Origin of the sequence: Halomonas sp. ML-15, from assembly GCF_014779595.1 — a bacterium.
GTDB lineage: Bacteria > Pseudomonadota > Gammaproteobacteria > Pseudomonadales > Halomonadaceae > Franzmannia.
Genome location: NZ_JACXZT010000019.1, coordinates 1 through 54,251, shown reverse-complemented (window position 1 = coordinate 54,251; position 54,251 = coordinate 1). Strand labels below are relative to the sequence as shown.

Genomic DNA, 54,251 nt, shown 5'->3' with positions numbered 1-54,251 from the left:
CAACGTCACCGGCAGTTTCCTGTGCGCCCGCGAGGCGATCCGACGCATGTCGACCCAGCACGGTGGCCAGGGCGGGAGCATCGTCAACCTATCGTCGATGGCCGCGCGGCTGGGGGCACCCAACGAATATGTCGACTATGCGGCCGCCAAGGGCGCCATCGACAGCTTCACCATCGGCCTGGCCAAGGAGGTGGCGGCGCAAGGCATTCGCGTCAATGCCGTGCGCCCGGGGCTGATCGCTACCGATATCCACGCCAGCGGCGGCGAGCCGGGGCGTGTGGCGCGCCTGGCGCCGGGTGTGCCGATGCTGCGCGGCGGGGAGGCCGAGGAGGTCGCACGGGCGATCCTGTGGCTGGCCTCCGACGAGTCCTCCTACACCACGGGTAGCTTTATCGATGTCTCCGGCGGGCGCTGAGTCGCATTCGTCAGACGGCATTCGTCGGGCTCGGCTTCGTTGGTCAGATGCGGCGGAGTGCCGCCCTGAGTGCGGGATAATCGACCTTGGAGCCGTGGCGCCGGTCCAGCGGCATCCGCCGCAGCGCGACGACCCGGATGTCGCCGATACGATCGGCTTGTGCCTGCCACTCCGCCTGCCGCTCGCCATCCCCGGCGATGGCGAGCACGGGCTGGTCGTCGACGGCGACCAGCGCTGCCTGCTCCACTCCGGTCCAGAAGCGCGCCGCTGACTCGACGCCGAAGGGCGGCAGGTCGCCGACAGTGCCGTCGCAGCGTCCCAGCAACCAGAGGCGCTGTCGTTCGTCCAGCCGGCCGGAATCACCGGTGCGGTGCCAGATGGCGTCGTCCAGGGAAAGCTTGGTGGTCCGGTCGTGCTGCGCGTCGAGATAGCCCTTGTTGACGTGGGCACCGGTGACGACGATCTCGCGGTCGAGGATCTTTACCGCAATCTCCGGGATCGGTCTGCCGGTGAGCAGCCCCGCGCCCTCGCGCATGGCTCGCCAGTCGTCTTCCGTCACTTCCGCGAGGCGCTGATGAGCGATGGGCTCGGCCTCGGTGGAGCCGTAGACCGAGACAATATCGGCGTCTGGCAGACGTACCGCCAAGCGGGCCAGTAGGTCGGGGAAGACCGGCCCGCCGCCGGTGAAGATGGCATCGAGCTGCGAGATGGGATGGTCGGCAAGCCCGGCACAGATCGAAGGCGGTATCAGGGCCCGGTTGACGTCGTGGGCGGCGATATGCCGGGCAATGCGCCCTGCATCGGCGTTCTCCTGACCGCGTAGACGCCAGTTCGGCAGTACCGAGGTGACGCCGAGGCCGAGATTGGCCAGCACGAACACCGGGAAACCGACCAAGTCGACGCAGTCATCGCGCTGTGGCGCCAGCAGCTCGGCGACGCGGGCGTTCTGTGTAGCAAGAAAGCCGTGGCTGCGGACGATGGCCTTGGGTTGCCCGGTGGAGCCGCTGGTGAACGAGATCAGCGCCGGGTGATCGGCATCAACCGCTTCCAGGGTATCCAGCGCCGCTCCCGCCGAGGCATCGGCGCCGAGCACCAGCCGCACCGACCAGAGCTCAGGCAGCCCGTAACGCAAGAGGCGAAACCAGCCGGCGGCGAGGAAGGCCCTGGGCTGGGTGACCCTGAGCGCGTGGCGCAGGCCCGTCAGGCCCAGAGCGGGCTCCGGGAAGACCACTACCGCACCTAGCCGCCACAGCGCCACCAGGCTCGCATAGAGCGGAATGCCCACCGGCATGGCCACCAGCACGCGGTCCCCGGCCCGTAACCCCTGGCGCTTCCATGCGGCGGCCAGCCGCTCCGAACGGCCGAGGAGATCGGCATAGCTGGCGTGCTCTCCGTGTGGGGCGATGATCGCGGTACGGCTGCCGTGCGCCGCCAGCTTTGCAAGGATGGGGGCGAGCAGGTTCATGCAGCCAGCCGTCTGCCCATCAGGGCATAGCGCCGGAAGACCTCCGCGCCATAGCGGCGGCTGCTGTTCAGGGACTGATTGTTTTCGTGCATCAGCGCGTGGATAACGCTGGTGAAGCCCAGGTCGCTGGCGCTGTGGTGGAAGGTATCCAGCAACTGCCGTCCCACTCCACGTCGCCGACTGGCGTAGGTCTTCACAATCACCGTACGCGGATTTGCGCCTTCGGCGAGATCGGGTACGCCGAACAGGAATCCGGCAAGACCGTCCGCGTCGTGGGCAAACAGCAGCAGGCGTGGATCGATGGCGGGCAGGATCGGCCGGTAGAGTGCCAGAAACGCCTCTCGCGAGATCGCTTTGTAGAACGGATTGGTGGCGAAGCTGGAGAGTGACATCTCGAACAGATCGCCCAGCAGTCGCTCCGCATCATCGCCATCCCATGCCCTGACGGCGATTCCGTCGAACCGCGTCGGCTTGATGGCCAGGGCCTCATCGAGCCTGGCCCGCGTGGAAACGTAGGTGGAGATGGGCGCAAAGCCGCTAGCCAGGAAGGCCTGCTCGTCATGGGGGGCGCTCACCGGCTCGAGCAGGAAAGGCGGCGAGCCGTCGCTGTCGGTGACCAGCCGGTAGCGGTGCCAGGTATCGCCGTCCATCGGGCCGATAAGGGCCTCGAACCCTTCCCGACCGAGCACCTCTCCGGCATGGGAGAGCAGCGCCGCGCCTGCTGCGGGATCGGCGCAGCGGAATTCCCCAATCGCCGCCGTACGTTGCCCGTCCCAGCACGGCGCCTCACGGTACAGGCGACAGGAGGCGTCGCCGGTCTCCAGGTAAACGGGGGTATCGCTCATGATAAGAACACCTTTGTCAGGAACGCGGCCAGTGGCACCGAGAGCGCAATCGTCACCACCCGCGGCCCGCGGTACCGATCCAGAAGATCCGCCTTCAGCAGCGGGACCGCCAGGCACAGCAAGAAGCTCATGGCAATCCACGGCCAGAGCGGACCGTGCCAGTGCGCGGCTTCCGGATTGCGGTAGGTGGTGGCAACGACCGCGGCAGCCAGCGTGCCGGCTGCGACGACCGCGATCCAGCGCCTGGAGCCAGCGGCAAGCGCGATGAACACCAGCGCACTGCCGGCGAAGCTCAGGTCGTACATGTTGAGTGCGTTCTGGTCGGCATAGCGGCCCAGGAACAGCCAGAGTACGGAGATCAGCACGACCATGGCCAGCACGTCCAGGTCGGGGTAGCGGCTTCTGCAGGGACGCATGTGCCGGGCGGCCAGGTGAGCGAGGATGGCCGTGACCGGCAGCACCGCGTTATGGACGTCAGTCACCACATAGATACCGAACACGGCAATGGTATAGACACGCGCGGTGTGGTCGGAAAGCCCCAAACGCGGTGCAAGCGCGAGTACGACGGCGAGTACGGCGAGAAACAGCAGGGTCAGTTCCAGCAGCCGCACGGGCTCTGTTTCCAGGTGGCCGGCGAGGAAAAGGTGCAGCGCCACGGGCAGGAACAGGTTATCGAAGCCGTGCCAGGAGTCGGCCTCCACCAGGGTGCCGAAGGCGGCTACCACCAGCGACAGCAACACGACGTTCTCCCGGTCGATCTCCGTCATCAGCAGCAGCAGAATCATGGCGACGATCCAGGTCACCATGAAAAACATCGCCGAGCCCTCGAAGCTCTTTCTGCCCGTCTCGGTATTGAAGAAGCTGCGTCCGTAGCGCACGCCGGTCAGTGCCGCCGCCGCATCGGACAGGGTCACTACGGCGATGGGCAGCACGTAGAGCACCGGATTCCCGTGGGAAAAGAAAAATACCACGCCCACTGAAACGGCCAGCAGCAGGTCGCCATAGGAGTGACGCTCGACGCTGTGCAGCGTGGCGCCGAGGCCACTTTTCGCCAGAACGGGCGTGCGCATGAGCAGCAGCACCAGCACTGCCATGCCGGCGATCACCAGTACCGGCCAGCGTTCGGAGAAGATCCAGGGCAGCATCAGCGCATAGGCCCCTGTCGCCAGGTGCACGCCCTTGCGCTGAAGCTCCGCCGACCAGGCGTAACGCTGCCCGACGCGGCGCACCACCACCATGGCTACGATCAGCAGTGCCACCGACAGCAGGATCATGGCGATCTGCGGCGCGATGCTCACAGCACTTCCTCTACCACGAAGTCCGAGTAGAAGAAGGCCTTGTCCATGGCGCGGCCACGCGCCTCCAGCGCCTCCATGGTACGCAGGCGACCGCTGAAAGCCTGCGGCATGCGCCGCGGTACCATCATGTTCCAGTAGACCAGGCGGGCACCGGGGTTGGCGGCACCAAGCAGGCGGTCGTAGACGGTGCTGAAGGTCTCCGGCCCCATGTATTCGAAGATATCGGACAGATTGAAACCGTCGGCCTTTTCGCCGGTGGCGACGAAGGCTTCCAGCGAGCCGTGCCGAATGTCGATCCGGTCAAGCCGGTCGCGGATGGTGTCGAAATGCTCCGGCCGCAGCGCCAGTGGCAGGGCCTCGCCGTGAGTGCCGCGCAACACCCAGTGCAGATAGGGATTCTCGCTGGGGTCGGTATCGACGATGGCATGCACCACGCGCCGGGCCACATGGTCGGCCACGCTGCCCTCCACGTGATCGAAAAAGGCCGGGTCGCGGCCAAGCCGCCCCATGGTAAAGCGCGAGAAGAAACACTTGAGCAGGACACGCCAGCGCCAGGTGTTCCAGCGCTGGTCCAGAAACCGTTGGCGCTGCTCGCGGCTGCGCGGCTCGAACACCGCCTGCACCTTGGCATGGCCATGCACCAGCGGCAGCACGCGGCGATGGAAAAGACGGAAGTAGCGCTCGAAGCGTCCGATGCCGCCGAGGCCATAGATCTCCACGTCCCGCTTGAGCGGCGCCCAGAACGCCTGCGAGTCTGCCGGCAGGGTTGCCGCGACCCGTGCGAGCAGTGCGGCACGGCGCTCGGAAGGGCGTGAGCCCATCAGCTCCAGCAGGGCGCCATGATCGAGCGTGCGCCAGGCGGCGATGCGAATTTTCAGGCACTCGATCTGTGCGGCCGAAAGGTCGACTGCCACCACGCGTTGCGGGTCGAGGGTGAGCATGGCCAGCGCGTTGTCACCGGCCGAGCAGATGGACACCAGGGTGGCGCCGGACAGCGGCTTGCGGCCTTCGGCAAGCCCTAGCAGCAGGCAGTCTGCGTCTTCCCAGAGCTGGGCGTAGCGGATCGTCTCGAAACTCGCCTTGGCGGCGATCTCCGTGTCAGTCATCGGTTTTCCTTACCGTTCCGGTGGTACCGTCCACCTCGATGGTTTCGCCGTTGGCGATCCACTCCGTGACACCCTTGATACCCACCACGCAGGGCAGGCCCAGTTCGCGGGCGACGATGGCGGAATGCGACAGCAGGCTGCCGCGCTCCACGACGATGGCCGAGGCGTTGGTGAACAGCGCGATCCAGCCTGGGTCGGTGAATCGGGCCACCAGCACCTCGCCGGGCTTCAGCGATTCGCTACGCGGGTCATGAACGACACGTGCCGGCGCCCGCACCTTTCCGGCGCAGCAGGCGGTACCGCTGCGCACTCTATCGTTGCCGCCGGTACTTGGCGCAGACGGCGCCAGCGTGAGATTGACCGCCGCGCCGTTCACCTCGATGCGTTCGGGCGGGTCGGGCCGCGTCTCTGCCACCGCCATCTCCGCCTTCCTGCCGGCGGCGAGCGCCGCCAGGTCGTCACCGATGCCGAAGCCTTCGACCGCGCCCAGCACCTCCGGCACGCTGAGGAAGAAGATGTCGCGCGGGTCATCGAGTACGCCATGGGCGTGGAATTGCCGGCCCATGGCCAGGAAGATACGCCGCGCATGGCCGAACACCCGGGTACGCTGGAAGCGCAGGTTCTCCCGGTCGCGCACCCTGGCCTTGGCAATGGCGAGCACGCGACGGGCAATGACACGCCTGAACGGCCTGCCGGGAAACAGCTCGGCAACGGGATCGCCGTTTTCCGAGTGCCGCGCGATGCTACGCCGCATGCGCGCCGCCGCGGCGATCGCCGCCAGCAGCGGGCGCGGGTCCTGATCGAGGGTGATGCTTTCCAGCTTGAGCTCCTGGGTACAGCGGTCGCCAAAGCGGGCGATATACGCCTCCACCTCGTGGCGCAGCGCCTCGTGGTCGGACAGCGCGCTGCCATCCCCCAGCTCCAGCGCCGTGATCAGCGCCTCGTTGCCGGCGGCCAGCGCTCCCATGCGGGTGATACGCTGCGCCGGTTCAGCGGAAATGATATCCCCCTGGCCGATCATCACCTCGTTGTGGAGCGCGAGGCCGGTGTCTCCACCCCAGCGCTGCAGCAGCTTGCGCGAGGCACCGAAGGCCATCATGCACAGGAAATCGTTGACCAGCGGCGCATCCCAACGGTCGAGCAGTTCCGCCTCGACGCGACGATACTCCGCCGCCAGTGCCGTCAACGGCATGGCGGCAATCTCCGCCGCATCGGTTTCCAGGGCCTTGTCGAGCCGGCCGTAGAAGGCGCGGATGGTGCGCGGCAGGCGGATCGCCTCGCGGACCAGGCCGCCAGCGGCCCAACCCATGCGCAGATACTCGCGGCACGCCGCCCAACCGCGGGCCCGCTGCGGCGCAAGCGCATCGGCGATTGCGACGGGCAGCGGTTCGCTGACGCCCATCATGGTTTCCATGTGGCTGCGGTTGACGGAGAAGCCTGGCAGCAGGGCGATCAGTCGGTACCAGTTGATCAGGTTGTAATAGACACGGCCGTCGATGCGGCCGAGCAGATTGTCGAAGGTTGCCCGATGGGTGCGGATCGTCGTATCGCCGACACCCAGCAGCGAGAGGAACATCGGGTAGACCCGGGCGTAGACGTACTGCGCGAAGCTATAGGTGAGCGGCGAGACCAGGCCCGGATAGCTCTCGATGATATTGGAGTTGTCGAAGAGAGTGAGCGTGGTGTCCTCGACGGGCACTTCGCGCAGCAGGGTGGTGATCGGCCGCGCCTGGAGCAGGAACAGGCGTTCGCCTTCGAAGGCCCATTCGATGTCCTGCGGTCCGCCGCGGGCATCCTCGACGCGTATCACCAGGTCGGTCAGTGCGGTCAGATCGTCGTCCGACAGCACGCCCTCGTCCGGCGCGCTCAGTACCCTCCCGGTGCGCCGGTCGAGCACATAGTCGTCGCCGCTTTCCTCGCCGCCGACGAGACGGTCGCCGAGCCCGGCAACGGCGGAGACGACAATGCGGTCGCGGCGCCCACTGACCGGGTCGGCTGAGAAGGCCACGCCCGCCGTCCGCGCTCTGACCAGCTGCTGGATCAGCACGGCCGGCCGGTGGTCGCCGGCGTCCAGACCGCGGGAGGCGCGGTAGGCCTGCAGCGTCTCGGCGGCGCCGGACTGCCAGACCTGGAAAGCGGCCGTCGGTATCTCTGCCGCCTCGACCTCCAGCAGCGACAGAAACTGGCCGGCGTGGGAATGGTCTGCGCCATCTTCCTCGCGGCCCGAAGAGCGCACGGCGAACGGACCGGGGCCGATCTCCTCCAGGTGAACGTCGAGCGTTGCGCTCACCTCGTCCCGGAGTCCACGGTCGGTAAAGGCTCCCGCGGTAAGAGAGAAAAACGGCGGCACGTCAAAACCGAGCCGGACGAGTGTGGCAAGGGTGGCTGCCTTGCCACCGATGACCACAGCATCGGCGTCGGCCGATCCGTTGACGATCAGTTCGCTCATAGGCCGCTCCAGGTGGCCACCAGCGGTGCGAAGCCCGCGGCGCCATAGCAGGCGAGCACCCACAGCCCCGCCATGCTGTCGACGCGGCGCTGTGCGCGCTCGGTGGGCGAACGCAGATAGAGCGCCGCGGCAACCAGACATGCGGCAAGGCCCGCGAGGCCGACGAGCCCGACGAGGTGCATGGCGCCCACCGCTCTGCCCACCGCTATCAAGAAGCCGCAGGCGACGATAACCAGCGCGCACCAGAGTAGGGTCGCCCTGCCCGGACCCAGCAGCGCGGAGTAGGTGTCGACGCCCTCGCGCTCCTGGTCTGGTGCCCGGATCTTGCGCCCCACTTCGAGCACGCAGCCGTTGAGGAAGCTCAGGACCAGGAAAAGCCACAAGCCTTGCGGCGGTCCGCCGCCGGCCACGAGCCATTCACAGCCGGTCACGAACAGGTCGAGTAGCGGCATGATCATCATGTGCGAGACGACGTAGAAGAAGGGCCGCGCCCTCAACCAGTGCGGCACGAAGAACTCCACCGTCATCAGGCTCAGCCACAGCCAGACCAGCGCCAGCAGCCAGAGCAGACCGAGCTCGAACAGTGCGGCGGAAATGGCTGCCAGCGGCACGGCGGCAAGGCCGAGGCCGACGATCACCCGGAGGGAGATCAGGCCGCGGGGCACCGGCAGGGCGGGGCGAAAGCGACGATCGATCTCCTTGTCCTTCACTTCGTCGCACACGCGCAGCTGCATGAACACCAGGAAGGCGACGACAAAGGCGACGAGGTAGGCCGCGAAGGCGGGCAGCGGACGCCCGGCCAGGAAGGCGGAGACATTGACGCTTGCCGCGGAGAAAGCTGCCACCAGCACCGCCGTTCGCAGGATGGGAAAGCGCTCGCGCTGATAGATCCACAGCCGCTGCGCCAGCGGCAGGGTCATTTCCTGTGCAGACATCTCAGCGCTCCCGGGCAAGCTTGCGGTGGGCCTGGGCGAACTCGCCTGCCGCCAGCGCGCCGATGATGGAGATCTCGCCGCACAGGCACAGGGAAGCGACCACCTCGGCCAGCGCCGCTGCCTTGCCGGGTCCCTGAAGTCCAAGCAGATGTAGCGCCGCCGCCTGGCTGGGCAATCCCGTGCCGCCGCCGACCGAGCCCACCAGGATGTTGGGCAGGGTCACCGAGATGAAGAGATCGCCGTCCCGGTCCTCTACCCGCGTGAAGCCGATGGCGGATTCCGACACGCAGGCCGCGTCCTGCCCGGTGGCGATATAGAAGGCGGCAAGCCCGTTCGCGAAGTGACCCTGCGCGCCGATCTGGCCGCTCAGCATGGCGCCGAGACTGGCCATGCGCGAGTAGTCGAGGAAGCGTTCTACACTGACATGCAGGTGCTTTTCCACCAGCGCCCGCGGCAGGATCACCGAGGCTGTCACCTTGCGTCCGCGGCCAGAGGTCAGCGCCAGATAGGTGCTTTTCTTGTCTCCCGAATAATTGGCCTCGATAAACCAGTGTCGAGGCCGGATCGGGCAGTGGGTCTCGATGTGCCGGCAGAGTGCCTCGGTAGCGATGGTCACCATGTTCTGGCCCGACGCGTCGCCGGTGGTATAGCGGCAGAGCAGGAAGACGACCTCGTTGTCCATCATCGGCTCGATGGCGCTGAGCTTGCCGTGCCGGGTGGTGGCCTCGGCGGCGGCCTTCAGCTCGGCACTGGCGTCGATCACCCACTCCAGAAACAGCCCCGCCTCCATCACGTTGGCGAACTTGAAACCGGGGCTGCGCAGCACCCCCTCGGTCAACAGAACCGCAGCAATGCCGCCGGCGCGGGAGGCAATGTCGGCGCCCCGCGCATAGGATGCCACCAGGGCGGCTTCGCTGGTTGCCAGCGGGATGACGAAGTCCCCTTCCGCATTGAGGCCGTTGATACGTAAAGGGCCCACCACGCCCACTGGCACCTTCACCGTCCCGATCATGTTCTCGATATTGGCGCCGTAGCATTCGGCACTCGCCAAGGTGTCAGGATCGGCCAGAAGCCTCTGCTGCTCGTCGCCTGCCGGCGTCAAGGCGCGAATCTTCCGCCACAGCGTCTCGATGGAGGCGGCGTTGACTCGTCGAGGGCTGCGCAAGGCTGGGCGGCTCGGCTCGCCCGTGCCTCCGGTCAGACGCTGCCGGACCCGCGGCTCGTCGAGCGTCGCCCTCAGATCTTTCAGCCGCTCGACGATGCGCTGTGGGATGATCGACATGCCTGCCCTCCCTCTCCGTTTTTATCTTCAATCCATTGGTTGCTTAGAAAGCGCGCCACCGTCGTATATTCTGATACCGCGCACTCCTGCCCGGGCGGCGTAACGCGCCGTGGCGGAAGGATACCTCAGAAAGAACCGATTCAATGTAAGCCTGTATGGACACGTGGTGTCAGCCAGAAACCCGGAGCAGTTGATGCCGATGCGACATCCGTCTCTCTTGATAGGTTATAGGGGTACTGATGAGCACGGCTCTTGACGCTGTGGCTCCGGCACTTTGCACACATCGACCCACTCGGCTCCGACCAGGGTGGCGAGTCGCTCCGGAGCGATACGCACGGCGCTGTTGGGTGAGCCGGCGGCAGGCAAGACTTCAGCGTAAGCCTTGAGCGAGGCGTCGCAGTAGATCGGCAGCGGAGTGCTCAGGCCGAACGGACAGACGCCGCCGACCGGGTGACCGGTCAGCGCCAACACCGTCTCGGCATCGAGCATCTTGGCCTTGCCGCCGAAGGCATCGCGCAGCTTGCGGTTATCGAAGCGTGCATCGCCGCTGGCCACCACCAGCAGTTGCCGCTCGCCGACCCTGAAGGCGAGGGTCTTGGCGATCTGCCCAGGGGCGACCCCATGCGCCTCGGCGGCCAGCGCCACGGTGGCGGTGCTGGCGTCGAGTTCGAGAATTTCGATATCCGCTGCCTGCTCGGCAAGAAAGTTACGTACGCTCTCCAGGCCCATGGGAGTCTCCTAATGTAGTGATGGGGCGCGATATGGGTAGCCTACTCCATCGCCAGTGATGAAGGCAGCCGTGATGTAGCAGCGCCGCTGGCGGTATGCCGACAAGGGCCTCGATCAGGACAAAAATTTCTCGTGCGCAAGGGCCCGCATTCAAAAACTTCTGCACTAGGCACGGTGGCTGAGTTTGTTATCGTCGCAGCGTGAAGATGACGCGTTTGCAAGGAGGCCGCTATGACACCCGTATCATCACCAGACACTGTTCCTGCCACCATGTCGGCCATGCTACTGACCGGGCATGGTGATATCGACAAGCTCGAGTATCGCCACGACGTGCCGACCCCGCGTCCCGGCCCCGGTGAGGTGTTGGTGCGGGTCACCGCTACCGCCAAGAACAACACCGACCGCAAGGCCCGCGAAGGTCTCTATCCGACCAAGGAGAAGGGCGAGGTAACCTCGTTCGCCATGGGCGGCGAGGCGACCCTGACCTTTCCGCGTATCCAGGGCGCCGATATCGCCGGGCGCGTGGCGGCGGTGGGCGATGGCGTCGACCCGGCGCGCATCGGCCAACGTGGCCTGCTCGACTTCAATCTCTACGCCGACGGCCGACGCAATATCAACCTGACGCCGGACTACTACGGCCACGGTGCCGACGGCGGCTACGCCGAATACGTCGCGGTACCGGCGGACCAGTTCCACCACGTGCCCAACCCCGAGCTGGCCGATGCCGAGCTCGCCGCGATGGGCATGTGCTCCTACCAGACCGCCTACCATATGATGACCTCGGCGCGGGTCAAGGCCGGCGAGCACGTGCTCGTTACCGGCGCCAGCGGCGGCGTCGGCACGGCGCTGATTCAGCTGTGCCGCATCGTCGGCGCCATCCCCTATGCGCTGAGCCAGGCCGACAAGGCCGAGGCGCTCGAGGCGCTGGGTGCGGAGGCAGTATTCGACCGCACCCAGATGGAGGACTTTACCGGCCAGGTGCTCGCCGCCACCGGCGGTGCCCCCATCGATGCGGTGATGGATCTGGTCGGTGGCGAGATGACCGACCGCTTCATCGACACCATGATCGTCGACATGGGCCGCCGCGCTGACTATCCGCGACTATCGATCGCCGGGGCCAGCGGCGGCAACCTTAGCGAGATCATGTGGACGCGCATCTACCTCTACCAGGTGCAGATTTTCGGCGTCTCCCACGGTACCCGCGAAGAGGCCGAGCAGCTGGTCGAGTGGATCCGTGCCGGCGAGCTCAAACCTGTCCTGCACGCCGCCTTCAAGCTCTCCGAGCTGCACGCCGCTGAGCGCTACTTCGTCAATCGTGACAGCAACTACCTGGGCAAGATCGTGATCGTGCCCGATGCCGAGTGGGATGAACACGGCGCCCCTTTCGCCCTGGAGCAACACCCATGAGTGAACTGACCCTGCAGTTGATGGATACCCACGCCGGCGGCGATGTCAGCCGTATTGTCACCGGAGGTATCGACCCGCTGCCCGGTGCCACGGTGCGTGAGCAGATGCACTACCTGCGTGACGACGCCGACGGTCTGCGCCGACTGCTGCTGGAAGAGCCTTACGGGATCCCCGAGATGTCGGTGGACCTGATCGTGCCGGCCACCGACCCCGCGGCGGCGGCCGGCTATATCATCATGGAGGTGATGGGCTACCCGATCTACTCCGGCTCCAACACCATCTGTACCGCCACCGCGGTGCTAGAGGCCGGTATCGTGCCCAAGCAGGAGGGGACCCAGCACTTCGTGCTCGAGTCGCCGGCCGGGTTGGTCAATATCGAGGCGCGGGTCGAGAATGGTGTGGTCGAGGCGATCACCTGCGGCGGGCTGCCCAGCTATATCGATACCTACCGCGCCAAGATCCATGTCCCGGAGCTGGGCGAGGTGACCTATAGCGTGGCCTACAGCGGCGGCTTCTATGCGCTGGTCGATGCCGCCTCGCTTGGCTTCTCGCTGCACCGCGCCGAGGAGCGCCAACTGGCCGAGTGTGCCCACAAGATCGTCGAGGCGATTCAGGCCGAGCGCGGCTTCTCCCACTACACCCTGGGCGACGTGGGCCCGCTGCCGTTCCTGCACTTCATGGGGCCGGTGGAGCAGGTCGCCGACGACTTCTACCGCTCGCGTTCGACCACCTATGTGCACCCGGGGGTGATCTGCCGCAGCACTACCGGTACCGGCACCTCGGCACGGCTGGCGCTGATGCACTACGAAGGCACCATCAAGCCCGGCGACAAGCTGGAGACCGTGTCACTGCGTGAGACGGGCTTTATCGGCCAGTTCATTGCAGTGCGCGAGGAGGGCAAGGGCCATGTGGTGGAGAACACCATCACCGGCAAGAGCTATGTGCTGGCACGCTCGGAGATCGTCGTCAACTGCGACGATGTGATGGTCGAGTGCGGGGGGCTGCACCATATCCTGACCAGCGCCCACCCCGAGCGGTACTGATCGGCTTACTTATACCTTCACCTTGCCGCGCAGCGACTTGGTCTTGCCCTTGCGGGTCTTGCCGTCGACCCGACGACGCTGCGAGCCCTTGGTCGGTCTGGTGGGCTTGCGCACCTTCTGCTGCTTGACCGCCTCGCGGATCAGCTCGCGCAGGCGCGCCAGCGCATCCTCCTTGTTCAGCTCCAGGGTGCGGTGGCTCTGGGCCTTGATCACCACTACCCCCTCCTTGCTGATGCGCTGGTCGGAGAGCGCCATCAGCCGCTCCTTGTAGAAGGGCGGCAGGCTGGAGTTGGGGATATCGAAGCGCAGATGGACCGCCGAGGCGACCTTGTTGACGTTCTGGCCACCGGAGCCCTGGGCGCGGATCTGACTGATCTCGATTTCCCAGTCGCCCAGCTCCACGCTGTTGGAGATACGAAGCATGCTGGCCTCATCAATCGCAGAAGGGAAAAGCGCTAGCCTAGCATAGACATGCCCCGTGCTCGGTCAGCGAGGCTTACGATGGAGGGTCGCAAGTACCCGCTAGTGGAGCTTTTTGCGTTCAAATGCGTCAATTCAATGGGGCTGTTCGCCCCAGCTTTGCAACCTTATATCGACCAGGAGGGTTGAATATGCCTGCAATATCCAAGGCTCAGCAGAAGGCGGCCGGAGCGGCCCTTGCTGCCAAGCGCGGCGAGACCAAGGTCGGCGATTTGGACGGTGCTGCCCGCTCGATGTATGACTCCATGGACGAGGCCGAGCTGGAGAAAATGGCGTCGACGTCGCGCAAGGACAAGCCGGAACACGACGCCAACAGCTGAGGCGTTCCGATCAGCGTTTTGGTCGTCTACGTCGGCCATGCGCCCAGCGCATACCCCCATGCCCATTGAACGTTTGTCGCAGTAGCCTGCCATGCCGCTAAGGTAGAAGGCCTCGACACCGGCCGTATGCCGGGCATAACGATAAAGGGAGCTAAGGGTATGCGAACGTCTATCCGGCCAGGGGTTTTCTGGCCGACCTTTCTGGTATTGATGGCGGCGGTGGTCGCCAGTTATGTCGATCTCGACGCCTTCCTGGCGGGCACCAGTGCCCTCAATAGTGCGATTCTCGATCACTTCTCCTGGTTGTTCAGCCTCGGCAGCCTCTACCTGTTGCTGCTGGCGGTGGTGGTCTATGTCTCGCCGCTGGGGCGTATACGTATCGGCGGTGAGCAGGCCACGCGGCTGCTGTCGCCGCTGCGCTGGTTCTCGATCACGCTGTGTACCACCCTCGCCGTGGGCGTGCTGTTCTGGACCACCGCCGAGCCGCTCTATCACCTGATGGGGCCACCGGCCTCCAGCGGCCTCGAGGCTGGCTCAGCCGATGCCGCGCTGTTTTCCATGTCGACCATGTTTCTGCACTGGGCTTTCACGCCCTACGCCATCTATGCGGTACCAGCGCTGATCTTTGCCCTGGCGTTCTATAATCGTCGCCAGCGTTTCTCGATCTCGAGCATGCTCGAGCCGCTGCTCGGCGAGGGGGTCAAACGCTATGCCGGCGCCATCGACGCGCTGGCACTCTATGCGCTAGTGGCGGGTATGGCCTCGACCCTGGGAACCGGGGCGCTGACCATCGCCGGTGGCGTCGGGCAGTACGTCGAGGGCGATACCAATCCGCTGCGCCTCGGGGTGATCATCGCCATCATTGTGGTGACTTTCGTGATTTCTGCCGCCAGCGGTCTGCAGCGCGGTATCGCGCGGCTATCGTCGCTCAATGCCTGGCTGCTGCTGGTGCTCGGGCTGTTCGTATTCGTGTTCGGGCCAACGCTGTTCATGCTGCAGCTCGGGGTGGAGTCGTTTGGCGTCTACCTGGACAACTTCTTTACCCGCAGCCTGTTCACCGGTGCTGCAGGGGATGACCAGTGGCCCTACTGGTGGTCGATCTTCTACTGGGCGGTGTGGTTCGCCTGGGCGCCGGTAGCGGCGCTGTTCCTGGGCAAGATCTCGCGGGGCTATACGGTGCGCGAGTTTCTGCGCGTCAACCTGCTCTATCCCGCGCTATTCGCGGTGGTGTGGATCACCATCTTTTCCAGCGCGGCGATCTATTACCAGCTGCATGCCGGAGTCGATCTCAATGCCGTGCTCGAGGATCGCGGCATCGAGCATCTGCTCTACACCCTGTTCCGCGAGTTGCCCCTCGCCGGGCTCTGGATTCCGCTGCTGCTGTTCATCGCCTTTATCTCCTACGTCACCGTGGCCGACTCCAATACCGATGCCATCGGCAATCTCTGCACCCGTGGCCTGACCGCCGACTCCGACCTCAATACCGGCTTGCCGATGAAGGTGCTGTGGGGCGTGATCGTTGGCGTCGTCTCCTGGGTGATGGTCAGCTTCGTCGGCATCGATGGCGTCAAGATGCTCTCCAACCTGGGCGGGCTACCGGCGATGCTGATCATCCTCGCTGCCAGCAGTGCGCTGTGGATATGGCTCAAGCATCCCGAGCGCCTGACACCTCCCGACACCCACCACTCGGATCAGGATTCCCGCTGAACCATGCGAATCAAGCACGACTTTCCCCATGCCGTCCGTGAGATCGAACATCTCGAGATTCCACTGACCGACGGCACTCGGCTGGCCGCCCGACTCTGGCTGCCGGAGGGTGCCGAGCAGGCGCCGGTGCCGGCAATACTCGAGTACCTGCCGTATCGCAAGCGCGACGGTACGGCAGTCCGTGATGAGCTGACGCACCCCTACTTTGCCGGCCATGGTTACGCCTGTGTGCGTGTCGATATGCGCGGCAACGGCGAGTCCGACGGGCTGATGGCCGATGAGTATCTGCCTCAGGAGCAGGCCGATGCCCTGGAAGTGATCGAGTGGATCGCCAGCCAGGCCTGGTGCAACGGCCAACTGGGCATGATGGGTATCTCCTGGGGCGGCTTCAACTCGCTGCAGCTCGCCGCGCTGCGCCCCGAACCGCTGAAGGCGGTCATCACGCTGTGTTCCACGGATGACCGTTTTGCCGACGATATTCACTACAAGGGCGGCAATCTGCTGCTCGAGAATCTCGGCTGGGCGGCGACCATGCTCAGCTTCTCGGCGGCGGCGCCGGATCCGCTGCTGGTCGGCGAGCGTTGGCGCGAGATGTGGCGGCAGCGTCTCGATAACATGCCGCTGCTGGCCGAGACCTGGCTTTCCCACCAGACCCGCGATGCCTACTGGAAGCACGGCTCGGTGGCGCAGAACTATGCCGATATCGAGGCCGCGGTCTACTGCGTCGGCGGCTGGGGGGACGCCTACAAGAACAGTATCCCGCGCTTGATGGAGCACCTCGAGTGCCCCAGGAAGGCGCTGATCGGTCCATGGATCCACAAGTATCCTCACTTCGCGATTCCCGATCCGGCGATCGGGTTTCTGCAGGAGGCGTTACGCTGGTGGGACTACTGGCTCAAGGGCATCGAGACCGGGGTAATGGATGAACCGGCGGGCACCTTCTATCTGCAGGATGCGGTGGTGCCGCAGCCGATGTATCGTCAGCGTCCCGGCCAATGGGTGCGCACCGAGGGCTGGCCGAGCCGCGAGGTGAGTCCACGCTGTTATTCGCTGGCCGACACCGGGCTGATCGAGGGCGACACCGCGCTCGAGAGGCCGCAGCGAATCGACTCACCGCTCACCGCCGGGCGCTATCAGGGTGAGTATTGCGCGATCTGGTTCGGCCCCGACCTGCCCGGCGACCAGCGCCGCGACGATGCCGATGCGCTGTGCTTCGACAGCCAGCCGCTCGAGGAGAGCATAGCGATTCTTGGTCAGCCGCGGGTGCGGCTGCGCCTGGCCAGTGCCACCGACACCGGCCAGTTGACGGTACGCCTTCAGGATGTCCGCCCCGATGGCCGGGTGGCGCAGATCAGCTACGGCGTGCTCAATCTCAACCTGCATCGCGACCTCGGTGAACTCACGCCGCCGCGCCCGGATGAACCTCTCGATATCGATCTGTGTCTCGACATGACCGGCTATCGGCTGCCTGCCGGTCATCGTCTGCGGGTCTCCCTCGCCTCGGCCAACTTCCCGCTGCTGTGGCCGAGTCGTGTGCGCAGTGCGCTGACCCTGGTGCCCGGTGAGCATGCCCTGGAGCTGCCGCTGTTCCACGGTAAGGCACTGGCCGAAAGCCCCTTCGAGGCCCCCGAGGCGGCGCCGCCGGCGCGGCTCGAGTCGTTGCGCGATGCCCAGCCGCGACGCACTGTCCAGGAGGACATCGCCAGCGGTGAGGTAACCACTATCGTGGAAGACGATCTTGGTCACGTGCGCTTTCTCGACCACGGCCTATGGGTCGACCAGCACTGCCGCGAAGTCTACACCGCCCACCCCGACGACCCGGACGCTACCCTTGCCGAAATCGCCTGGGTGTACCGTGCCGGGCGCGAAGATGGCCCGGGTCGCTTCGCCGTGGAGGTCGACAGCCGCTACTGGATGACCTGCGACGCCGAGTGTTTCTACCTCGAGGCGCAACAGGTGGCCCGTGACGACGGCCAGGAGGTGAGTCGTCGGCACTGGAAGAGGCAAGTGCCGCGCACCGCGCTGTGAGTCCGACGCATGCTATCCTCGGAGCTTCACCTGCTCCGAGGAGTGCCATGTCGCGTCGTGATGCCCTGCCACCGCTGGCCTGCCTGCGTGCCTTCGAGGTCGCCGCGCGCCACGCCAGTTTTACCCAGGCCGGCAGCGAGTTGAACCTGACCCAGAGTGCGGTCAGTCGACAGGTCAAGCGCCTGGAAACCGATCTCGGTCGCCCGCTGTTCGAGCGTAGCCATGACGGTCTGCACCTGACCCCGGCTGGCGAGCAGTATTACCGCGTGGTGTGCCGCGTGCTGCGTGAACTCGCTGACGAAAGCGCTCGGCTCAGGCGTCATGGCAACGATCACCAGCTGACCCTGGCCTCGAGTCCGACCATCGCCTCGCTGTGGTTGGCGCGGCAGCTGCCCGATTTCCAGCACGCCCATCCACAGATCGAGATCCGTATTCTCACCGTGGAGGACCCCTATCGACTCGATCTCGCCGAGTTCGACCTGGGCCTCTACTACTATCTTGAGCATGCGGTGGACCCGCCGGGCGTAATCGCCGAGCCGATCTTCGACAGCGAGGATGTGATCGCCGTCTCTAGCCTCGCCTATCTCGAACGCCATGGTGCCGTGCAGGATGCCGACGATCTGCTCGCCCACCACACCTTGCTGGTGGTGGAGGACCACTTTAACGACTGGCTCACTTGGCAGGCCTGGTACCAGGCGCTGGGGCTCGAATGGCGGGCCCCAGCACACAGTCTGCGCGCTAACAGCTATCAGCTGTTGATGCACGCTACCCTGGCCGGGCAAGGGGTGACCCTCGGTTGGTCGCGCCTGCTGGAGGCCGACCTGCACCAGGGCAATCTGGTGCGAGCGCTGCCCCATGCCTTGCCCAGTCGGGGCAAGCTGTCGCTGCTCACTCCACAGCATCGCCATCTGACCCCGGCGGCGCGTGCCTTTCGCCGCTGGCTGCTAAGCGAGAGCGCTTGAGCGATGCTGCCACGTCGGCAGGCCAGCCGCTGCGGAATCTGGCAGACTAGGGAGATATTTTTCTCAATCAGCGAGAGGCCTAGATGAGCGACGCGAAGCAGCCCTGGACGCAACCCATGCCGGACGAGCAATTCACCCTGATGCGCCGTATCCTCGATGCGCCGAGCCCGATAGGCCTGGAGGGCGCCATGACCTACGGCGTGCTCAAGCCCTATTTCGAGAGCTTTGCGCCCAAGGGCTGGCATCTGCATCAGTACAAGGGGCATGCCGGCGTGGTGCTGGATACCCATCCCGGCCGCGACGATATGTTCAAGGTGATGATCATCGGTCATGCCGACAAGATCCGCATGCAGGTGCGCAATATCGGCGACGACGGCAAGATCTGGATCAATACCGACTCCTTCCTGCCCGGGGTGCTGATCGGCCACGAGGTCAAGCTGTTCAGCGAGGATCCGGAGCATCCCGGCAGCTACCGGGTGATTCGTGGCGGTACCGTCGAGGCGCTGGGGGCGATCCACTTCTCCGAACCGGCCCAGCGCGACGGCAGCAAAGGCATCAAGAAAGAGCAGATCTACCTCGACCTGCAGATTCACGGCGAGAACAAGAAGCAGCAGGTCCTCAATCTCGGCGTGCGCCCCGGCGACTCGATCCTTTTCGACCGGCCGATCCGCCCGGGCTTCAGCCCCGACACCTTCTACGGCGCCTATCTGGATAACGGCCTGGGCTGTTTCGTCACCGCCGAGGTGGCACGGCTGATCGCTGAGGCCGGTGGTACCGAGCAGGTACGGGTGCTGTTCGCCATCGCCAGTTACGAAGAGATTGGCCGCTTCGGTAGCCGAGTGCTGGCCGGAGAGCTCAAGCCGGATGCGCTGATCGGCGTCGACGTCAATCACGACTACGTCGCCGCTCCGGGCATCGGCGACCGGCGTATGCAGCCGCTGGAGATGGGCAAGGGCTTCACCATGTCGGTGGGCTCTATCGCCAGCGAGCAGCTCAACCGCCTTATCGCGACCACCGCCAAGGAGCAGGATATTCCCCTGCAGCGCGATATCGTCGGTGCCGACACCGGCACCGACGGCATGGCCGGCGTGCTCGCCGCGGTGGACTGCGCCGCGACCTCAATCGGTTTCCCGATCCGCAACATGCATACCATCTCCGAGACCGGCAACACCCAGGATGTGCTGGCCGCCATTCATGCCCTGACCAACACCCTCAAGGCGTTGGATGCGCTGCCCGATATCCACCGCGAGTTCCTCGATAACCACCCGCGCCTGGATGAGGCCGGCGCGCTGGCGCACCAGGGCCATGCCAAGCCCGAGAAAGAGGACAAGGAGCAGAAGGAGGGCGCGTGACGCCGACGAGCCGCTGTGCCACGCTGGCGCCGATGTTGCTATTCGTCGCCGGCTGCACCGAGTCGCCGCCAGATGAGCCGGCCACTGCCAGCCTGGTTCCGCTGGCAGTGACCGATGAGGCGATTCGGGGAGCGGATGGTGAGCGCCTGCTGGATATCGGTGAGATACCCAGCAATATCCCCATCGATGATGACGCTGAGTTCGGCGCCGCGCAGCGCTTCGTTGCCGCCGAGCTCTCCCCCGAGGAAACCCGGCTGGCAGTGACCACTCAAGGGGCCGCCCATGCCGCCGGCTGGCTGCTGACCGTAGAAGAGGGCACGCTGCGTCCGGCTGCCTTTCAGTATGGTGGGCAGGTCGAGCCGGGCAGATGGCGCGACGACGGCGCCTATGTCGTGTTCGCCATGGAGAGCCCCGCGCCGAGCCGCACTCTGGCGGTCGTCGAGGGTGGTGCCTCGGGCGAGACGGTGGACGCCAATGCCCGCCCGGTGCGTATCCCTGCTCACCGCGAGGGCGTTCCGCCGGAAACCGAGTACCGTGCCCACGAGTGGCAAGACGACAGCCTGCTGTTCGAAGTCGACGGCGAGCGCTATCGGTTCGACCCGGCGAGTGGCGAGGTCGAGCCGGGCAGCTAGCTGGGCGTCAGCCGTATCCCGCGGCCGGCAAAGAAGCGTGCGAACACGCCAGGCGTCAATACCGCATCCTGCTGTGAGGCACGTGCTATGCCGGAGGGGTTATGGAAGCGCAGGGCGTCTTGGGTGGCCTCGGTGACCAGTACCAGGTGCCCACCGCGTGCGGGCGGCTCGACCTCGGGGGTGCGAATGCCGGGGTGCACCGACGCTATGAACAGGGCATCACCATTGAAATACTCCGCCAGCTCATGCACTTCGACGCCGGTATGCACCGTGGCCTGCAGGCCGAACGCCTCGCGCAGCAGCTGTGTGGCTGGGGCGTAGATCATGCCTTTGATCTCACCGTCCCGCTCGAGATAGGCGCCGTGCTGGATGGCCCGCTCGAGCAGGTGAAAGATCGGATAGACGCTGCCGGTGAAGTGAGCGATGGCCATCTTGAGGCAGGCCATGCCGCATACATGCCTGGCCCATCTCTCATACTCCTCGGCACTCCTTGCGCCGGACTCTTGCCAGCGCGGGTCATCCCTTGGCCGAAGACGGCCTGACAGGATGTCGTCGATCAGCTCCGGGCTCTCCCACTGAGCGTAATAGGGCACGCTGGTCACGCGGCTCTCCTCCCTGTGCAATGAGCGTTGTGGCGTCTACTCGACCCGGGCGCGTAGTGCGGCCAGGTAGTCGCGAATGCGCTGGGCGTTGGTGCCCATATCGCTGCGGCCGAGTCGCGACGCCGAGCGCACGTCGACGCGGGTGCCGTCCTCTACCTCGCTCAAGCGAATCACCACGTCATCCTTGAAGCCGAACCAGCGGGTGGTGGCGGTGGCCTCGATACGCTCGCGACCGACCTCGGCCAGCGCCCAGCCCTGGTCCAGGGCCGCCGCCTCGGCGGCGCTCAGAGCCTCGGTTAGCGTGAGCTCGAGGGTGATGGGTTGAATATCCGGGTAGGCCTCGCGCTGCTGGCGAGCGGTGCGTTCGCCGGGGTGGGCGACGGCGTTGGGGGCGGCCTCCCGCGCCTCGACCAGTGCCACGAAGGCGGGCGGATTCTCCAGGTCGGTGGAGATATCGTGAATCGGTGGGACCTGCTGGGCGCGCTGCTGCAGCTGGTAGGGCACCCACATCATCGCTGCCACCGCGATAATCACCAGCCCGCCCACCAGCGCCGGCTGAGTGCGGCGGCATAGGCTGGCCACCAGCAGTGTCAGAAGCCCCACGGCCGCAGCGGCCAGCGCCACATAGGCACCCTGGCGCAGCCAGCCGAAAGCGGTGCCCAGATCCACCAGCGCCAGACGATGGGCCGGCCCTGCACCGCCCATCAATAGCGCCGCGCCGCCCAGCAGTAGCAGGCTCAACCAGGCCAGGGCGACCGGCCAGCGCCCACCGCGGGGGCGAGGACGTAAGGTTAACTTAGACATGATGACTCCCGGTCATTTCGCGTTATTTTGTCTAAGCATACTCGTGTCACCCGGCAAATGCCGAGTCCCTAATGCAGGATTGCCCCCGCTATGGGCGACGCTCAGAAGATATTGGAGCGTTCGTACTGCTTGGGCCACTCGACGTTTTCCGCCTTCAGGCTGGCTGCCGCCCGCAGCGGCCAGGCCGGGTCGGCGAGCAGCGCGCGACCCAGGATCACCAGGTCTGCCTGGCCATTGGCGATCACCGACTCGGCCAGGTCGGGGCTGTGGATCAGGCCCACCGCTCCGGTGGCGATGTCGGCCCGGGCGCGGACTTCCTGAGCCAGGGGGATCTGGTAGCCGGGGTGAATGGGAATCTGCTGGCGCGGGTCGTTGCCACCGGATGAGCAGTCGATCAGGTCGACCTGGCCCTGCTCCTTGAGCAGCTGCGCCAGGCGCACCGTATCTTCGAGTGTCCAGCCGCCCTCGACCCAGTCGGTACAGGAGAGGCGCAGGAACAGTGGCAGTGACTCGGGCCACTCCTCTCTGACCGCGCCGATCGATTCCAGCAGGAAGCGAATCCTGTGCTCGAACGCGCCGCCGTAGTCGTCGTCACGCCGGTTGCTCAATGGCGACAGGAACTGGTGGATCAGGTAGCCGTGGGCGCCGTGCAGCTCCAGCGCCTTGAAGCCGGCCTCCCGGGCGCGGCGGGTGCTCTCCCTGAGGCTGGCCATGGAGTCGGCGATCTGGCTGGGCGTCATGGCGGCGGGGACGCCCCACTGGCGGGCGTAGGGCAGGGCGGAAGCCGATACCAGATCGTCCCAGCCGCCCTGGGCGGCGCTCAAGGGGTGCGAGCCTTCCCAGGGGCGTCCTACCGAGGCCTTGCGGCCTGCGTGTCCTAGCTGAATGCCCGGCACGGCACCCTGGGCATCGACGTAGGCGGCAATGCGGGCGAGTCGATCGCGCTGCTCATCGTTCCACAGCCCCAGGCAGTTGGGGGTGATGCGGCCCCGCGGCTCGGTATGCACCGCCTCGGTAAAGACCCAGCCGGCGCCGCCGGTGGCCCGGGCACCGAGGTGTACGAAGTGCCAGTCATTGGAGAGTCCATCATCGCCCGAGTACTGGCACATGGGCGACATCATGATGCGGTTGCGGCCCTCCACCGAACGGAACTTGGCAGGACGGAACAGGTGCGGGTTGGGGTCGCGCTTGAGGATGCGGCGGGCGTTCTCTCCGCCGGAACGGGAGTCGGTTACAGCGCTGGCGTTGTCGGGGGGTATCGCGGTCATATCAACGGCTTCCTTTGTTATAGGGGAGGGGCTTTGGCATAGGCTCGCCGAAAGCGCCACTGACTGAGCGTGAACAGCGCGACGCTCACACCCAGCGAGGCCAGCAGTGCCAGCAGGAAAGTGATTAGCGGGGGCACGCTGCCAACCAGGAGGGCCGTTACCATGGCGAAGGCCACCAGGCTCAGCATGCCCTGCTGCGCCATGCTCACGGTGGCCCGCGCCACCTCGACGCCATAGCGCTGATGAAGGGTCCAGCCGATGGTGAGGAGCCCGATGGGAAAGCCCACCAGTATGCCCGAGAGCAGCGGCCCGGCATTGGCCGCCAGGGTGGTGGCAACGCTCACCAGCACACCGGCGAGTACGCCGCGCAGGACCAGATCGAACCAGCCCGAGGCGGCGACCACCCTGGGCGGCGTCAGCCTGAGGTAGCGCTTCACGCCCTCGGCCAGTAGCAGCACCAGGGCGTACATCAGCACCGCCATGGGCACCCCGCCCGGGAGTTGCAAGAACAGCAGCACCGCCGGAATCCAGCACAGGGTCGCCAGTGCCAGGCTGGCCTTGGCGCCCAGCCGCCTGGCCGAGACCACGAAACAGATAGTGAACACCAGCGTGGCGACCAGGGCGTGCAGGGTCGAGAGTGCCGCTTCGCGAATAAATGCCGGCGACTGCTCCTGGAGCATGAAAAAGTAGCCGGGCCCCAGCACGATCGGCATGCCGGCAATGATGCCGCCTAGCCTGGGTCCCAGCTTGCCCACCGCGATGGACACGCCGATGACCACCACCGCCGTGGCCACCAGCTTGGCCGCCAGAACGCTCAGCATCGCGGTTGAATGGCCGCTTCGATGGCCAGCGCCTGGCGCAACAGGGTGGCATCCGCGCCGTTGCGCCCGATCAGCATCAGCCCGCTGGGTAGCTCTCCTGGAGCATGGTTGGGCAGGGTGATGGCGCACAGATCGAGCAGGTTGGCCACCGTCGGGTTGCGCAGCACCAGCAGGTTGAGGCGTGCATAGTCCTCCTCGCTGGCTACCTCCTCGTGGCGTGGCGGGGCCACCGGTACGGTGGGTGCCAACAGTCCATCGAAGTCGGCGAGCCAGGCATCGGCCTGACGCTGCCGATCACGGCGGCGCTGCAGCAGCTCGAGGTAGTCCGCCGCACTCATGGCGGCGCCCTTCTCGATGCGCGAGCGAACCCGCGGGTCGTAGCGCTCACCATGCTCGCTTAGCCACTGGCGGTGCAGGTGATAGCTCTCGGCGGCGGTAAAGCCGCCCCCTTCCATCAGCTCCGGCAGGCCGGCCAGGATCGGCGCCGGGGCCTCGATGATGGTGGCGCCGGCGTCGCGCAGCAGCGCCAGGCTGTGAGTAAAGGCAGCTTCTACTGCCGGCTGCATGCCGTCGAGCATATAGTCGCCAGGCACCACAAAACGCCGCCCCTTCAAGGGCAAGGCTGATAGAGGCTGCCAGGGCTGGCCGGCGAGCACCGCATCCAGGCGGGCGCAGCAAGCGACGCTGCGGGCGATGGGGCCGATCGAGTCCAGGCTGTCCGAGAGCGGAAAGGTCCCCTGCCGCGGGATGCGACGCTGGGAGGGCTTGAAGCCCACCAGCCCGCAGAATGCTGCGGGGATGCGCACCGAGCCGCCGGTGTCGGTGCCGATGGCCGCCGCCGCCATGCCCTGGGCTACCGCCACGGCGGCGCCCGAGGAGGAGCCGCCGGGGATGCGTCCCGGAGCGAGCGGGTTGTCGGGGGTGCCGTAGTGAGGATTGACGCCTAGCCCGGAGTAGGCGAACTCGGTCATGTTGGTATGGCCGGTCAACACCGCCCCCTCGCGGCGCAGGCGGGCGACGATAACGGCATCCCGCTCGGCCGCCGCTTGCCACCCCTGAGAGCCGGCATGGGTCACTTCGCCGGCTACGTCAAACAGCGCCTTGAGGGCAATGGGTAGCCCGGCCAACAGGCCGGTCGGTACCGCGTCCGCCCGCAGCCGGTCGGCCGCCGCCGCCTCGGCACGTGCACTGCGCTCGAAGCGACGGGTATAGATCTGGGCCTGGGGAGCATCCCGTGCGTCGCTGTTCTCGAGGCAGGCGTCGAGCAGCTGGCTGGCTTGCCAGCGGCCGTCTTGCATCCCGTCGAGTAGGGTGTCGAGGGTCGCGGCGCGGCCCTGTGGCTGATGCAGGGGCGTGGTCATGCCACCACCGCCAGCGACTGAACCGCATAGCGGTGCTCCAGCTGGCGCCCGGTAACGGGATCCTCGAGCACCATGCGGAACGCCTCGGAGGCGCGCACTCCGCCGATCACCGGCAGGGTGCCGCACAGCATCACCTGGCCAGGGGCCAGCTGCGGCTGCTCGAGCCCGAAGCGCTTAAGCAGCTCGGCGGGGTGCAGCAGCCCCGTCACCGCACCTTGCTGGTAGAGGACTTCCTCGCCGTCGAAGGTGGCATAGGCGCTCATCTGCAGGCTATCCCAATGCTCGATCACGCTCTCCAGGCGCCACAGCTGCTGGCTGACCGGCTTGGCACAGACCTGCTTGGAGTGTGCCACCGACCAGGCTTCGGCCTCGCGGTCGGTATGGTCGGAGCCGATGCCCATCAGGGTGCCCTGGGGGGTGCCGATCAGCACGATCTCCACCTCCCCGCTCGAGGCCTCGCCGAGCACCTGAATGTCAGGCTCGGTAGAGAGCTGGTTGGCCGCCACGCGGTAGAACAGCGGCGTGCTGGAGGGCGGTGTAACGCCTATCTCCTTGAGCTCCGCGATGTGCTCGTCGATGCCGGCCTGTTCGCGACCAGCCCAGCCGGCAATGATCAGCTCCTTGACCTCGACGTCGATGGGCTGCGCTGTCTCGGATAGATAAAACCTTGTCATTGAAATCTCCTTGGTAGTCGGTGGTGCTCGGGGCTATCCGCGCAGCAGGTTGGGCAGGTACATGGCGACTGACGGGAACAGGATCAGCACGATGGCCATCAGGAACATGATGCCGACATAGGGCATGGCGCCTAGCATCACGTCGTTGAAGGAGCCGCCCTGACGCACCCCCTGCACCACATAGAGGTTGAGTCCCACCGGTGGTGTGATCAGTGCCATCTCGATCAGCAGGATCAGCAGAATGCCGAACCACACCGGGTCGAAGCCCATAGCGATGATGATCGGGGCGACGATGGGAATGGTGATGACCATCAGCGACAGCGTCTCGATAAAGAAGCCCAGCACGATGTAGAGCAGGATCACCAGCATCAGCGTCGAGTAGGGGCCCAGGCCCGCCGACTCCAGGAAACCGCTCAGCTCGCGGGTCACCCCGGTGGAGGCGAGCACGAAATTGAGGAAGTAGGAGGCGATGATGATCAGCATGATCATGCCGGTGGTGCGCATGGTGCCGTCCAGCGCCTCGACGATGATGCCCAGCGACAGCTTGCGCATGAACAGGGCGATCAGCAGGGCGCCGATCACGCCCAAGGAGGCTGCCTCGGTGGGGGTCGCCCAGCCGGCATAGATCGAGCCCACCACGATGCCGAACAGGATTAGCACCGGCACCAGATGCTTGAGCCCCGAAAAGCGCTCGCCCCAGCTATGGTGCGTGCTCGGACCGCCGAGGCTGGGCCGCCACAGACAGATCAGCGCCGTGCCGGCCATGAACAGCACCGCCAGCAGCAGCCCGGGCAGCAGCCCCGCGGCAAACAGCTGAGGAATCGAGGTCTCGGTCAGGAAGCCGTAGACGATCAGATTGATGGAGGGGGGAATCATGATCCCCAGGGTGCCCCCGGCGGCAATCGAGCCGGTGAACAGCTTGGGATCGTATTTCATCTCCTTGCCCTGGGGGATCGCCACGGTGCCGATGGTGGCCGCAGTGGCCACGCTGGAGCCCGAAGTGGCGGAAAACAGCGTCGCGGTGCCGATATTGGCATGCAGCAAGCCGCCCGGCAGCCACGATAGCCAGCTCTCCAAGGCGCGGTAGGTGCCCTTGGCGATGCCGGTGCGCACCAGGATTTCACCGAGCAGGATAAACAGCGGAATGGCGATCAGCAGGAAGCTGTCCGATGCCGACCACAGGACGTCGCCCATGGCCCTGACCAGCGGCAAGGGCGAGAAGAACTCATCCAGGAACAGCCCCAGTGCAATCAGCGTCGCCGCCACCGGGACGCTGATCAGCAGCAGTACCAGGAGGACCAGCAGTGCGAGCAAGATCATGACAGAGGTTCCTTGTTTTCTTCGCTTATCTGCTCATCGAGCGTGGGGCTGCCCGCCAACTGCTGGACACCCTGGATGTCTCCTCCCAGCAGGCCGAAGAGCACGCGCAGGGTGACCAGGCCGACCGCGATGCTGAACCAGGTCAGGCCCAGTAACCACAGCGCTTGAGGTATCCAGATGGGGGTGCCGAGGGGCGTATTGGCGGTGGCGCCACCGCGGTAGGAGTCGCTGGTGATATCGAAGGCAGCGCCCACCACCAGGATGCAGAACAGCGCCATGGCCAGCAGTGCCACCAGGTCCAGCAGACCGCGCACCTTGACGGGAAAATTCAGGTACAGGGCGTCGATGCGAATATGCGCCTTGCGCATCAGTGTGAATGCGAACGACCAACTGGCGCTGATCGCCATGATATAGCCCGTGAGCTCGGTGGCATGCACGGCAGAGCGTCCCATGAAACGCCGTGACAGGACCTCCACGGTGACCATGACCACGGTCAGAAGGATCAGCACACCACCTGCGCGCGCCAACCACAGCGAGCCGATTTGTACCGTATCCAGTAGCTTGTCGAGGGTGTTATTGACCCGTGCGAACATGTCTCTCTCCAGAGCGAAACCGGGCTGACGAGCAGCCCGGTTACCGACAATGATCCAGTGCGATTACTTGGTCGCTGTCAGGCCGGTCACGGCGCCGATGGTGTCGTTCCAGCGATCGACCCACTCCTGGTCAACGCGATTGGCCCAGTTCGGTAGCAGGGTCTCCTCGAGATGGCGAGTGGCTTCGGCATAGTCCTCATCGGTTGCCTCGACCAGCACCATGCTGCCGGCATCGCCCCGCGTGCACTCGCCTTCGCCGGTCAGGCAGGCAATACCCTCGCGGGTCTCCTCCACGGCAGACTCCCACACCGGGTTCTCGTAGTTGTCGCGGATCTCGCTCATCAGCCACTCCTGGGTCTCGCCCGAGAGCGATGCCCACTTGTTGCCGTTCATGGCCGTGACGACGTGATCCCAGCCGCCCACTGGCAGCGGATAGAGGTGCGTCGACACCTCATGCCAGCCGGAGCTGAAGCCCGACAGTGAGCCGGTCACGGCGCAGTCGACGACGCCGCGCTGCAGCGCGCCAGGTACTTCACTGAAGTTGAGGGTGATGCCTTCGGCGCCCAGCGCCTCGAGGAACTCGGCGGTGGTCCGTCCGCTGGCACGCACCTTCTTGCCGGCCAGGTCCGAGAGCCCGTCGATCTCGACGTTGCAGAACACCATCTGCGAGGGGTAGGGCACCACCGCCAGCAGTTGAGCATTCTGGTAGCGCTTGGCGAAGGCGTCGGCCAGCACCGGGCGGTAGGCGTCTGCCACCTCCCTGGCGGTTTCCACGTCCGGCGCCAGCATCGGCATGTCCAGGCCTTCCAGCTCCGGGGCATCCTGCACGGCGTAGTTGATCACGGTGGAGGCGATCTCCACCACGTCGCGTCCCATCAAACGATAGACCTCGCCACCGCCGAGCCCCATCTGGTCGAAGGTGGTGACATCCGTCGAAATACGCTCCCCAGAGGCTTCGGGGATATGGCGTTCCCAGAAGGGGCGCTCGAAGTTCTGATACAGCGACAGACTGCTCCAGCTGCCGACATAGGAGAGGCTGGTTTCATCGATCTCCTGGGCGACGGCATGCGAGCCGGTGACGGCCAGGGTGATGGCAGCAGCGGAGACGAGAGAGGTTTTGGTGATCATGGTGTTTGCCTTGTTTTTGGTAGGAGTTGGGGGGTTAGAACAGCGCCAGATGGCTGTCGGGAATATCGGTGATCAGCATATGGCCGGGGCTGTGGGTGATGGCGAACTCGATACCGGCGTCGATCAATACCTGCTGCGGGGTGACGCCGCAGGCCCAGAACAGCGGTATCTCGTCATCACTCACCGACACGCTATCCCCGTAGTCGGGAGAGCCGATGTCGGCAATGCCTATCAGGGCGGGATCCCCAAGGTGTACCGGAGCGCCGTGGGCCTGGGGGTAGCGGGTGGTGATCTGGATGGCGCGAATGGCGTCAGCGGCCGAGTAGGGGCGCATCGACACCACCAGGTTGCCGCTGAATCCTCCCGCGGTGGTCAGGGGGAGCGTGGTGTTGAACATCGGCACGTTGCGGCCTTGCTCGATATGCCGCACCCCAAGCCCGGCGTGCTGCAAGGCGTGCTCGAAGGTGAAGGAGCAGCCCAGGGCGAAGGTCACCAGGTCATCGCGCCACTCGTCGACCACCTCCGGGACGGTGTCGCTTCTCCTGCCGTTGCGATACACGCGGTAGGCGGGCAGGTCCCGGGCGATATCCAGGTCTGTGCCGAGCGTCGCGCATCCTCTTGCGCCGGGCTCACTGACCGCCAGCACCGGGCACGGCTTGGGATTTGCCTGACAGAAGCGCAGAAAGCCACTCGCCTGGGCCTCGGGGAGAACCACCAGATTGACCTGCACGAAGCCATCGGCCAGTCCCGACGTGGGTCCTGTCAGTGCCCCTTCTCGGGCAGCCAGGCGCACGGCCTGGGGGGGTGAATACGCATCTAGCGATCTAGCGGATGACATGGAGGTCTGCCTCTGAATGCACGCCATTACAGTTAAGGCAGAAACAATGATTTATACAATTCGAAAATTAAGATCAGCATTGATCAATAATTTGGATCAATGGTGTGAGCCAAACGATACGCCAGGCCGGTCATGGATCGATGCTGCGCTCTGAGACAGTGGTGAAGGAGAGCTCTGCCACGGCGTGCACCACGTTGCCGCCGGGTGCCGCGCCGTAGGCCGCGTTGAAGACCAGATCGGGTATCGACACCTCGACCTCGAACTGCTTGAGTCGCCCCGTCGCCAGCTCCTGCTGAATGATCTCCCGGGGCAGGGCGCTGATGCCGATACCGTCCACCGTCATGCGGATGATGGTGGAGAGCGAGGAGCTCGAGTGGATCTGGGTGGAGTGATTCATGGGGTCCACCAGGGAGCGGATATTGGTATAGGGCTCGCTCTTGCGCGGGTAGGTGATGATCGGCCACTGGGCGAGATCGGCCGGTGACAGGGGCGTGTCGGGAATCGCCAGCCGAGGGCTTGCCACCCAGACCAGCGAGTAGCGGCAGAGATGCCGATTGATCATGCCTGGCTGATTGACCTTGCCCATCAGGAAAGCGATATCGATATCGTGATTGACCAGCTTGTCGGCCAGGTTGACCGAGATATCGATATCCAGCTCCAGGTTGATCGCCGGATAGGCCTCGCTGACCCGCTCTATCATCTGCGGCAGCCAGGTATGGGCGATGGTCTCCGATACGCCCAGCCGGATGGTGCCGTGGATCGAGGTTGGCTGGGCCACCACCTGCAGCATTTCACTGTGCAGATTCAGCATTTTCTCGGCATATACCAGCAGCTCACGGCCCTTGGCGGTCAACTTCACATGCCTGCCTATGCGGTCGAAAAGCTCTACACCCAGCTGATCCTCGAGCCCCGCAATGCGTGCCGACACCGACGGCTGGGAAGCATACAAGCGCTTGGCAGCCGCCCGGAAACTGCCCAGCCGGGCGATCCAGACAAAGGTTTCCAGCGTGCGAATATTCATCGGCATCCAGCTCCTGAAACGGGGTGCGTTCGGCACTGGGAGCATGCCAGAGTCGCGACGGGGGTGGTATCTTGGCCGTTATCCGTTTCGAATCGTCACAACGCAATCTGTTAGCGAGGCCCCATGAATCCGACCATCGAACTGCTGAAGTCTCACCGCTCGATCCGCAAGTTCACCGAGCAGAAGATCCCCCGCGAGCTGCTGCTGGAGCTGATTCGCGCCGGTCAGGCGGCGGCGACGTCGAGCCACGTTCAGGCCTACAGCGTGATCCATGTCACCGACCCGGCCAAGCGGGAGATGATTGCCGAGCTGGCAGGCGGCCAGGGCTACATCGCCAGCTGTGCGGACTTCCTGGTGTTCTGCGCCGACATGAAGCGCCCCACCGATGCCGCCGAGCGCACCGGCGCCACCGTCGTGCGCGGCATGACCGAGCAGCTGCTGGTGGCCAGTGTGGATGTTGCCCTGATGGCGCAGAACGTGGTGGTGGCCGCCGAATCCGAGGGGCTGGGCATTTGCTACATCGGCGGCATTCGCAACAACCCGCAGCAGATCAGCGACCTGCTGGGCTTGCCGGATCACGTCTACCCGGTCTTCGGGTTGTGCCTCGGCTACCCGGCCCAGGACCCGGACGTCAAGCCGCGCCTGCCGGTGGAGGCGGTGCTGATGGAGAATAGCTACCGCGAGGAGCGCGCCCCGGTCGCTGCCTTCGATGCCACCATGCAGACCTATTACAGCGAGCGCAGCGGTGGCAACAAGGACACCGACTGGTCGCGTAATCTCACGCCGCTGTTCGATACCAAACTGCGCCCGCATATGCGCGACTTTCTGGTCAAGCGTGGCTTCGAGATGAAGTGACGGCACTTTCTATCTGGTTGGGGGCTGGATTGGCGGTACTAAGAGGATACTCCGCGATTCTTGCACGATCCTCTCAATTTTCAGGGCGGGAGATTGTGCGAGGTAACGGCTCGACGTAACTTGATACCCCTGTGGATACAGGAGTAAGAGATGGCGACGGAGATCCGACCGTTTGCAGAGGCCAGTCAGCTGATTAAACGATTCTGCCAGAGTGGTGAAGGGTGCGACACGACACCGATACCCGGCGTGATGCTGTATCGCTCGGATGCGCCGACCGCTGCCATGCCGGCGATCTTCGAGCCGATGCTGTGCTTCATCGTGCAGGGCCGCAAGCGCACCATGCTCGGCGATCGCTGCTTCGAGCACGGCGCTGGTGACTATCTGATCGCCTCGGTGGATCTGACCATCAGCGGTGAAGTCATCGAGGCCAGCCCCGAGGCGCCCTACCTGGCCTGTGCGCTGCGGCTCGATACGACGATACTGGCCGAACTGCTGCTGGCCATGCCGGAGCAGCCGGTCTCGAATCGCCCCTGCTCCGGCATGTCGATGTGCCAGCTGTCGCCGGAACTGCTGGATGCCCTCACGCGACTGCTGCGCCTGCTCGAGCGCCCACAGGACACCGCGATTCTGGGGCCACTGATCGAGCGGGAGATTCTCTATCTGCTGCTGCGCAGCGAGCAGGGCGAGGCGCTGCGTCAGATCGCCCTGGGGGAGAGTCACCTGACCCAGGTCAGCAAGGCGATTACCTGGATTCGCGGCCACTATGCCGACCCGCTGCGTATCGAGACCGTGGCCAAGGTGGCCAATATGAGCCCGTCGTCGCTGCACCGCCATTTCAAGTCGGTCACGGCCATGAGTCCGCTGCAGTACCAGAAGCAGATCCGCTTGCAGGAGGCACGGCGCCTGCTGCTGAACCAGCAGGCAGACGCCGCAAGCGTTGGCTTTACGGTGGGGTATCAGAGCCCATCGCAATTCAGCCGCGAGTACTCGAGGATGTTCGGCGCGCCACCGCGCAAGGACATTGCCTCCATCCGGCGCAGCGTGCCAAGTGCAGTGGGCATGGCCAACACTGGATCACTCGGCGTCGCCTGAGCCGACATCCAGCCCAAGTCGATAGCCCTAGCGAGCTTCGTACGCCTGCATGTGCGCTATTTCCTGGTCAACCGCGGCTTCGAGATAAAGAGGCGAGCGGTGGTTGACACGATCAGGTGCCCTGCTCGTCGACTACTGCAGAGGAGCTGTTCTTCAGCATTGGCAGTAAAGCGCGTTGCGTCGCCGCAAATGTGGTTGCCACAAACGGAGAGGTCATGGCGCGCAGCAGCGCCGAGTAGTCGAGGCCGAAGCGGATCTCTGCGCCGGGTGCCAGGCGGTAGCGCGTTTCCAGTACCAGATGGTCGCTGCTGGCGGCGAGCACGCTGACGTTGCGCGGGGGTGTCAGGCCGTCGGGGTCTACGTCTTGCCGCCCGATCGAGGCGATCGTCTGGATGATGACGCCGCGTTCGAGCATCGGCGTCGGCGCCCCAAATGCCGCCTCGCCGGTGGTGCCGCGTGGCGCGGTCGGCTTGGACAACGACTCGATGACCGGCACCACCAAGGTGAAGGCGTCGGTGTGTAGTCCGCTCAGGGGTATCCGCGTGAGCGGGTCGCAGCCCAGCAGGATCGACTCGCCGAGCCGCAGGTCGTTGATTCGGCCCGCGGGCGCTGCAATGGCCCAGGCGAGATTCGCCGAGTTGCCGCCGGAAAGGATTGGCAGGTGCATGCTCAACTGCTCTTCGAGCAGCGTCGCGAGTGCAGACAGTTCTCCCATGTTGTCGGCGCTCGGCACGACGCCGGCACGGCACGCCAGGTTGGTGCCGAGGCCGGCGAGTGTGACGTGCGGGATGCGCGCTATGCGCCGGGCGAGGTCGAGCACCTCGCCTGGCAGCACGCCCTCGCGCAGGTCGCCCAGCTCCACCATCAGCACCAGGCCGTGAACAATGTCGCGTCTGCCCGCGGCTACCGACAACGCCTTCACCACCTCGAACTCGCTCACCTGGCTGATAGTGGCGCAGGCCACTGCCCGATCGGCCTGTTCAGGCGTGGGCGAACGCAGCAGCGTCAGCGGGGCCTGGATACCCGCGTCGCGAAGCGCCTCGAGGTTGTCGATCCGCGAATCGCCGAGCCGCACTACACCCCCAGCGAGCATGGCCCTCGCCACCTCGGGTGAGCCCAAGGTGGCCTTGGTGACCCCGGTGACATCGATACCGCGGCCGGACAGCAGGCTCACCAGTTGGCGAGCGTTATGCTCGATCTTGGCCAGATCGATCTCGACGCGAGGGCAGGTCACGCCACGGTCAGTGGCTGCCGCGCCTGTAATGCGGGGAAGGCGGCGGTGACCATCGCGACCAGCTCCGCCGGGTCGCGCCACAGCGCATCGGTGGCGGGGAGGCCGAGCTCGAGTTCGTAGCGGGCGATAGCCGCTGTGACCTCAGCCTGGGTCATGTCTTCGTGGTTGATGGCCAGCCCGATGACCTTGGTCTTGCCGAACAGCTCGATGAGTTTGATCTCCGAGAGGGGAGACGGCATCCGTACTTCCGGATAGTCACTGAGCATGTGGCGGGCCGGGGCATGCTGCATGATCACGGCCTGCGGCCGGCTGGCGCGCAACACCACCGTCGAGCTCAGGTAGGCGGGGTGGCTGAGGGCGCCCTGGCCTTCGATCACGATGACGTCGGGGTGCTCACCTTCATAGGCGGCGAGCACTGCTCCTTCCAGTTCACCGACGCCGAACTGAGCGGGAATGGCATCGAGCGCAACGCCATAGGCGGCGCCCTGCATGAGACCGGTCTGCCCCGTGCCCACCATCACGGTGTGAATCCCGGCGTCGTTGAGTGCTTTGGTAAGCAGCGTCGAGGTGGTGCGCTTGCCGATCGCGCCATCCGTGCCCAGTACCGCGATGCGCACACAGTCGACGCTACCGATCGCGCCGTCGAACATACGCAGGTGCTTGGTGGGGCGTGGTCGGCGGATATCGTGAAGTGCCACCCCGGTGGCGCGTGCCGCCGCCGAGATCTCCGGGTCGTCTGCGAGAAACTCGTGCAGGCCAGATACCACGCCGATGCCTGCCGCCACGGCTGCCAGCACCACGCGGCGGTCCGCCTCGGACATCAGCCCAGACAAGGGCGCGAGCCCGAAGATCAGCACATCAGGCAGGTCGTCGGCTGCGGCGAGCGCTGCCGTCAGGTCGGCTACGATGGGGATGCCCGTCGCCGCCTCGCCCAGAGCGAGGCCCGCGTCTTCGCCGGCCAGGCTGCTGTCGATGACGGACAGGATGCGATACCGCTCGCTGCTGCGCACCAGGCCGTTGGCCGTCTTGCCATCGATGCGCGCGAAGTTGCCCTCGCAGTACACGATGGCCGATTGACGGGCATCGGCGGGCTGAGCGGCGGAGTCGAAAATGGCTTGAAGTGAATCAGGAAGCATGAAGCACCTACCCCGGGTATGGGCTCAGAGGAGGCAACGGGGTGGTCTCGGCCGATACGGCCGACAGTCAACGAGAGGACCCCACTAAGGCAAGTGGATGTACGTCAGCATACACAGATGAGGGGCTCTCGTATGCTTCTGTCTCGTGGGTGGCGCCGCTAGCGTTGTCCTGCCCCCCTTGCGCACGGCATTTCCAACAGCAGCGGCTCCCCCGCCAGGCCCTGCTGCAGGCGGGTGGCGAGGATCTCCACTATGCCGGCGTGCTCACCCACCAAGCGCGTGGTGGTGACATTGAGGCCGGGGGCCTGGGTCATCGCCTGGTTGCAGATCTCGGCAATATCGCCGCCTTCACCAGCGTGACGCCCGGGAGACAGAAACAGCATGGCCAGGATCACGTCGCCGTGGGCCATGGTAGGAGAGGCCAGCAGGTCTTCCAGCAGCGGTTCGTTGAAGCGGTAGGCGTCGCCGTCGCGGCGCTCCATGGAGGCGAAGGTGACGCAGCTGGCCTCTTCGGCAAGCAGTACGCTGAGCTGCCCGGCCAAATAGTTGCGCACCGCCGAGACCTCGGGAATTGGGCTGCCATGGTCGACCAGCACCACCTTGGGCCGCGTCAGGCCCGCCATACGCTCGCGCACATTCTCCGCCAGCAGCTGGGACAGGCGCAGATCCAGCGGTGCCTGAGTGTCGACCAGCGGCAGCGCCACCTTGACGCTGAGCTGCGGGTAGTTGGCCTGCACCTCGGCCAGACGCTCCGGCAGGTAGCGGGTCAACGCCTGGCTGGGGCCGAAGAAGAACGGCAGCACTACCAGCTCGGTAATCCCTTCTGCCGCATATCGCTCGGCCAACGGCCCCAGCGACACCGCCTTGCGGCCGTCGAGCTGCTCGGGCGGGATCTTGTAGGAGTGCAGCAGCGAGGCGGCCTCGACGGTCTCGCCGCTGGACTGACTGAGCGCATCGGCCAGCCGGCGCAGGTTGAGCGTGGCCTGGGGGCGGAGTGAGCCGTTATCGACGAGCAGAATCTTGCGCATGAAACCCTCTTGGCAGGTGCTGAATATAGCAGAAGCACGTATCACACTACCCAAGGTGGCGGCGGTCAAGCTGGCATGCTTACCAGCGCGCCGCCCGACGGCACTGCTTGCGAATATGCTGGCGCTGTTGCTGTAGCCTTACCCAACCGTGTTCACTAAGGCCTGCCTGCTGCAGGGCTTGCTGCAAGGGGGCTGAATCGACAAGCTCGGCAAGTATGGACGCCATCTCCTGGATCTGGCGCTTGACGAAGGGGTAGCTGAAATGACACTCACTGGCGAAGGCTTGCCAGTCCCGCGGCAGCAGCTGCTGCGAGTTGAACTGGTCCCCCACCGAGAAGGCCAGTTCGGGGTTGTAACCGAGCACGACGGTGCCGACCAGGTCGTAGGCTGGGGCGATGTGCCAGCGTCCGCGAGCATCCTGTAGCAGCGAGACGTTCTTGGCATGACCGTCGCTGTTACCCACCAGAACGTTGAAGATTTGCCAGCGTAGCAGCTGCTGGATGGAGGTCGCCGAGGGTTTGCAAGCCTCGCGGACGGTGTGTACGACCTCACCGAAGCGTGATCCACTGAAGGCTTGGTATTTCTGGGTGCGCGCCAGGCCCATTGCCTGGCACAGGTCCTCCTGATGCAGGCGCCGGATCGACGCAGTGCCGATGCCGTGGCGGTCGTAGCGCTCGACGATCAGATATGGATGGCGGCCGGCATAACCCATCTCGGTGGTAGGGCAGGCAAGCCCGGCCAGGCGTGCCAGGGTATTCAAGTACAGCTCATTGAGGATGACCAGCTCACGACCCTCAACGGCGAACTTCAGGATGTGTGAAGAGGGGGCCGCGCCGGAGGGAAGGTAGAGCTCGCCTTGCCAGACCCGCACCGGAATCTTGTCCTGGGCGCCAGCCAGCGACAGGCGAGGACGCAGGGCCGGGTCCTCATCGGTCATCAGGGCGTAGCGCTCGCGGAAGGCAGCCCAGTGGCCGAGCCGATCCATCGCCAGCGGGCGATAGTCGTCCGCTGGCGGCTCCTGTGAATCCGGCTCCTGTGACAGCGGGATCTGTCCGGGAGGCAGGATGGTCAGAGCCCCGGCGCAGTCACCGCCGATGGCAGCCAGCAGCGAAAAGTCGTCGTCGGGGATGCCCAGGCGCTTGATCAGCGCGGCGCGGGCCTGCTCTTCTGGTAGCAAGTTGCCGAACCAGCGATGGGCGAGCTGGTCCTCCGGCAACCAGCGCTTCTGGTCAAGCGGCAGGCTATGCGAGATGGGTTGCCCGGTTGCCAGCCAGGCAGCGTCATACTCGAAGCCCATCAGTCGCCCATCGTCACCCCGCCACAGGGTGCCCACGCGGCGCTCCTCACGCCAGACATGTAACTCATCAAGCAGCGTCATGATTCGTCCAGCTCGGCGGGGCAGGCGGCAAGGTCAATCCCCAGTGCATCGAGCACCATCATGATGCGACCGAAGCCGCAGGAGTCGCGGCCGTTCTCAAGCTCGCTGAGAAAGCGGATGCTCAGGCCGCAAAGGCCGGCGAGCGTCTCCAGGTTCAGCCCCTGTTGCTTGCGCTGACGACGAATCAGCTGTCCGAGCGCTCTGGCATCATGGATCATCACGACGTTGGCGGTTGGCACGGTATCTGGCATGAGAGTGGCTTCTCAGTATTGAGTAAGGGTCATGGGTATTATCCCTATTGGGAAAATAATAGCAGTCAACGACAGGGTTGGCGATAATTTTCCCAATAGGGAAAGATTATAAGAAAGGCGTGGCGAGATGGCGCTTTTATCCCTATAGGGAAAAATATCTGAGCGGCGAGGGGCAGTCTTCGAATTGCAGTGCGATGCTGCTTTTCCGAGCATGTAGTAGCCTGGTAGGCACCTAGGCCCGCAGGATGGCTAATCAATGACTTGGAGGCGTGATGGAAACGCTACTCAACGCAAATGCGGAGGTCTCGGAAGCCGCACTCACCGCCATCGCGCACATGCCAACGGCCAGCCTGCCGGCGCTGATGAGCGACGACTTCGCTCAGCGGCTGAGCGACGCCGACCTGATGCGGGTGGCGGTGCTGCTGGCGCAGAAGAGCTACGACGAGGGCGGCTGCCCCATCGGTGCGCTGATCATCGATAACGCCACGCGGCGGATTGTTGGCAAGGGGCACAACACCCTGGTGCAGGAGAACCACCCCTATCACCACGGCGAGACCTCGGCGATTCGTGACGCCGGCCGCATCAACTTTCGCCGCACCACGCTGTTCACCTCGCTGAGTCCCTGTGAGATCTGCGCGACCCTGGTGTATATGCGTGGGTTCTCGCGGGTAGTGGTGGGCGATATCACCAATGCCTCGGGTACCGAATCCTTGCTGCGTAGCAAGGGGATTGAGGTCGACGTGCTTGAAGACCCGCGGGGTATCGAGTTGTATGCTCGCTTTCGTGCCGAGAAACCTGCGCTGGACCTCGAGGACTGGCAGGGCCTGGGAGCGTGAAGGAATGAAAAACCCCCTCACTGGGAGGGGGGTGAAAGTCTACGCTAGGAGAGCGTGTTGGCGAGCGAATCTCAGTCGTCGCTGGTGGCCATCAGGCGCGTTTCACCGGTGCGTACCTCGTCCCAGGCCTGGTCCAGGGTGTAGCCCTGGCGGGCATCGATGGTGTCGAGTACTTCGACGGCATGCTGCAGGGACTCGCCGCGGCCCTTCAGGGCCACCACCAGCTTGGCAAGGTCCAGCTTGCTGAAGGTGCTGGCGATATGGTCGGCTTGCTGGGTCAGTTGAGTGCAGTTCATGGTTCAATCCTCGTGTAAGGTCATCATCCCCCGGGAGAATCCCGTCTTGGGGTTGCCATCGGCGATGGCGTTCTGGTGCCTTAGCTACTCATGCCGGGCCGGGTAAGCGCCCAGTGCTGCAACTGCGACAGGGTCACAAGCGTGTTCCAAGACCTTCGCTCTGGCGCCTGGATCAAATAAGGCATGGCGCTCAGTTGGTAGCTGGGGTTCAGGTCAGTGGATCGAGGTAGCGACCCCCTGTCCTGAACCGTGATGTCACTATGGGTCAGGATCATGCACTGCACAAAGCTCCATTAGCCGCACACGTCGTTGTAGTAAAACGACATATTGTGCATTGCACCACTGGGCAGGTAGCGGGGCTACCGGAAGGGCAGTAAGGAGGCGTTAATGCAGGCCATCAGCACCGCACGGCCGGTGGGTATCATCAGCGATACCCACGGCCTGCTGCGCCCCGAGGCACTGATCATGCTCGAAGGCTGCGGCGTGATCCTGCACCTTGGCGATGTGGGGAGCCGAGAGGAAGACGCCGCCATCCTCGCGCAGCTGAGGGAGCTCGCGCCGCTGGTGGCGGTGCGCGGCAATATCGATACCGCGCCCTGGGCCGAAGCCCTGCCGATGACCCATGATCTCAACGTCAACGGCTGGCATCTTCATCTGGTGCATATCCTTCAGGCGTTCGACCCCGCCACGCCCTGTGACGCCGTGCTCCACGGCCACTCCCATAAGCCGCGCCACCAGTGGCAGGATGGCCGGCTGCTGTTCAATCCCGGCGCCGCCGGCAAGCGCCGCTTCCGCCTTCCTATCACCCTGGGCAAGCTATGGGCCGACGAGCGCGGCCTGCGAGGCGCTATCCTGCATCTGCCGTTGTGAGACAAGCAGTGGCTACCACCCTGTTATGACCTGGAGACGACACCATGAGGTCTTCCGAGCAAGCCACGCTGGCGCCGCGATTACGCGAGCTGCTGACCCAGCTGCCCAGCGAGGCCGTGCCGATCACCTACCAGCAGGCCGCCGACGCCCTGGGATTGAAGCCGCCGGGGACTATCCAGCGGGTTGCCCTGACGCTGGAGGCCTTGATGCGCGAGGACGTGGCGGCCGGTCGCCCGCTGATCGCGGCGCTGGTGGTCAGCCGCCGAGGTGACCTGCCGCGGCAGGGCTTCTTCGAGCTGGCGGTGGCGCTTGGCCGTTTTCCCGCCGACCCGGCTCAGCACGAGGTCGCCTATCGGCGCGAGCTGGCGCAGGTAATGGCGGGCTAGCGGCCGGTCAGGCAGCCTCCCCATAGGCCTGATCCACGGCACCCTGCAGCCAGTCGCGAAAGGTCATCATGGCCGCGCTGGGGGCGCGGGAGATCTGACGCGTCAGCCAGTAGCGGCCTAGAGAGGTGGTGGTTGCAAAAGGCTGAACGATGCTGCCCGTGGCCAGTTGACGTTCGAACATCCGCGGTGGTGCGAGTGCCACGCCCGCGCCCTGGGTGGCCGCCTCCATCATCGCCAGGGAGGAGTCGAAGGTGATGCCTCTCACCAGTGGGGGTGGACGCGGGATGCCCGCGGCGGCAAACCAACTGGGCCACTCGTTCTCGCGATAGGAGCGCAGCAGCGTGTGCCGCATCAGGTCGTCGGGGGCGCTCAGCGTTGCCGCGACTCTGGGTATGCAGAGAGGCGATAGCGGCGCCTCGAATAGCGGCTCGGCCTCGCAGCCATACCAGGCACCGTCACCGAAACGAATGGCGAAATCCAGCCCCTCGGCGGCCATGTCGACCCGATTGTTGTGGGTCGAGAGGCGGAGGTCGATAAGCGGGTGGCGCGCCTGGAACTCGGCCAGGCGTGGCAGCAGCCAGCCCACCGCAAAGGTACCCACCGCGCCGACCATCATCACCTCCCTGACCTGGCCGCCCTCCAGGCGCTCCAGCATCTCGGCCATGCGGTCGAAGGCATCCCCCAGCACCGGCAGCAGCGCCTCGCCCTCGGCGGTCATCATCAGGCCGCGCGGTAAGCGCCTGAACAGCACCACGCCGAGCCGCTGCTCCAGCAGTTTGACCTGATGGCTGACGGCGGCCTGGGTCACGTTCAGCTCATCGCCCGCGCGGGTGAAGCTGCGCAGGCGGGCGGAAGCCTCGAAGGCGCGCAGGGCATTGAGCGGCAGGTAAGATCTTGTCATAGCCCAAATCCAGTTTATGGCTGGTGCAAGTTAACATAGTTTGTGAAGTCGGATCACAACCTACTAATCTTCCTGTCGGCAGCTGATTGCCTGCTCTTGGATCGAAACGACGACAACGGAATGGAACCATGACCCTAAAATTATTGATGGCCGGCGCCCTGGCGCTGGGCTTGGCTCCGCTAGGCGCGGTGGCCGACACCTGGCAGCAGCGGGACGGCTGGGCAGCACTCTTCGAGGAACATGGCGCCGAGGGCACCTTGCTGGTGGTGGATCAGCGCCAGGATGCCCAAACGACCTGGGTGCATGACGCCGAGCGTGCACGGCAGCGCTTCGTGCCGGCCTCCACCTTCAAGGTGCCCCACACCCTGTTTGCGCTGGATGCCGGTGTGGTGGACGACGAGTTCCAGGTGTTTGCCTGGGATGGTACCGAACGCAGCGCCGCGGCGTGGAACGCCGATCAGGATATTCGCTCTGGCATGCGCAACTCGACGGTGTGGCTCTACCAACAGTTCGCCCGGGAGCTGGGCGAAGCAAGCGAACGCCGCTACCTGGAGGTGATCGATTACGGTAACGCCGAGGTAGGCGACGACCTCGAGAACTTCTGGCTAGACCCTGGCCACCTGGAGATCTCCGCCGAGGAGCAGATCGGCTTCCTGCAGCAGCTCTATCGCAATGAGCTAGCGTTCGATGAGGCCGATCAGCGTCTGGTCAAGGACCTGATGATTGGGGAAGCCGGGCGCGACTGGATCCTGCGCGCCAAGACCGGCTGGTCCGGCGAGCTGGCCTGGTGGGTGGGCTGGGTAGAATGGCCCAGCGGGCCGGTGTTCTTCGCCCTCAACATGGATACCCCCAATCGCATGGACGATATCCCCAAGCGCGATGCCATCGTTCGCGAGGCCCTGCGTGAGATGGAGGCGCTGCCCTAGGGGCTATCCGGCGTCACCCAAACGCCGTCTGGGTGAAGCTCTCGCGACGGACGATCTGGCGGTGCCAGGCCGCCAGCCTGGGGCGGCCATGGGACCACGTCACCTCGGGCAGCCGGAATGTCAGGTAGTCCAGCGCGACGCCGACGGCGATGTCGGCCAGGGTCATGGCCGACATCGCCTGGGCCTCATCGAGCTCCTGCTCCAGCTGGTCCAGGATGCGCTGAAAGGCCCGCAGGCGGCGCTGCCCCAGCTCGCTGTCGTCGGCCTCGCTGCCCTGATGCTTGCGCGCGATCACCGTTGTGAAGGCGGCATCCATCAGCCCTTGGCCGAGGCCGACCCGATGCAGCACCTCGCTCAGGCGTGATGGCGGAATCAGCGGTTCCCCCGGGCCTTGCCCATCGAGATAGAGGGCGATCAGCAGCGATTCGCTCAGCGCCGTGCCGTCCGCCGTGATCAGCGCCGGGATACGCCCGGCGGGGTTGGCGTTCAGCAGTGCGGCATCGTCGGCCCAAGGGTCGCACCAGCGCAGCGTCACCATCTCGGCCAGGCCTTTCTCCATCATCGTGATACGTGCCATGCGGGCATAGGGCGAGGTCGCATTGAGAAAGAGTTGCATCAGTGTCTCCTGGGTGGGGGGGAAAGCGTGTCGTGGCGCGGCTGCAGACCACGGCTGAGGAGTACCAGAACCAAGCCGCCAGCCAGCAGTACGCTGCCGATGGCGAAGAGTGGCGTATAGCTGCCCCACTCATCATAGAGCGCGGACATGCCATAGCCCGAGGCCGCCTGTGCCGCCGCGAACGCGGCGGTGGCACGTCCCCAGAGTCGCTTGTGAGCCGCCGGGCCAACCAGCTCGGCGAGCCGGCCGGAGGTCAAGGCCACGATGCCGGGGATCATGGCGCCGACCACGAAGGAAGAGACCGAGCGGCTGAGCAGATCCAGCGACAGTAGCGGCAGGGCAACCGCGACGGCCTTGGCCAGGAACGCCAGGGCCAACCCAAGGTGCCAGCCTAGCCGCCGGGCGACGGCGCTGGCCAGCAGCGGGCCGCACACCGCCCCCACTCCGAACAGGCCCCACTGCAGGGCGGCGGGGGAGTGGCCCAGGGCGTTCTCCCTGGCCAGATAATCGACCCAGAACACCGTATGCGGCACGAAACCCGCGCCATCCAGAGCATAGGCGCCGATCACCAGCAGTACGGCGATGCCTACTCCTGCGTGTACCTGGGGTGCGACGCCTCCTTCGGGCAACGCAGGCGCAGGTATCGCCAGGCGTGCCAGGCCGCGGTCGCCGAGCAGCCCCGCTACCAGGCTCAGCACGCCAAGGGTCATCCAGGTCGCCATCAGGCTGGTCTCGAGCAGCAGCGGCACTACCCAGGCCGAGAGCAGCGCCCCCAGACCGATGCCGGCAAATACCAGGGCACCGACATGGGCGCGGCGGGCGAGCGGCGTGGCCGTCAGTGCCAGGGACGGGCCGACCACCATTAGGATCGCCCCGGCGATGCCGGAGACCAGCCGCCAGACGAAGAACCAGGCAAAGCTGGCAGGCCATGCACAGAGCAGAAAGCTCAGGGCGATGGTCGCAAAACAGATACCGAGAAGCGCCCGCGGCGAGTAGCGTTCGGACAGGACATGACCGGAGAGTGCGCCGATCAGGTAGCCGAGCAGGTTGGCTGCGCCGAGATAGGCCGCATCACTGGCGCTGAACCACTGCGCCTCGATCAGCGCCGGCAGGAGCGGGGTGTAGGCAAAGCGAGCGAGGCCGATCCCGGCGAGGGTGGCCATGACGCCCGTGAGCAGGGCGGAAATATCTCGCCTATCGATCATGCAGGGGAGTCCTGAGTCAAAAGCACTGCTGCACAGCCTACATGACGGCTGTTAATCATGAATAATGATTTACTGTGATATAGACTATCTGATTATGTGATTTATAGAGCTTGGCAGGAGGCGCCGCATGCAGCTCAAGTCTCTGCGTCTGTTGATGGGGGTGGCGGAAACCGGCAGTTTCATTGCCACCGCTCAGCGGCTTCATACGGTGCAGTCCAACGTTACGGCACATATCAAGAAGCTCGAAGATGAGCTGGGTGTGCAGCTCGTGCATCGTAGCGGGCAAGTCCGGCTGACCACGGCCGGGATGGCCCTGGCAGAGTATGCCGAGCGCATACTGAGCGCCCACGATGAGGCGATATCACTGTTCAAGGGCGACAAGGTGGCTGGCAGCCGGCTACGCATTGGCGCCATGGAAACCACCACGGCGTTGCGCCTGCCGCCCATCCTGGCCGCCTTCCATGGCGCCTATCCTGAGGTCGATCTTCAATTGCACACGGGCCCAACGGCCTCGCTGGTCGAGCGGCTGACGGATGGCCTGGTCGACTGCGCATTCGTGGCGGGACGTTTCGATCACCCTCACTACCACCTCGAGAAGGTGTTCAGCGAAGAGCTGGTGCTGGTGAGCGCTAGCCCCATGGTGGTCATGCCCGCCACCGAAGAGTTGTTGACCGCGACCTTTCTCGCCTTCCGCCAGGGCTGCAGCTATCGCCAACGTATCGAGCTGCTGCTGTCTTTCTGTGGCGTCAGCGCGGCCAGGATCTTCGACCTTGGCTCGCTGGACGCCATGCTCGGGTGCGTCGCCGCCGGCATGGGTTACACCGTGCTGCCGAGGTCCACGGTGGAGGCCCATCGGCACCGCTTCGGGATTCACTGCCTGGCACTGCCAGCCCCCATCGCCCAGGTCGATACCTACTTCGCTGCCGCCCAGCCGGCCACCTGGACACCGGCACTGACGCGCTTCGTCGACACCCTACGTCAAGTGTCGGCTACCGATAGCCGACGTCCAGATGCGGCTGGCGTATAGCGCCGCGCCGCATATCCTTCCGCCATTGACACCTTGCACTATCCGCGCGAGCCTAAGGGCTGCGCCGCAAGGCGTCCCCGTCCGCGGAAAGGGCTGCGCCCAACGCTTCATATTGATCAACCCATACGACTCCCGGCCTGTCCGGCGGACGCAGGCATATGGAGGGATTCGTATGACCTCACTTCCCCGACCGGATGCCCGGTCCCATGGCCGCTTCAATCTCGAGCAGCAGCGCAAGCGCGCCAAGGAACTACTCAAGGCCGCGCGTGGCGATGAGCCGGCTGCACTGGCGCGCTTCCTGCAATACGTACCGCCGCGCGAGACGCCCCTGGCGCTCGCCGACGCCCAGTTCGTCATCGCCCGCGAATGCGGTTTTCCCAGTTGGCCTCGGCTCAAGGCGCATACCGAGTCACTGGATATATCGCGGCGGCTGGTGGCCGAGCGGGGCGACCGCGACCTGGCGACCCTGCATATCCGCTGTGGTTCGGATATCGAGCACGGCCTGCGCATGGCCGGCTTCGAGGGCGACTTCCTGGAGTTCTCCGACCCCTTCTGCCTGGGCCCGCTGCGTGATCTACCGTCGGATGAGCTGATACGGCTTAGAGCACGCTTCCTGGTCGGGCTTTCCGGCATGGCCGAGGGCGATATCCTGGCGCGTCTTGCCAAGAGCTACACGCTGTTGGACGAACTGGCGCGCTACGCGCGGATCGTGCTGTGGTTCGAGCACGACAGTTACGATCAGCTGCTCCTCGCCTATCTGTTGCATCGCCTACGGCAGCACCCGCCAAGCGCCAAGATCGAGCTGGTGGCAGTGGCGTCGATACCCGGCGTTGAGCGCTTCATCGGCATCGGTCAGCTCGCGCCGGACCTGCTCGCCTGGCTATGGCGGCAGCGTCGGCCGGTGGGTGCTCCGCTGCTCGAACTGGGCACTCGCGCATGGCGGGCGCTTACCGCCGATAACCCCCGCCCCCTGGAAGACCTGGTCGCCACCGGTACGCCGGCCTTGCCGATGATGGGCAGGGCGCTCGAGCGCCATCTGCAGGAACTGCCAGAGGAGGATACCGGCCTCGGTCTGACGGAAAAGCTGACCCTCAGGATCGTACGCGACCACGGCCCCTTGCCGGTGGGCAGGGCCTTCGCGCTGCTGATGCGTGAATACGAGCCCTTGCCCTATCTGGGCGACCTGATGTTCTGGTGGCTGCTGCAGCCGCTGATGGCCGAGCCGCGGCCGCTACTCGAGATCAGCGATACCCATGAAGAGTGGCCGCACCGCCAGCTTGCGCTCACGGCGTTGGGGCAGGCCGTGCTCGAGGGGCAGCACCACTGGTTGGATCATGCAAGCGGCGAGCGGTGGGTGGGCGGGGTGCGTATTCGCCCACAAGGAGGGGGTAGCTGAGCCCTGCAGCCCGCCAGTATATTGCGAGGGCGCCCGCCGGGCGCCCTGGCTTACATCTGCGCTTGCAGGTAGTTCTCTCTGCCCAGCATCTTGATCAGCCGCAGCTGCTGCTCGAGCCAGTAGGCGTGGTCCTCTTCGGTGTCGGCCAGCAGCCCTAGCAGCACGCTGCGGGTCTGGAAGTCGCTCTCTTTCTCGCACAGCGCGATGGCGTCCTTGAGGGCGTCGCCCACCTCGTACTCGAGCTGCAGGTCGTTATCGAGCATCTCCTCCACGTCCTGACCCACGCGTACCGGGGTACGGGTATGCATGTCGGGCTTGCCCTCCAGGAACAGGATCCGTTCGATCAGCTGCTTGGCGTGGCCCTTTTCATCGTCGAACTCATGGGCGATGCGCTCATAGAGCTTGGTGAAGCCCCAGTCGGCATACATCTCGGAGTGGATGAAATACTGGTCCATGGCGGCGAGCTCCGCCGCGAGCAGGCCGTTCAAGGCGTCGATAATGTTCTGGTTGCCTTTCATGGAGTTACCTTTATTAGCGCTAAGTATAGGTAGTGCATCCTAGAGGGAAATGCAGTGGTGGTCAATTTTTTCCTTTAAATTCAGTGCCTTGATAGTAATTTCGCGTGCGATTTGCATTCGGTTTCCAGTGCGCGTGCACTCTTCTTGACCGCATAAACCTAATTTGTCGCACTGGTTTGCTGGGTCGTCACGGCTTGCCAGAGCGCCTCCGCGGCTTTGCCGCTGAGTTCCCGCTCGCGGTAGAGTTTGATGGCAACCGGGACGCTCCATTCCTTGCCGCCTGCCGGTAGCAGCCTTCTCGCCTCCAGGTCGTCCTCCACCAGGGTGCGTGGCAACCAGGCGACGCCTCTGCCATCCAGCGCCATGGTGCGCAGCACCGAGGCGGCATGGGCAGTGAACACCGTGGGCGCGGCTGCCAGGCGCCGGTCGAATACCGAGCGGATAATGCGCCCGAGGCCTGACTCCTCGCTGTAGTGCAGCAGCGGCACGCTGGCCTCGGCGCCCAGTATGTGGCGGGCGTCGCCCTGCTCGTTGGGGGAACAGACGGGTATCAGCTCATCGTCGCCGACCTGAATGGCGAGATAGGTGTCCGCATCCAGCGCGCCCGGCGCCTGGGCGTGGGCATGGCTCAACACGAACTGCGCCTTGCCCTCCTGCATCAACGTCTCGCAGCGCTGCAGCACATCCGACATCAGCTGCACCGACTCGAGCGCGGCCGTGGCTTCCAGGCCGCGCAGCCAGCGTGGCAGGAAGGTGAAGGAGAGAGCGTGGGTGGAGGCCAGGCGCAGCGTCACCGAGCTGGCGTCGGCCAGCCGTTTGGCATCTCCCGGCACCCGGGAGACCCGCGCCAGAAGATCCTGTGCCACCTCGAGAAACCACTCGCCCACCTCCGTCAACCGGGCGGGCTGGGTGCTTCTGTCGAATAGCTCGGCGCCGACCCACGCCTCCAGCGCCCGGATACGTCGGCTGAACGCAGGCTGCGAGCTGTGCCGCTCCTCCGCCGCGCGAGAGAAGTTGCCGGTCGGCGCCAGGGCCAGAAAGTCTTCGAGCCAGATCAGGTTCACGGCCGGTTCGTCCCGTGCATGACATCAGTGAAATTGAGCATTGGCCGCCAGCCCCGCGTTGAGTCGATCATGGCCTGACGCCGTTACCCTTGGAGACCCAGTATGAAGATCGTCGAGATTCGCGAGAAGACCCTGCCTATCAGTTCCTCCATCCGCAATGCCTACATCGACTTCAGCAAGATGACGCTGAGCCTGGTGGCCGTCATCGCCGATGTGGTGCGCGACGGCAAGCCGGTGGTGGGCTACGGCTTCAACTCCAACGGGCGCTACGGCCAGGGCACCCTGATGCGCGAGCGCTTCATCCCCCGGGTGATGGAAGCCAACCCGGAGGATCTGCTCGACGCTAGTGGCAACAATCTCGATCCGCACAAGATCTGGGATGCCATGTACATCAACGAGAAGCCAGGCGGGCACGGCGAACGCTCGGTTGCCATGGGCACCATCGACATGGCGGTATGGGACGCCGTGGCCAAGATCGAAGAAAAACCGCTGTTCCAACTGCTGGCCGAACGCTATGGCAGCGGCCGGCCCGATCCCAAGGTCTTCGTCTACGCGGCCGGCGGCTACTACTACCCCGGTCAGGATTACCGCAAGCTGCAGGATGAGATGCGCAGCTACATCGACCGCGGGTACAACGTGGTCAAGAAGAAGATCGGCGGCGCCTCCCTGGAGGAGGACCTGCGCCGCATCGACGCCATCATGGAGGTGCTGCAGGACGGCCAGAAGCTGTGCGTGGATGCCAACGGCCGCTTCGACCTGGAGACCGCGATCGCCTACGCCAAGGCGCTCTCGCAGTACGATCTGTTCTGGTACGAAGAGCCCGGCGACCCGCTCGACTTCGAGCTGCAGGCGACCCTGCGCAGCTTCTACGCCAACCCCATGGCGACCGGCGAGAACCTCTTCTCGATGCAGGACGCGCGCAACCTGATCCGCTACGGCGGCATGCGCCCCGACCGCGACTGGCTGCAGTTCGACTGTGCGTTGAGCTACGGCCTGGTCGAGTACCTGCGCACCCTCGATATGCTCAAGGAGCACGGCTGGTCGGCGAGCCGCTGCATTCCCCACGGTGGCCACCAGATGTCGCTCAATATCGCCGCCGGCCTGGGCCTCGGCGGCAACGAGTCCTACCCCGACCTGTTCCAGCCCTTCGGCGGCTTCCCCGATGGCGTACGCGTGGAGAACGGCTTCGTGACCATGCCCGAACTTCCGGGTATCGGCTTCGAGGGCAAGGCCGATCTGTATCGCGTCATGCAGGATCTATCGGCCTGACCGCAGCTCTAGCCTCACCGCCAGCTCGCCCTCAGGGCGAGCTGCACTGCCACATCACTCCGCGTCCGACGGTACGGCCGCCGGGTCCATCCAGAAGGGCTCTCATACATGGCCGTCGGGGTCTGCCAATGCGCGGCTATACATGAAACCGTGCTCCTGCGCGGCGTTGATATCTGCGATGCCGCCGTTGGCGGCGGCAGCCTCGCACATGGCAGCGACTGCTGTACGGCTCGCGCACGAGACGGCCAGCATGACCTCGCTGGCGTCGGTCGTCGGGATCGGTCGCTCACACCTGCCAGTCGATTGGAGCATCGCGATTTCGACAGGGCACGCCATGCCGAACACACCTGTGACTATCGATAAGAGGCGTAGACTCAATGGCAGGTGCCAGCGTGGCTGAGGGCCACGATTCCCAGCGCTACCGGCACACATGGGTTGCGATTGACGCCTATGTCGCTTTATCTCCATCGGCTAACAGTATATGTGGTTACCACTCTTGGTAAGTAGTCCTTAAGAGTTCGTCTTTCCTGGAAGGTGGACTCATGACACCTGTGATGTAGGCTGATATACTAATATCCTTGCATGGATGCAATAGGGCTGCCCACTCTCTCCTTAGCATTCAGTTACAACCCTGAGAACGCCCTTGGCGCGTGAAAGCAGCCGGACGTTCTCGTTTTTATTAGACAAGGATGTTGGATGAACGAGACAAAACGAAAGAACCGACTCATCGCCCTGACGCTCGCCATGTTTCTCGGCTTTTTTGGCATTGATCGGTTCTACCTGGGTAAGTGGAAAACGGGAATTCTAAAAGGGGTAACGTTTGGAGGGCTGCTGTTCTGGTGGTTCATCGACGGCGCGCTTCTGCTCTTGGATGCTTTTTTTCATTCTCTGGGGAAGGAGAAGGGCATTATCAAGGATGCAGCAGGAAATGAGCTGAAGTATGGGCTCTCAATGTATAAATTCAAGAACGGTCGCTTCGAGCGCGACTGGTTCAAGTGAAGTAACCCGGCAGACGCACGCCGAAGTGGCTGACAAGGTGATGAGCCAGGAGATGATGCTGATATCTTTCGGCATGCTTTTCCTGGCTTTTCTTCTGGTAGTAACATTGCGTAGTCATTGGTTGCTCTGGCCTTATGTTGCCTTTCTTTTGTTCGAGATTGTTGGAGTGGTCGATTTTGTTGTTCTCGACGATGAAATATTTGGCTTGGCAATAAATGAAATTGGGTCTTCTTATAAATATTCCACCTACGTTTATTTTGCGTCACTGTTGTTTTTCCTGTTGTTTACATTTTATTTTGTTGCAAGGCATAGAGCTCCTCGGCAGTAAAGATATAGCCATGGCTTCCTTGCGCCTTACCCGCGGAGCCTCTCGAAGGCAGAGCCACCACTTTCCGCAATAATGTCCAAGCCGGTGCTCTGGGCGGGGCTAAGCGACTTCAGCTACGACCTCCATGCCCACGAGGAGTACACTTTAGGTGTGACCCTTGCAGGGCAGCAGGATTTCTTCAGCAACGGGGAGTTAGTCGATTGGAGCATCGCGATTTCGATCGGGCACGCCATCGGCCTCGGCGATCACCCGCTGCGGGTCCGGGGCGCCGTCGGCCACCTTGCGGCGCTGGCGCAGCAGGTCCAGCAGGCCACTACCCAGCAGGGCGAAAAGGATCAGGCCGCCGCCGACGAAGGCCAGAGATGGTGGCACCTCGCCGACCCACCACCATACCAGCAGGGTCCCCACCAGGGTCTCCAGCAGCATTACCAGACTGACCTCAGCCCCGGGCAGGTAGCGGGGCCCAGTCTGGATCAGGTAGTAGGCCGCAGGCAGGAACACCAGTCCCATCAGTAACAGGCGCAGTAGGTCCGCCGGGGGCGGCAGCTGCATGCCGCCCAGGGCCAGGGCTGGCAGCAGCATCACCACGCAGCCAAGGGGCAGGATCACGGTGGTATCCACGCCGGGCTGGGCGCTGGCCACGGTCATGTTGACGGCGATCGATAGCGGAATCGCCAACGCCACCACGAGCCCCAGGAGCGAGCCTTGCCCCACCTCGCCGGCGGCCATCAGCCCCGCCCCCAGCACGCAGAGCAGGATCACTACCCAAGTCTGGGCCCTAAGGCGCTGACGAAACAGCAGCAGGCCCAGCAGCCCCGCTACCAGGGGAGCCAGGTTCTGGATCACCAGCACGTTACCGGCGGCGGTCAGGCGCACCGCCGCCACGAAGCCCCAGGCACTGCCGGCGAAGGCCAGTGGACACCACAGGGCTGCCGGGCCGCAGGCGCGCAGGGCCCCGGGCAGCCCGCGCCCATAGCGGGCCAGGGCAACGGCGCCCAGTACCGCGCCCAGCAGCAGCGCCCGCCAGAACATGAAGACCTCTACCGGGACCTGAGTGTCCTTGACGAAAAGGGCGTCCGGGGAGAGCAGCAAAACTCCTGCTCCGGTGATCAGATAGCCGCGGGCACGCCTCGGGATTCCTTGCCACATGAGGCCTCTCCTTGAATAGCGGTTCCGCTAGTCTCGGCGGTTACCAGAAAAGCGGAGGTCGGGAAACGTACCCCGCCTGCCTGGTTACGACGCGTCGACGTGTGGTCCGCTCTCAAGCAGCTCGAGGAGGATCTGGGGTTCATCATCAACTCAGTGATGGCCTTACAGGCAATCATGCACTAAGACTAAAACGAACCTTCTCCATCGGGGCGGGCCACGTCAGCACAAGGCCCGGCTTGCTCGCCAGGCGCATGTTGCAAAGGTTCCACTCGGGAGGCGTCATGGCCCCACATAACGGTTATCGCTGGACGGCTCGCGGACGGTCTCTCCTGCTGCTGGCCTGCACGCTGGTAATGGCATCGATGGTGTTGGCTGATACCGGAAAATCGACGCTGGCCCTGGCTCACTTCGATTTCCGGGACACCTCTGGCGAACTCCACGATCAAAGCGCCGAGCACGAGGCGCGACTGACGTCGCTCAATGAGCTGTTGTACGCTGGTCTTGCCGGAAACCCCGAGATCACGCTAGTCGAGCTGAGCTGCGAGATGGAGCGCTGTACGCACCGCAGCCCAGGCCTGGCCGTTCTTGCCGGGCAGGCCCAGGCCGCTGGCGCGCAATATCTCCTTGTCGGCGAGATTCACAAGGTGAGTACGCTGATTGGAAGGGGAAGGCTGGCGGTGCTGGATCTGGATGACAACAACACATTTGCCTGCGAGCAGCTCTTGTCGTATCGAGGTGATAGCGACGAAGCATGGCAACGCATGGCGCAGTACACCTTGCGCCTTATTGAGGAGAGTTGCCTTCCTCTGCTTGGCGCGCCGCGTTGATTACTTGATGCTGCCTGGTAGTCATCGACATCAATAGAGAAAGCCATGTGCCCGCCGCCTTGCGCGCCTTCATCTTCATCAACCTGTGGGCATTCAGGCAGGCATGCGTATGGCTCAGGTTGCCCGCTCGTGACAAGTGAGACTTGACCGCGACAAGGCCAGCGACGAGGCTTGGCCTATCGCACTCCGAGGTGAACGCCATGTCCCGATGCTCTCTCGCTCTGTTGCCTGCACTGCTCGTTGCTGTTTCGGCGCTGGCAACTGAGCAGCACCAACATCAGCATCACTCCCCCTACGCCGGCTTCGAGGAGCGTGAGATCAAGACGCTGTCGCAGGACGATATCGATGAGCTGCGCCGCGGTGGCGGCTGGGGGCTGGCGCTGCCGGCCGAGCTGAACGGCGTGCCGGGGCCGGCACATCTGCTCGAACTGCGCGACGAGATTCCCCTCGAGGATGACCAGGTGGCGGCAATCGAAGCGCTCTCCGAGCGCATGCGCGAGGCCGCGATTCCCGCCGGTGAACGGCTGATCGAGGCCGAACGCGCTATCGAGCATGGCTTTGCAGAACGCAGCCTGGACGAGGAAGGTCTACGCCAGCGGCTCGCCGAAGCCGAAGAGGCGCGGGCCGAACTGCGTTTCGTGCACTTGGCCACCCATCTCGACACGCTGCCGATTCTCGATGACGATCAGGTGGCGCGATATAACCAACTGCGGGGCTACAGCAATAACCAGGATGATCCCTGCGACAGCGTGCCCGAGGGCCACGACCCCGAGCGCTATCGCCAGCACATGGGCTGCGATTGACGCTCGTCTCGCTTCAGCTTAAGCACCGCTCTCATTGCCGATCGTCTGAATCACCTCGAAGCCCTCGAACTTCGGCGGCCCCAGGTAGAGCCCCTCGCGACGGCTTTGCCCGGCATTGGCGTGGGCGGCGCGGAACGCCTCGGAGTGCGTCCAGGCCTCGAAATCCTCGCGGGATGTCCAGATGGTGTGGGAGGCGTAGAGGACATGATCCTCCTCCTCGGGGCCGCGCAGCATATGGAACTCGACGAAACCGGGCAGGCCCTGCAGATGGGACTCCCGCTCCAGCCAGATCTGTTCGAACTCCTTCACTCGCTCGGGATTTACCCGAAAACGGTTCATGGCGATAAACACGGTGTGGCTCCTCGTGATGTGGTTCATATGCTCGTCGAGTGACGATGCCAGCTTACCCCACGGGGGACAAGGTGGCGTATGGTGGTGGGGGCACTTGCTGCCGTTGGCATCAGGCGAGCCCAAATAACGATAATGACAACGCCGGGGCACATACCATGATTCAGCGACTTCTCGTTCTGCTGGCCGCGCTCGCACTATCGAGCGCGGCCTTCGCCAACCTGCCACCCATCGACGCTACTCAATCCGGCGACAGCGCCACCCTCAGCCCTCATGCTCAGCTTATGACCGCGCTGGAAACCACCGGCGACCATGCTCTGAGTGAACCCTGTGAACCTCACGCTGAGTTGGATGGGCTGCTGTTGGCACAGGGCTGCTGCCGTGTGTGCCGCACCGGCAAGGCCTGCGGAAACTCCTGCATCAACCGCAACTACACCTGTCGACAGCCGCCGGGCTGTGCGTGCAATGGGTAGCTAGCGCTCGAAACCCTGCTATCCCATTCGCTGGGAGCTACTCTCTCTAGGTTTTGTACGAAAAGTCGGCACGTAGGCAACGATCTATGCAAGCCAGGCATACCATGGCGCGAAAGCTGCGGGCCAGCTTGTCATAGCGCGTGGCGATTCGCCGT

56 protein-coding genes and 2 pseudogenes (1 of these 58 running past the window's edge) are annotated in these 54,251 nt (G+C 64.7%); 24 read left to right on the top strand and 34 right to left on the bottom strand.

What is annotated here, in order from left to right:
* Positions 1-415, top strand: partial view of an SDR family oxidoreductase gene (locus tag IEI94_RS11825; protein ID WP_191167521.1) — the 3' portion only. Its footprint begins 332 nt before the window's first position; 415 of the gene's 747 nt are visible here — the last part of the coding sequence; its start codon lies off the left edge, out of view; its stop codon occupies positions 413-415.
* 43 nt (positions 416-458) lie between these two features.
* On the opposite strand, the gene IEI94_RS11820 is transcribed toward IEI94_RS11825, so the two are convergent.
* The 8 genes from IEI94_RS11820 to IEI94_RS11785 form a co-directional block, all read right to left on the bottom strand.
* Positions 459-1,880, bottom strand: a complete 1,422-nt coding sequence (locus tag IEI94_RS11820; protein ID WP_191167520.1) for an AMP-binding protein — start codon at positions 1,878-1,880, stop codon at positions 459-461.
* Positions 1,877-2,725 carry a GNAT family N-acetyltransferase gene (locus IEI94_RS11815; protein ID WP_191167519.1) on the bottom strand — a complete coding sequence of 283 codons (849 nt, stop codon included), beginning with the start codon at positions 2,723-2,725 and terminating at the stop codon, positions 1,877-1,879. Before IEI94_RS11815 ends, IEI94_RS11820 begins: the two co-directional genes overlap by 4 nt.
* Complete coding sequence (locus IEI94_RS11810) at positions 2,722-4,023, bottom strand: diacylglycerol/polyprenol kinase family protein (RefSeq protein WP_191167518.1); 1,302 nt, start codon at positions 4,021-4,023, stop codon at positions 2,722-2,724. Before IEI94_RS11810 ends, IEI94_RS11815 begins: the two co-directional genes overlap by 4 nt.
* Positions 4,020-5,129, bottom strand: coding sequence for a DUF3419 family protein (locus IEI94_RS11805; protein ID WP_191167517.1), 1,110 nt, complete (start codon positions 5,127-5,129; stop codon positions 4,020-4,022). Before IEI94_RS11805 ends, IEI94_RS11810 begins: the two co-directional genes overlap by 4 nt.
* Positions 5,122-7,578, bottom strand: a complete 2,457-nt coding sequence (locus tag IEI94_RS11800; protein ID WP_191167516.1) for a PEP/pyruvate-binding domain-containing protein — start codon at positions 7,576-7,578, stop codon at positions 5,122-5,124. Before IEI94_RS11800 ends, IEI94_RS11805 begins: the two co-directional genes overlap by 8 nt.
* The gene (locus IEI94_RS11795) at positions 7,575-8,513 is read right to left on the bottom strand and encodes a UbiA family prenyltransferase (protein ID WP_191167515.1); all 939 of its coding nucleotides are present in this window, start codon (positions 8,511-8,513) and stop codon (positions 7,575-7,577) included. The genes IEI94_RS11800 and IEI94_RS11795 overlap by 4 nt, the downstream gene beginning before the upstream one ends.
* Before the next feature lies 1 nt (position 8,514).
* Positions 8,515-9,795 (bottom strand): hydroxymethylglutaryl-CoA reductase, encoded by a 1,281-nt coding sequence (locus tag IEI94_RS11790; protein WP_191167514.1) that lies wholly within the window; start codon positions 9,793-9,795, stop codon positions 8,515-8,517.
* 225 nt (positions 9,796-10,020) lie between these two features.
* Positions 10,021-10,524, bottom strand: a complete 504-nt coding sequence (locus tag IEI94_RS11785) for a YbaK/EbsC family protein (protein ID WP_191167513.1) — start codon at positions 10,522-10,524, stop codon at positions 10,021-10,023.
* Positions 10,525-10,755: 231 nt separating this feature from the next.
* On the opposite strand from IEI94_RS11785, the gene IEI94_RS11780 reads away from it, so the two are divergent.
* Positions 10,756-11,931 carry an alcohol dehydrogenase catalytic domain-containing protein gene (locus IEI94_RS11780; protein WP_191167512.1) on the top strand — a complete coding sequence of 392 codons (1,176 nt, stop codon included), beginning with the start codon at positions 10,756-10,758 and terminating at the stop codon, positions 11,929-11,931.
* Complete coding sequence (locus IEI94_RS11775) at positions 11,928-12,974, top strand: proline racemase family protein (protein WP_191167511.1); 1,047 nt, start codon at positions 11,928-11,930, stop codon at positions 12,972-12,974. The genes IEI94_RS11780 and IEI94_RS11775 overlap by 4 nt, the downstream gene beginning before the upstream one ends.
* Before the next feature lie 9 nt (positions 12,975-12,983).
* Here the strand turns inward: IEI94_RS11775 and arfB are convergent, their stop codons facing one another.
* On the bottom strand, positions 12,984-13,397 hold the full coding sequence (arfB, locus tag IEI94_RS11770) for an alternative ribosome rescue aminoacyl-tRNA hydrolase ArfB (protein WP_191167510.1): 414 nt from the start codon (positions 13,395-13,397) through the stop codon (positions 12,984-12,986).
* 188 nt (positions 13,398-13,585) lie between these two features.
* Here arfB and IEI94_RS11765 point away from each other — a divergent pair, with 188 nt between their 5' ends.
* From IEI94_RS11765 to IEI94_RS11740, 6 genes are all read left to right on the top strand, one after another.
* The gene (locus tag IEI94_RS11765; protein ID WP_191167509.1) at positions 13,586-13,774 is read left to right on the top strand and encodes a DUF3008 family protein; all 189 of its coding nucleotides are present in this window, start codon (positions 13,586-13,588) and stop codon (positions 13,772-13,774) included.
* Between the two features lie 159 nt (positions 13,775-13,933).
* Positions 13,934-15,481 carry a BCCT family transporter gene (locus tag IEI94_RS11760; RefSeq protein ID WP_191167508.1) on the top strand — a complete coding sequence of 516 codons (1,548 nt, stop codon included), beginning with the start codon at positions 13,934-13,936 and terminating at the stop codon, positions 15,479-15,481.
* A gap of 3 nt (positions 15,482-15,484) precedes the next feature.
* The gene (locus IEI94_RS11755) at positions 15,485-17,509 is read left to right on the top strand and encodes a CocE/NonD family hydrolase (protein ID WP_191167507.1); all 2,025 of its coding nucleotides are present in this window, start codon (positions 15,485-15,487) and stop codon (positions 17,507-17,509) included.
* A gap of 47 nt (positions 17,510-17,556) precedes the next feature.
* The gene (locus IEI94_RS11750) at positions 17,557-18,471 is read left to right on the top strand and encodes a LysR substrate-binding domain-containing protein (RefSeq protein ID WP_191167506.1); all 915 of its coding nucleotides are present in this window, start codon (positions 17,557-17,559) and stop codon (positions 18,469-18,471) included.
* An 83-nt stretch (positions 18,472-18,554) separates the two neighbouring features.
* Positions 18,555-19,823 (top strand): M20/M25/M40 family metallo-hydrolase, encoded by a 1,269-nt coding sequence (locus tag IEI94_RS11745; protein ID WP_191167505.1) that lies wholly within the window; start codon positions 18,555-18,557, stop codon positions 19,821-19,823.
* Entirely contained in the window at positions 19,820-20,455 is a 636-nt protein-coding gene (locus IEI94_RS11740) for a hypothetical protein (RefSeq protein WP_191167504.1), read from the top strand. Before IEI94_RS11745 ends, IEI94_RS11740 begins: the two co-directional genes overlap by 4 nt.
* Here the strand turns inward: IEI94_RS11740 and IEI94_RS11735 are convergent.
* The 11 genes from IEI94_RS11735 to IEI94_RS11685 form a co-directional block, all read right to left on the bottom strand.
* On the bottom strand, positions 20,452-21,057 hold the full coding sequence (locus tag IEI94_RS11735; protein ID WP_191167503.1) for a hypothetical protein: 606 nt from the start codon (positions 21,055-21,057) through the stop codon (positions 20,452-20,454). The genes IEI94_RS11740 and IEI94_RS11735 overlap by 4 nt on opposite strands.
* Positions 21,058-21,093: 36 nt before the next feature.
* On the bottom strand, positions 21,094-21,861 hold the full coding sequence (locus tag IEI94_RS11730; protein ID WP_191167502.1) for a DUF1499 domain-containing protein: 768 nt from the start codon (positions 21,859-21,861) through the stop codon (positions 21,094-21,096).
* A gap of 101 nt (positions 21,862-21,962) precedes the next feature.
* Positions 21,963-23,129, bottom strand: coding sequence for an NADH:flavin oxidoreductase/NADH oxidase (locus tag IEI94_RS11725; RefSeq protein WP_191167501.1), 1,167 nt, complete (start codon positions 23,127-23,129; stop codon positions 21,963-21,965).
* Between the two features lie 17 nt (positions 23,130-23,146).
* Positions 23,147-23,950, bottom strand: coding sequence for a hypothetical protein (locus IEI94_RS11720; RefSeq protein WP_191167500.1), 804 nt, complete (start codon positions 23,948-23,950; stop codon positions 23,147-23,149).
* A complete protein-coding gene (locus IEI94_RS11715; RefSeq protein ID WP_191167499.1) occupies positions 23,944-25,311 on the bottom strand; it encodes an amidase in 1,368 nt (455 codons plus the stop codon). Before IEI94_RS11715 ends, IEI94_RS11720 begins: the two co-directional genes overlap by 7 nt.
* Positions 25,308-25,985 (bottom strand): DUF2848 domain-containing protein, encoded by a 678-nt coding sequence (locus IEI94_RS11710; RefSeq protein ID WP_191167498.1) that lies wholly within the window; start codon positions 25,983-25,985, stop codon positions 25,308-25,310. The genes IEI94_RS11715 and IEI94_RS11710 overlap by 4 nt, the downstream gene beginning before the upstream one ends.
* Before the next feature lie 33 nt (positions 25,986-26,018).
* On the bottom strand, positions 26,019-27,305 hold the full coding sequence (locus tag IEI94_RS11705) for a TRAP transporter large permease (protein WP_191167497.1): 1,287 nt from the start codon (positions 27,303-27,305) through the stop codon (positions 26,019-26,021).
* Positions 27,302-27,898, bottom strand: coding sequence for a TRAP transporter small permease subunit (locus IEI94_RS11700; RefSeq protein ID WP_191167496.1), 597 nt, complete (start codon positions 27,896-27,898; stop codon positions 27,302-27,304). Before IEI94_RS11700 ends, IEI94_RS11705 begins: the two co-directional genes overlap by 4 nt.
* A gap of 63 nt (positions 27,899-27,961) precedes the next feature.
* A complete protein-coding gene (locus IEI94_RS11695) occupies positions 27,962-29,026 on the bottom strand; it encodes a TRAP transporter substrate-binding protein (protein ID WP_191167495.1) in 1,065 nt (354 codons plus the stop codon).
* Between the two features lie 34 nt (positions 29,027-29,060).
* Positions 29,061-29,864 carry a putative hydro-lyase gene (locus IEI94_RS11690; protein ID WP_224750108.1) on the bottom strand — a complete coding sequence of 268 codons (804 nt, stop codon included), beginning with the start codon at positions 29,862-29,864 and terminating at the stop codon, positions 29,061-29,063.
* Between the two features lie 130 nt (positions 29,865-29,994).
* Positions 29,995-30,885: a LysR family transcriptional regulator gene (locus tag IEI94_RS11685; RefSeq protein WP_191167493.1), complete on the bottom strand. Its 891-nt coding sequence runs from the start codon at positions 30,883-30,885 to the stop codon at positions 29,995-29,997.
* 123 nt (positions 30,886-31,008) lie between these two features.
* Between IEI94_RS11685 and nfsA the strand changes: the two genes are divergently transcribed.
* Both nfsA and IEI94_RS11675 read left to right on the top strand, forming a co-directional pair.
* Positions 31,009-31,740 carry an oxygen-insensitive NADPH nitroreductase gene (gene nfsA, locus IEI94_RS11680; RefSeq protein WP_191167492.1) on the top strand — a complete coding sequence of 244 codons (732 nt, stop codon included), beginning with the start codon at positions 31,009-31,011 and terminating at the stop codon, positions 31,738-31,740.
* A 150-nt stretch (positions 31,741-31,890) separates the two neighbouring features.
* Positions 31,891-32,832, top strand: coding sequence for an AraC family transcriptional regulator (locus IEI94_RS11675; protein ID WP_191167491.1), 942 nt, complete (start codon positions 31,891-31,893; stop codon positions 32,830-32,832).
* Between the two features lie 112 nt (positions 32,833-32,944).
* On the opposite strand, the gene IEI94_RS11670 is transcribed toward IEI94_RS11675, so the two are convergent.
* The 5 genes from IEI94_RS11670 to IEI94_RS11650 form a co-directional block, all read right to left on the bottom strand.
* Complete coding sequence (locus IEI94_RS11670; RefSeq protein WP_191167490.1) at positions 32,945-34,066, bottom strand: alanine/ornithine racemase family PLP-dependent enzyme; 1,122 nt, start codon at positions 34,064-34,066, stop codon at positions 32,945-32,947.
* On the bottom strand, positions 34,063-35,202 hold the full coding sequence (locus IEI94_RS11665) for a DUF1611 domain-containing protein (protein ID WP_191167489.1): 1,140 nt from the start codon (positions 35,200-35,202) through the stop codon (positions 34,063-34,065). Before IEI94_RS11665 ends, IEI94_RS11670 begins: the two co-directional genes overlap by 4 nt.
* Before the next feature lie 158 nt (positions 35,203-35,360).
* Positions 35,361-36,230 carry a sirohydrochlorin chelatase gene (locus IEI94_RS11660; protein ID WP_191167488.1) on the bottom strand — a complete coding sequence of 290 codons (870 nt, stop codon included), beginning with the start codon at positions 36,228-36,230 and terminating at the stop codon, positions 35,361-35,363.
* Between the two features lie 79 nt (positions 36,231-36,309).
* A complete protein-coding gene (locus IEI94_RS11655; RefSeq protein WP_191167487.1) occupies positions 36,310-37,608 on the bottom strand; it encodes a type II toxin-antitoxin system HipA family toxin in 1,299 nt (432 codons plus the stop codon).
* Complete coding sequence (locus IEI94_RS11650; RefSeq protein ID WP_224750107.1) at positions 37,605-37,859, bottom strand: helix-turn-helix domain-containing protein; 255 nt, start codon at positions 37,857-37,859, stop codon at positions 37,605-37,607. Before IEI94_RS11650 ends, IEI94_RS11655 begins: the two co-directional genes overlap by 4 nt.
* A gap of 272 nt (positions 37,860-38,131) precedes the next feature.
* On the opposite strand from IEI94_RS11650, the gene IEI94_RS11645 reads away from it, so the two are divergent.
* Positions 38,132-38,695 carry a nucleoside deaminase gene (locus tag IEI94_RS11645; protein WP_191167486.1) on the top strand — a complete coding sequence of 188 codons (564 nt, stop codon included), beginning with the start codon at positions 38,132-38,134 and terminating at the stop codon, positions 38,693-38,695.
* 71 nt (positions 38,696-38,766) lie between these two features.
* On the opposite strand, the gene IEI94_RS11640 is transcribed toward IEI94_RS11645, so the two are convergent.
* A complete protein-coding gene (locus tag IEI94_RS11640) occupies positions 38,767-38,991 on the bottom strand; it encodes a hypothetical protein (RefSeq protein WP_191167485.1) in 225 nt (74 codons plus the stop codon).
* A 387-nt stretch (positions 38,992-39,378) separates the two neighbouring features.
* Between IEI94_RS11640 and IEI94_RS11635 the strand changes: the two genes are divergently transcribed.
* Together IEI94_RS11635 and IEI94_RS11630 are read left to right on the top strand one after the other, a co-directional pair.
* A complete protein-coding gene (locus tag IEI94_RS11635; protein WP_191167484.1) occupies positions 39,379-39,861 on the top strand; it encodes a metallophosphoesterase family protein in 483 nt (160 codons plus the stop codon).
* Between the two features lie 44 nt (positions 39,862-39,905).
* The gene (locus tag IEI94_RS11630) at positions 39,906-40,247 is read left to right on the top strand and encodes a hypothetical protein (protein WP_191167483.1); all 342 of its coding nucleotides are present in this window, start codon (positions 39,906-39,908) and stop codon (positions 40,245-40,247) included.
* A gap of 7 nt (positions 40,248-40,254) precedes the next feature.
* Here the strand turns inward: IEI94_RS11630 and IEI94_RS11625 are convergent, their stop codons facing one another.
* A complete protein-coding gene (locus IEI94_RS11625) occupies positions 40,255-41,148 on the bottom strand; it encodes a LysR family transcriptional regulator (protein WP_191167482.1) in 894 nt (297 codons plus the stop codon).
* 128 nt (positions 41,149-41,276) lie between these two features.
* On the opposite strand from IEI94_RS11625, the gene blaOXA reads away from it, so the two are divergent.
* The gene (gene blaOXA / locus IEI94_RS11620; RefSeq protein WP_224750106.1) at positions 41,277-42,074 is read left to right on the top strand and encodes a class D beta-lactamase; all 798 of its coding nucleotides are present in this window, start codon (positions 41,277-41,279) and stop codon (positions 42,072-42,074) included.
* Positions 42,075-42,087: 13 nt separating this feature from the next.
* On the opposite strand, the gene IEI94_RS11615 is transcribed toward blaOXA, so the two are convergent.
* Together IEI94_RS11615 and IEI94_RS11610 are read right to left on the bottom strand one after the other, a co-directional pair.
* A complete protein-coding gene (locus IEI94_RS11615) occupies positions 42,088-42,690 on the bottom strand; it encodes a glutathione S-transferase N-terminal domain-containing protein (protein WP_191167481.1) in 603 nt (200 codons plus the stop codon).
* Positions 42,690-43,895, bottom strand: a complete 1,206-nt coding sequence (locus tag IEI94_RS11610) for a YbfB/YjiJ family MFS transporter (RefSeq protein ID WP_191167480.1) — start codon at positions 43,893-43,895, stop codon at positions 42,690-42,692. Before IEI94_RS11610 ends, IEI94_RS11615 begins: the two co-directional genes overlap by 1 nt.
* 127 nt (positions 43,896-44,022) lie before the next feature.
* Between IEI94_RS11610 and IEI94_RS11605 the strand changes: the two genes are divergently transcribed.
* A complete protein-coding gene (locus tag IEI94_RS11605) occupies positions 44,023-44,922 on the top strand; it encodes a LysR substrate-binding domain-containing protein (protein ID WP_191167479.1) in 900 nt (299 codons plus the stop codon).
* A gap of 172 nt (positions 44,923-45,094) precedes the next feature.
* Positions 45,095-46,318, top strand: a complete 1,224-nt coding sequence (locus tag IEI94_RS11600; protein WP_191167478.1) for a DUF1835 domain-containing protein — start codon at positions 45,095-45,097, stop codon at positions 46,316-46,318.
* A gap of 50 nt (positions 46,319-46,368) precedes the next feature.
* Here IEI94_RS11600 and bfr read toward each other — a convergent pair whose 3' ends face one another.
* On the bottom strand, positions 46,369-46,836 hold the full coding sequence (gene bfr, locus IEI94_RS11595; protein ID WP_191167477.1) for a bacterioferritin: 468 nt from the start codon (positions 46,834-46,836) through the stop codon (positions 46,369-46,371).
* A 158-nt stretch (positions 46,837-46,994) separates the two neighbouring features.
* Positions 46,995-47,900, bottom strand: a complete 906-nt coding sequence (locus IEI94_RS11590; protein WP_191167476.1) for a LysR substrate-binding domain-containing protein — start codon at positions 47,898-47,900, stop codon at positions 46,995-46,997.
* A gap of 102 nt (positions 47,901-48,002) precedes the next feature.
* Between IEI94_RS11590 and IEI94_RS11585 the strand changes: the two genes are divergently transcribed.
* The 4 genes and pseudogenes from IEI94_RS11585 to IEI94_RS22965 form a co-directional block, all read left to right on the top strand.
* Positions 48,003-49,169, top strand: coding sequence for a mandelate racemase/muconate lactonizing enzyme family protein (locus IEI94_RS11585; RefSeq protein ID WP_191167475.1), 1,167 nt, complete (start codon positions 48,003-48,005; stop codon positions 49,167-49,169).
* A gap of 696 nt (positions 49,170-49,865) precedes the next feature.
* Complete coding sequence (locus IEI94_RS11580) at positions 49,866-50,168, top strand: TM2 domain-containing protein (RefSeq protein WP_191167474.1); 303 nt, start codon at positions 49,866-49,868, stop codon at positions 50,166-50,168.
* Positions 50,110-50,496, top strand: coding sequence for a hypothetical protein (locus IEI94_RS11575; RefSeq protein ID WP_224750105.1), 387 nt, complete (start codon positions 50,110-50,112; stop codon positions 50,494-50,496). Before IEI94_RS11580 ends, IEI94_RS11575 begins: the two co-directional genes overlap by 59 nt.
* Positions 50,497-50,568: 72 nt before the next feature.
* Positions 50,569-50,688 (top strand): annotated as a pseudogene (locus tag IEI94_RS22965) (AraC family ligand binding domain-containing protein); the annotation flags it as partial.
* On the opposite strand, the gene IEI94_RS11570 reads toward IEI94_RS22965, so the two are convergent.
* Positions 50,689-51,645, bottom strand: coding sequence for a DMT family transporter (locus tag IEI94_RS11570; RefSeq protein ID WP_191167472.1), 957 nt, complete (start codon positions 51,643-51,645; stop codon positions 50,689-50,691).
* A gap of 281 nt (positions 51,646-51,926) precedes the next feature.
* On the opposite strand from IEI94_RS11570, the gene IEI94_RS11565 reads away from it, so the two are divergent.
* Together IEI94_RS11565 and IEI94_RS11560 are read left to right on the top strand one after the other, a co-directional pair.
* Entirely contained in the window at positions 51,927-52,472 is a 546-nt protein-coding gene (locus tag IEI94_RS11565; protein ID WP_191167471.1) for a DUF2380 domain-containing protein, read from the top strand.
* A 200-nt stretch (positions 52,473-52,672) separates the two neighbouring features.
* Entirely contained in the window at positions 52,673-53,275 is a 603-nt protein-coding gene (locus tag IEI94_RS11560; protein ID WP_191167470.1) for a hypothetical protein, read from the top strand.
* An 18-nt stretch (positions 53,276-53,293) separates the two neighbouring features.
* Here the strand turns inward: IEI94_RS11560 and IEI94_RS11555 are convergent, their stop codons facing one another.
* Positions 53,294-53,626 (bottom strand): antibiotic biosynthesis monooxygenase family protein, encoded by a 333-nt coding sequence (locus tag IEI94_RS11555; protein WP_191167469.1) that lies wholly within the window; start codon positions 53,624-53,626, stop codon positions 53,294-53,296.
* A gap of 155 nt (positions 53,627-53,781) precedes the next feature.
* On the opposite strand from IEI94_RS11555, the gene IEI94_RS11550 reads away from it, so the two are divergent.
* Positions 53,782-54,096: a hypothetical protein gene (locus IEI94_RS11550; protein WP_191167468.1), complete on the top strand. Its 315-nt coding sequence runs from the start codon at positions 53,782-53,784 to the stop codon at positions 54,094-54,096.
* Positions 54,097-54,142: 46 nt separating this feature from the next.
* Here IEI94_RS11550 and IEI94_RS11545 read toward each other — a convergent pair.
* Positions 54,143-54,251: pseudogene (locus tag IEI94_RS11545) on the bottom strand (IS5/IS1182 family transposase); the annotation flags it as partial.

What these genes read in the sequence shown, in the direction of transcription:
- IEI94_RS11730 (WP_191167502.1), bottom strand. Translation starts at nt 21,861, where the DNA reads ATGTCTAAGTTAACCTTACGTCCTCGCCCCCGCGGTGGGCGCTGGCCG.
- IEI94_RS11640 (WP_191167485.1), bottom strand. Translation starts at nt 38,991, where the DNA reads ATGAACTGCACTCAACTGACCCAGCAAGCCGACCATATCGCCAGCACC.
- arfB (WP_191167510.1), bottom strand. Translation starts at nt 13,397, where the DNA reads ATGCTTCGTATCTCCAACAGCGTGGAGCTGGGCGACTGGGAAATCGAG.
- IEI94_RS11665 (WP_191167489.1), bottom strand. Translation starts at nt 35,202, where the DNA reads ATGCTTCCTGATTCACTTCAAGCCATTTTCGACTCCGCCGCTCAGCCC.
- IEI94_RS11725 (WP_191167501.1), bottom strand. Translation starts at nt 23,129, where the DNA reads ATGACCGCGATACCCCCCGACAACGCCAGCGCTGTAACCGACTCCCGT.
- IEI94_RS11760 (WP_191167508.1), top strand. Translation starts at nt 13,934, where the DNA reads ATGCGAACGTCTATCCGGCCAGGGGTTTTCTGGCCGACCTTTCTGGTA.
- IEI94_RS11625 (WP_191167482.1), bottom strand. Translation starts at nt 41,148, where the DNA reads ATGACAAGATCTTACCTGCCGCTCAATGCCCTGCGCGCCTTCGAGGCT.
- IEI94_RS11815 (WP_191167519.1), bottom strand. Translation starts at nt 2,725, where the DNA reads ATGAGCGATACCCCCGTTTACCTGGAGACCGGCGACGCCTCCTGTCGC.
- IEI94_RS11575 (WP_224750105.1), top strand. Translation starts at nt 50,110, where the DNA reads ATGGGCTCTCAATGTATAAATTCAAGAACGGTCGCTTCGAGCGCGACT.
- IEI94_RS11580 (WP_191167474.1), top strand. Translation starts at nt 49,866, where the DNA reads ATGAACGAGACAAAACGAAAGAACCGACTCATCGCCCTGACGCTCGCC.
- IEI94_RS11775 (WP_191167511.1), top strand. Translation starts at nt 11,928, where the DNA reads ATGAGTGAACTGACCCTGCAGTTGATGGATACCCACGCCGGCGGCGAT.
- IEI94_RS11565 (WP_191167471.1), top strand. Translation starts at nt 51,927, where the DNA reads ATGGCCCCACATAACGGTTATCGCTGGACGGCTCGCGGACGGTCTCTC.
- IEI94_RS11630 (WP_191167483.1), top strand. Translation starts at nt 39,906, where the DNA reads ATGAGGTCTTCCGAGCAAGCCACGCTGGCGCCGCGATTACGCGAGCTG.
- IEI94_RS11600 (WP_191167478.1), top strand. Translation starts at nt 45,095, where the DNA reads ATGACCTCACTTCCCCGACCGGATGCCCGGTCCCATGGCCGCTTCAAT.
- IEI94_RS11690 (WP_224750108.1), bottom strand. Translation starts at nt 29,864, where the DNA reads ATGTCATCCGCTAGATCGCTAGATGCGTATTCACCCCCCCAGGCCGTG.
- IEI94_RS11785 (WP_191167513.1), bottom strand. Translation starts at nt 10,524, where the DNA reads ATGGGCCTGGAGAGCGTACGTAACTTTCTTGCCGAGCAGGCAGCGGAT.
- IEI94_RS11560 (WP_191167470.1), top strand. Translation starts at nt 52,673, where the DNA reads ATGTCCCGATGCTCTCTCGCTCTGTTGCCTGCACTGCTCGTTGCTGTT.
- IEI94_RS11615 (WP_191167481.1), bottom strand. Translation starts at nt 42,690, where the DNA reads ATGCAACTCTTTCTCAATGCGACCTCGCCCTATGCCCGCATGGCACGT.
- IEI94_RS11790 (WP_191167514.1), bottom strand. Translation starts at nt 9,795, where the DNA reads ATGTCGATCATCCCACAGCGCATCGTCGAGCGGCTGAAAGATCTGAGG.
- IEI94_RS11650 (WP_224750107.1), bottom strand. Translation starts at nt 37,859, where the DNA reads ATGCCAGATACCGTGCCAACCGCCAACGTCGTGATGATCCATGATGCC.
- IEI94_RS11645 (WP_191167486.1), top strand. Translation starts at nt 38,132, where the DNA reads ATGGAAACGCTACTCAACGCAAATGCGGAGGTCTCGGAAGCCGCACTC.
- IEI94_RS11570 (WP_191167472.1), bottom strand. Translation starts at nt 51,645, where the DNA reads ATGTGGCAAGGAATCCCGAGGCGTGCCCGCGGCTATCTGATCACCGGA.
- IEI94_RS11820 (WP_191167520.1), bottom strand. Translation starts at nt 1,880, where the DNA reads ATGAACCTGCTCGCCCCCATCCTTGCAAAGCTGGCGGCGCACGGCAGC.
- IEI94_RS11685 (WP_191167493.1), bottom strand. Translation starts at nt 30,885, where the DNA reads ATGAATATTCGCACGCTGGAAACCTTTGTCTGGATCGCCCGGCTGGGC.
- IEI94_RS11660 (WP_191167488.1), bottom strand. Translation starts at nt 36,230, where the DNA reads ATGCGCAAGATTCTGCTCGTCGATAACGGCTCACTCCGCCCCCAGGCC.
- IEI94_RS11715 (WP_191167499.1), bottom strand. Translation starts at nt 25,311, where the DNA reads ATGACCACGCCCCTGCATCAGCCACAGGGCCGCGCCGCGACCCTCGAC.
- nfsA (WP_191167492.1), top strand. Translation starts at nt 31,009, where the DNA reads ATGAATCCGACCATCGAACTGCTGAAGTCTCACCGCTCGATCCGCAAG.
- IEI94_RS11705 (WP_191167497.1), bottom strand. Translation starts at nt 27,305, where the DNA reads ATGATCTTGCTCGCACTGCTGGTCCTCCTGGTACTGCTGCTGATCAGC.
- IEI94_RS11675 (WP_191167491.1), top strand. Translation starts at nt 31,891, where the DNA reads ATGGCGACGGAGATCCGACCGTTTGCAGAGGCCAGTCAGCTGATTAAA.
- bfr (WP_191167477.1), bottom strand. Translation starts at nt 46,836, where the DNA reads ATGAAAGGCAACCAGAACATTATCGACGCCTTGAACGGCCTGCTCGCG.
- IEI94_RS11750 (WP_191167506.1), top strand. Translation starts at nt 17,557, where the DNA reads ATGTCGCGTCGTGATGCCCTGCCACCGCTGGCCTGCCTGCGTGCCTTC.
- IEI94_RS11605 (WP_191167479.1), top strand. Translation starts at nt 44,023, where the DNA reads ATGCAGCTCAAGTCTCTGCGTCTGTTGATGGGGGTGGCGGAAACCGGC.
- IEI94_RS11635 (WP_191167484.1), top strand. Translation starts at nt 39,379, where the DNA reads ATGCAGGCCATCAGCACCGCACGGCCGGTGGGTATCATCAGCGATACC.
- IEI94_RS11780 (WP_191167512.1), top strand. Translation starts at nt 10,756, where the DNA reads ATGACACCCGTATCATCACCAGACACTGTTCCTGCCACCATGTCGGCC.
- IEI94_RS11765 (WP_191167509.1), top strand. Translation starts at nt 13,586, where the DNA reads ATGCCTGCAATATCCAAGGCTCAGCAGAAGGCGGCCGGAGCGGCCCTT.
- IEI94_RS11655 (WP_191167487.1), bottom strand. Translation starts at nt 37,608, where the DNA reads ATGACGCTGCTTGATGAGTTACATGTCTGGCGTGAGGAGCGCCGCGTG.
- IEI94_RS11585 (WP_191167475.1), top strand. Translation starts at nt 48,003, where the DNA reads ATGAAGATCGTCGAGATTCGCGAGAAGACCCTGCCTATCAGTTCCTCC.
- IEI94_RS11745 (WP_191167505.1), top strand. Translation starts at nt 18,555, where the DNA reads ATGAGCGACGCGAAGCAGCCCTGGACGCAACCCATGCCGGACGAGCAA.
- IEI94_RS11720 (WP_191167500.1), bottom strand. Translation starts at nt 23,950, where the DNA reads ATGCTGAGCGTTCTGGCGGCCAAGCTGGTGGCCACGGCGGTGGTGGTC.
- IEI94_RS11710 (WP_191167498.1), bottom strand. Translation starts at nt 25,985, where the DNA reads ATGACAAGGTTTTATCTATCCGAGACAGCGCAGCCCATCGACGTCGAG.
- IEI94_RS11755 (WP_191167507.1), top strand. Translation starts at nt 15,485, where the DNA reads ATGCGAATCAAGCACGACTTTCCCCATGCCGTCCGTGAGATCGAACAT.
- IEI94_RS11610 (WP_191167480.1), bottom strand. Translation starts at nt 43,895, where the DNA reads ATGATCGATAGGCGAGATATTTCCGCCCTGCTCACGGGCGTCATGGCC.
- IEI94_RS11700 (WP_191167496.1), bottom strand. Translation starts at nt 27,898, where the DNA reads ATGTTCGCACGGGTCAATAACACCCTCGACAAGCTACTGGATACGGTA.
- blaOXA (WP_224750106.1), top strand. Translation starts at nt 41,277, where the DNA reads ATGACCCTAAAATTATTGATGGCCGGCGCCCTGGCGCTGGGCTTGGCT.
- IEI94_RS11695 (WP_191167495.1), bottom strand. Translation starts at nt 29,026, where the DNA reads ATGATCACCAAAACCTCTCTCGTCTCCGCTGCTGCCATCACCCTGGCC.
- IEI94_RS11800 (WP_191167516.1), bottom strand. Translation starts at nt 7,578, where the DNA reads ATGAGCGAACTGATCGTCAACGGATCGGCCGACGCCGATGCTGTGGTC.
- IEI94_RS11550 (WP_191167468.1), top strand. Translation starts at nt 53,782, where the DNA reads ATGATTCAGCGACTTCTCGTTCTGCTGGCCGCGCTCGCACTATCGAGC.
- IEI94_RS11795 (WP_191167515.1), bottom strand. Translation starts at nt 8,513, where the DNA reads ATGTCTGCACAGGAAATGACCCTGCCGCTGGCGCAGCGGCTGTGGATC.
- IEI94_RS11805 (WP_191167517.1), bottom strand. Translation starts at nt 5,129, where the DNA reads ATGACTGACACGGAGATCGCCGCCAAGGCGAGTTTCGAGACGATCCGC.